The sequence below is a fragment of the Paenibacillus sp. FSL R5-0636 genome (assembly GCF_037974255.1).
Lineage (GTDB): Bacteria > Bacillota > Bacilli > Paenibacillales > Paenibacillaceae > Paenibacillus_AQ > Paenibacillus_AQ odorifer.
This window is the reverse complement of record NZ_CP150232.1, coordinates 749,729-807,399: the sequence shown is the minus strand read 5'-3', so window position 1 is coordinate 807,399 and position 57,671 is coordinate 749,729. Positions and strand designations below refer to the sequence as shown.

The 57,671-nt window shown below is 43.0% G+C and carries 50 protein-coding genes and 3 pseudogenes (2 of these 53 running past the window's edge); 14 read left to right on the top strand and 39 right to left on the bottom strand.

From position 1 onward, the window contains the following. Nucleotides 1–265 carry the 5' portion of a histidine kinase gene (locus MKX34_RS03560; RefSeq protein ID WP_179089276.1) on the bottom strand. 1,370 nt of this gene lie to the left of the window's left edge, so 265 of the gene's 1,635 nt are visible here — the first part of the coding sequence; it begins with the start codon at nucleotides 263–265; the stop codon falls past the left edge of the window. 224 nt (nucleotides 266–489) lie between these two features. Between MKX34_RS03560 and MKX34_RS03555 the strand changes: the two genes are divergently transcribed. Further along, the gene (locus tag MKX34_RS03555; protein ID WP_076104135.1) at nucleotides 490–2,280 is read left to right on the top strand and encodes a flavocytochrome c; all 1,791 of its coding nucleotides are present in this window, start codon (nucleotides 490–492) and stop codon (nucleotides 2,278–2,280) included. A gap of 873 nt (nucleotides 2,281–3,153) precedes the next feature. On the opposite strand, the gene MKX34_RS03550 is transcribed toward MKX34_RS03555, so the two are convergent. The 4 genes and pseudogenes from MKX34_RS03550 to MKX34_RS03535 all read right to left on the bottom strand — a co-directional run. Further along, nucleotides 3,154–4,059: an RNA-binding domain-containing protein gene (locus MKX34_RS03550; RefSeq protein WP_076104136.1), complete on the bottom strand. Its 906-nt coding sequence runs from the start codon at nucleotides 4,057–4,059 to the stop codon at nucleotides 3,154–3,156. Then, nucleotides 4,052–7,159: an ATP-binding protein gene (locus MKX34_RS03545; RefSeq protein ID WP_076104137.1), complete on the bottom strand. Its 3,108-nt coding sequence runs from the start codon at nucleotides 7,157–7,159 to the stop codon at nucleotides 4,052–4,054. The genes MKX34_RS03550 and MKX34_RS03545 overlap by 8 nt, the downstream gene beginning before the upstream one ends. Before the next feature lie 315 nt (nucleotides 7,160–7,474). After that, a complete protein-coding gene (locus tag MKX34_RS03540) occupies nucleotides 7,475–7,666 on the bottom strand; it encodes a hypothetical protein (RefSeq protein WP_143759001.1) in 192 nt (63 codons plus the stop codon). A gap of 570 nt (nucleotides 7,667–8,236) precedes the next feature. Beyond that, nucleotides 8,237–8,511, bottom strand: a pseudogene (locus MKX34_RS03535) (IS3 family transposase); the annotation flags it as partial. 351 nt (nucleotides 8,512–8,862) lie between these two features. Here MKX34_RS03535 and MKX34_RS03530 point away from each other — a divergent pair. Continuing rightward, nucleotides 8,863–9,315 carry a transposase gene (locus tag MKX34_RS03530; RefSeq protein ID WP_143759002.1) on the top strand — a complete coding sequence of 151 codons (453 nt, stop codon included), beginning with the start codon at nucleotides 8,863–8,865 and terminating at the stop codon, nucleotides 9,313–9,315. A gap of 169 nt (nucleotides 9,316–9,484) precedes the next feature. Here the strand turns inward: MKX34_RS03530 and MKX34_RS03525 are convergent, their stop codons facing one another. The 6 genes from MKX34_RS03525 to MKX34_RS03500 form a co-directional block, all read right to left on the bottom strand. After that, nucleotides 9,485–10,108, bottom strand: a complete 624-nt coding sequence (locus MKX34_RS03525) for a hypothetical protein (protein ID WP_076104139.1) — start codon at nucleotides 10,106–10,108, stop codon at nucleotides 9,485–9,487. Between the two features lie 232 nt (nucleotides 10,109–10,340). Then, complete coding sequence (locus MKX34_RS03520; protein ID WP_143759004.1) at nucleotides 10,341–11,525, bottom strand: DUF3800 domain-containing protein; 1,185 nt, start codon at nucleotides 11,523–11,525, stop codon at nucleotides 10,341–10,343. A 522-nt stretch (nucleotides 11,526–12,047) separates the two neighbouring features. Beyond that, nucleotides 12,048–12,230, bottom strand: a complete 183-nt coding sequence (locus tag MKX34_RS03515) for a GrpB family protein (protein ID WP_179089273.1) — start codon at nucleotides 12,228–12,230, stop codon at nucleotides 12,048–12,050. Between the two features lie 218 nt (nucleotides 12,231–12,448). After that, nucleotides 12,449–13,276: a hypothetical protein gene (locus tag MKX34_RS03510; RefSeq protein WP_076104142.1), complete on the bottom strand. Its 828-nt coding sequence runs from the start codon at nucleotides 13,274–13,276 to the stop codon at nucleotides 12,449–12,451. Between the two features lie 374 nt (nucleotides 13,277–13,650). Then, nucleotides 13,651–13,908: a hypothetical protein gene (locus tag MKX34_RS03505; RefSeq protein ID WP_076104143.1), complete on the bottom strand. Its 258-nt coding sequence runs from the start codon at nucleotides 13,906–13,908 to the stop codon at nucleotides 13,651–13,653. 204 nt (nucleotides 13,909–14,112) lie between these two features. Next, nucleotides 14,113–14,445, bottom strand: coding sequence for a helix-turn-helix domain-containing protein (locus MKX34_RS03500; RefSeq protein ID WP_305953649.1), 333 nt, complete (start codon nucleotides 14,443–14,445; stop codon nucleotides 14,113–14,115). Nucleotides 14,446–14,735: 290 nt separating this feature from the next. Here MKX34_RS03500 and MKX34_RS03495 point away from each other — a divergent pair, with 290 nt between their 5' ends. From MKX34_RS03495 to MKX34_RS03470, 6 genes are all read left to right on the top strand, one after another. Next, nucleotides 14,736–15,536, top strand: a complete 801-nt coding sequence (locus tag MKX34_RS03495) for a hypothetical protein (protein ID WP_076104144.1) — start codon at nucleotides 14,736–14,738, stop codon at nucleotides 15,534–15,536. Between the two features lie 113 nt (nucleotides 15,537–15,649). After that, nucleotides 15,650–16,705 (top strand): hypothetical protein, encoded by a 1,056-nt coding sequence (locus MKX34_RS03490; RefSeq protein ID WP_076104145.1) that lies wholly within the window; start codon nucleotides 15,650–15,652, stop codon nucleotides 16,703–16,705. After that, nucleotides 16,651–17,148 (top strand): tyrosine-type recombinase/integrase, encoded by a 498-nt coding sequence (locus MKX34_RS03485; RefSeq protein WP_076104146.1) that lies wholly within the window; start codon nucleotides 16,651–16,653, stop codon nucleotides 17,146–17,148. Before MKX34_RS03490 ends, MKX34_RS03485 begins: the two co-directional genes overlap by 55 nt. A 14-nt stretch (nucleotides 17,149–17,162) precedes the next feature. Then, on the top strand, nucleotides 17,163–18,263 hold the full coding sequence (locus MKX34_RS03480) for a tyrosine-type recombinase/integrase (RefSeq protein WP_076104147.1): 1,101 nt from the start codon (nucleotides 17,163–17,165) through the stop codon (nucleotides 18,261–18,263). 17 nt (nucleotides 18,264–18,280) lie between these two features. Then, entirely contained in the window at nucleotides 18,281–19,210 is a 930-nt protein-coding gene (locus MKX34_RS03475; protein WP_076104148.1) for a site-specific integrase, read from the top strand. Between the two features lie 248 nt (nucleotides 19,211–19,458). Continuing rightward, nucleotides 19,459–20,490: a site-specific integrase gene (locus MKX34_RS03470; protein WP_339204418.1), complete on the top strand. Its 1,032-nt coding sequence runs from the start codon at nucleotides 19,459–19,461 to the stop codon at nucleotides 20,488–20,490. A gap of 105 nt (nucleotides 20,491–20,595) precedes the next feature. On the opposite strand, the gene MKX34_RS03465 is transcribed toward MKX34_RS03470, so the two are convergent. Beyond that, on the bottom strand, nucleotides 20,596–23,166 hold the full coding sequence (locus MKX34_RS03465) for an AAA family ATPase (RefSeq protein ID WP_076104149.1): 2,571 nt from the start codon (nucleotides 23,164–23,166) through the stop codon (nucleotides 20,596–20,598). Nucleotides 23,167–23,598: 432 nt separating this feature from the next. On the opposite strand from MKX34_RS03465, the gene MKX34_RS03460 reads away from it, so the two are divergent. Both MKX34_RS03460 and MKX34_RS03455 read left to right on the top strand, forming a co-directional pair. After that, the gene (locus tag MKX34_RS03460; RefSeq protein WP_076104150.1) at nucleotides 23,599–24,054 is read left to right on the top strand and encodes a hypothetical protein; all 456 of its coding nucleotides are present in this window, start codon (nucleotides 23,599–23,601) and stop codon (nucleotides 24,052–24,054) included. 218 nt (nucleotides 24,055–24,272) lie between these two features. After that, on the top strand, nucleotides 24,273–25,343 hold the full coding sequence (locus tag MKX34_RS03455; RefSeq protein ID WP_076104151.1) for a hypothetical protein: 1,071 nt from the start codon (nucleotides 24,273–24,275) through the stop codon (nucleotides 25,341–25,343). Between the two features lie 446 nt (nucleotides 25,344–25,789). Here the strand turns inward: MKX34_RS03455 and MKX34_RS03450 are convergent, their stop codons facing one another. The 5 genes from MKX34_RS03450 to MKX34_RS03430 form a co-directional block, all read right to left on the bottom strand. Next, a complete protein-coding gene (locus MKX34_RS03450) occupies nucleotides 25,790–25,948 on the bottom strand; it encodes a hypothetical protein (RefSeq protein WP_179089272.1) in 159 nt (52 codons plus the stop codon). Between the two features lie 489 nt (nucleotides 25,949–26,437). Next, nucleotides 26,438–28,075, bottom strand: coding sequence for a 23S rRNA (uracil(1939)-C(5))-methyltransferase RlmD (gene rlmD / locus MKX34_RS03445; protein ID WP_081383828.1), 1,638 nt, complete (start codon nucleotides 28,073–28,075; stop codon nucleotides 26,438–26,440). 63 nt (nucleotides 28,076–28,138) lie between these two features. Further along, a complete protein-coding gene (locus MKX34_RS03440) occupies nucleotides 28,139–29,029 on the bottom strand; it encodes a diacylglycerol kinase (protein ID WP_036680719.1) in 891 nt (296 codons plus the stop codon). Between the two features lie 230 nt (nucleotides 29,030–29,259). Beyond that, the gene (locus tag MKX34_RS03435) at nucleotides 29,260–30,030 is read right to left on the bottom strand and encodes a CbiX/SirB N-terminal domain-containing protein (protein WP_076104152.1); all 771 of its coding nucleotides are present in this window, start codon (nucleotides 30,028–30,030) and stop codon (nucleotides 29,260–29,262) included. 3 nt (nucleotides 30,031–30,033) lie between these two features. Beyond that, a complete protein-coding gene (locus MKX34_RS03430; RefSeq protein ID WP_019913624.1) occupies nucleotides 30,034–30,324 on the bottom strand; it encodes a YerC/YecD family TrpR-related protein in 291 nt (96 codons plus the stop codon). Nucleotides 30,325–30,753: 429 nt separating this feature from the next. Between MKX34_RS03430 and MKX34_RS03425 the strand changes: the two genes are divergently transcribed. Continuing rightward, a complete protein-coding gene (locus MKX34_RS03425; protein WP_038568686.1) occupies nucleotides 30,754–31,314 on the top strand; it encodes a hypothetical protein in 561 nt (186 codons plus the stop codon). Nucleotides 31,315–31,396: 82 nt separating this feature from the next. Here the strand turns inward: MKX34_RS03425 and corA are convergent, their stop codons facing one another. Next, on the bottom strand, nucleotides 31,397–32,356 hold the full coding sequence (gene corA / locus MKX34_RS03420; RefSeq protein WP_076128481.1) for a magnesium/cobalt transporter CorA: 960 nt from the start codon (nucleotides 32,354–32,356) through the stop codon (nucleotides 31,397–31,399). A 519-nt stretch (nucleotides 32,357–32,875) separates the two neighbouring features. On the opposite strand from corA, the gene MKX34_RS03415 reads away from it, so the two are divergent. Continuing rightward, nucleotides 32,876–33,118 carry a hypothetical protein gene (locus tag MKX34_RS03415; RefSeq protein WP_339204414.1) on the top strand — a complete coding sequence of 81 codons (243 nt, stop codon included), beginning with the start codon at nucleotides 32,876–32,878 and terminating at the stop codon, nucleotides 33,116–33,118. A gap of 701 nt (nucleotides 33,119–33,819) precedes the next feature. Here MKX34_RS03415 and MKX34_RS03410 read toward each other — a convergent pair. The 9 genes and pseudogenes from MKX34_RS03410 to MKX34_RS03370 form a co-directional block, all read right to left on the bottom strand. Then, complete coding sequence (locus tag MKX34_RS03410; RefSeq protein ID WP_339204412.1) at nucleotides 33,820–34,026, bottom strand: hypothetical protein; 207 nt, start codon at nucleotides 34,024–34,026, stop codon at nucleotides 33,820–33,822. Between the two features lie 120 nt (nucleotides 34,027–34,146). After that, nucleotides 34,147–34,458: a hypothetical protein gene (locus MKX34_RS03405; RefSeq protein ID WP_339204411.1), complete on the bottom strand. Its 312-nt coding sequence runs from the start codon at nucleotides 34,456–34,458 to the stop codon at nucleotides 34,147–34,149. Between the two features lie 81 nt (nucleotides 34,459–34,539). Continuing rightward, nucleotides 34,540–35,531 (bottom strand): annotated as a pseudogene (locus tag MKX34_RS03400) (inorganic phosphate transporter). 13 nt (nucleotides 35,532–35,544) lie between these two features. Beyond that, entirely contained in the window at nucleotides 35,545–36,162 is a 618-nt protein-coding gene (locus MKX34_RS03395; protein ID WP_036686871.1) for a DUF47 family protein, read from the bottom strand. Nucleotides 36,163–36,364: 202 nt separating this feature from the next. Then, complete coding sequence (locus tag MKX34_RS03390) at nucleotides 36,365–36,829, bottom strand: DUF3048 C-terminal domain-containing protein (RefSeq protein ID WP_339204409.1); 465 nt, start codon at nucleotides 36,827–36,829, stop codon at nucleotides 36,365–36,367. After that, nucleotides 36,810–37,463, bottom strand: coding sequence for a DUF3048 domain-containing protein (locus MKX34_RS03385; protein WP_339204408.1), 654 nt, complete (start codon nucleotides 37,461–37,463; stop codon nucleotides 36,810–36,812). The genes MKX34_RS03390 and MKX34_RS03385 overlap by 20 nt, the downstream gene beginning before the upstream one ends. 203 nt (nucleotides 37,464–37,666) lie before the next feature. Continuing rightward, the gene (locus MKX34_RS03380) at nucleotides 37,667–38,443 is read right to left on the bottom strand and encodes a class III extradiol ring-cleavage dioxygenase (RefSeq protein ID WP_038568677.1); all 777 of its coding nucleotides are present in this window, start codon (nucleotides 38,441–38,443) and stop codon (nucleotides 37,667–37,669) included. Between the two features lie 85 nt (nucleotides 38,444–38,528). Next, a pseudogene (locus MKX34_RS03375) lies at nucleotides 38,529–39,360 on the bottom strand (alpha/beta fold hydrolase). Nucleotides 39,361–40,631: 1,271 nt separating this feature from the next. Continuing rightward, the gene (locus tag MKX34_RS03370) at nucleotides 40,632–40,832 is read right to left on the bottom strand and encodes a hypothetical protein (protein WP_036680885.1); all 201 of its coding nucleotides are present in this window, start codon (nucleotides 40,830–40,832) and stop codon (nucleotides 40,632–40,634) included. A gap of 183 nt (nucleotides 40,833–41,015) precedes the next feature. Between MKX34_RS03370 and MKX34_RS03365 the strand changes: the two genes are divergently transcribed. Both MKX34_RS03365 and MKX34_RS03360 read left to right on the top strand, forming a co-directional pair. Next, nucleotides 41,016–41,678 (top strand): DUF1129 family protein, encoded by a 663-nt coding sequence (locus tag MKX34_RS03365; RefSeq protein WP_036680887.1) that lies wholly within the window; start codon nucleotides 41,016–41,018, stop codon nucleotides 41,676–41,678. Between the two features lie 50 nt (nucleotides 41,679–41,728). Further along, on the top strand, nucleotides 41,729–42,667 hold the full coding sequence (locus MKX34_RS03360) for a hypothetical protein (RefSeq protein ID WP_081384029.1): 939 nt from the start codon (nucleotides 41,729–41,731) through the stop codon (nucleotides 42,665–42,667). Between the two features lie 87 nt (nucleotides 42,668–42,754). Here the strand turns inward: MKX34_RS03360 and ilvA are convergent, their stop codons facing one another. From ilvA to purB, 12 genes are all read right to left on the bottom strand, one after another. After that, nucleotides 42,755–44,017: a threonine ammonia-lyase IlvA gene (ilvA, locus tag MKX34_RS03355; RefSeq protein ID WP_076104158.1), complete on the bottom strand. Its 1,263-nt coding sequence runs from the start codon at nucleotides 44,015–44,017 to the stop codon at nucleotides 42,755–42,757. A 158-nt stretch (nucleotides 44,018–44,175) separates the two neighbouring features. After that, entirely contained in the window at nucleotides 44,176–45,471 is a 1,296-nt protein-coding gene (locus MKX34_RS03350; RefSeq protein WP_076104159.1) for an SEC-C metal-binding domain-containing protein, read from the bottom strand. A gap of 287 nt (nucleotides 45,472–45,758) precedes the next feature. Next, nucleotides 45,759–47,024, bottom strand: coding sequence for a phosphoribosylamine--glycine ligase (purD, locus tag MKX34_RS03345; protein ID WP_076104160.1), 1,266 nt, complete (start codon nucleotides 47,022–47,024; stop codon nucleotides 45,759–45,761). A gap of 23 nt (nucleotides 47,025–47,047) precedes the next feature. Further along, nucleotides 47,048–48,595 (bottom strand): bifunctional phosphoribosylaminoimidazolecarboxamide formyltransferase/IMP cyclohydrolase, encoded by a 1,548-nt coding sequence (gene purH, locus MKX34_RS03340; protein WP_036680898.1) that lies wholly within the window; start codon nucleotides 48,593–48,595, stop codon nucleotides 47,048–47,050. Nucleotides 48,596–48,801: 206 nt separating this feature from the next. Continuing rightward, nucleotides 48,802–49,419, bottom strand: a complete 618-nt coding sequence (purN, locus tag MKX34_RS03335; RefSeq protein ID WP_076104161.1) for a phosphoribosylglycinamide formyltransferase — start codon at nucleotides 49,417–49,419, stop codon at nucleotides 48,802–48,804. Beyond that, on the bottom strand, nucleotides 49,419–50,459 hold the full coding sequence (gene purM, locus MKX34_RS03330) for a phosphoribosylformylglycinamidine cyclo-ligase (RefSeq protein ID WP_076104162.1): 1,041 nt from the start codon (nucleotides 50,457–50,459) through the stop codon (nucleotides 49,419–49,421). Before purM ends, purN begins: the two co-directional genes overlap by 1 nt. 365 nt (nucleotides 50,460–50,824) lie before the next feature. Continuing rightward, nucleotides 50,825–52,321, bottom strand: coding sequence for an amidophosphoribosyltransferase (gene purF, locus MKX34_RS03325; RefSeq protein ID WP_036680905.1), 1,497 nt, complete (start codon nucleotides 52,319–52,321; stop codon nucleotides 50,825–50,827). After that, the gene (gene purL, locus MKX34_RS03320) at nucleotides 52,306–54,552 is read right to left on the bottom strand and encodes a phosphoribosylformylglycinamidine synthase subunit PurL (RefSeq protein ID WP_076104163.1); all 2,247 of its coding nucleotides are present in this window, start codon (nucleotides 54,550–54,552) and stop codon (nucleotides 52,306–52,308) included. The genes purF and purL overlap by 16 nt, the downstream gene beginning before the upstream one ends. Next, nucleotides 54,530–55,219: a phosphoribosylformylglycinamidine synthase subunit PurQ gene (gene purQ / locus MKX34_RS03315; protein WP_076297332.1), complete on the bottom strand. Its 690-nt coding sequence runs from the start codon at nucleotides 55,217–55,219 to the stop codon at nucleotides 54,530–54,532. Before purQ ends, purL begins: the two co-directional genes overlap by 23 nt. Nucleotides 55,220–55,224: 5 nt before the next feature. Continuing rightward, the gene (gene purS / locus MKX34_RS03310) at nucleotides 55,225–55,470 is read right to left on the bottom strand and encodes a phosphoribosylformylglycinamidine synthase subunit PurS (RefSeq protein WP_036680912.1); all 246 of its coding nucleotides are present in this window, start codon (nucleotides 55,468–55,470) and stop codon (nucleotides 55,225–55,227) included. Nucleotides 55,471–55,594: 124 nt separating this feature from the next. Next, nucleotides 55,595–56,485 (bottom strand): phosphoribosylaminoimidazolesuccinocarboxamide synthase, encoded by an 891-nt coding sequence (locus MKX34_RS03305; protein WP_076104164.1) that lies wholly within the window; start codon nucleotides 56,483–56,485, stop codon nucleotides 55,595–55,597. A 312-nt stretch (nucleotides 56,486–56,797) separates the two neighbouring features. Beyond that, nucleotides 56,798–57,671: the 3' portion of an adenylosuccinate lyase gene (gene purB / locus MKX34_RS03300; RefSeq protein WP_036680917.1), read on the bottom strand. It continues 422 nt past the right edge of the window; 874 of the gene's 1,296 nt are visible here — the last part of the coding sequence; its start codon lies beyond the right edge, outside the window; it ends in the stop codon at nucleotides 56,798–56,800.

Here is a 57,671-nt window from a genome sequence, read left to right as displayed (position 1 = left end):
ACTTATCGATCTCTTGCAGCAATTCATCTCGTGTCCAATGATGGTCCGAAGCTAGAGAAGCAAACATGTCTATCTCACCGATGCGCTGATTAAACCAATAATCGATCTGGTCGCTGCGTGCATTAACCACTTGCTGCGTTAAGTTCTTATTCAAAGGGACAACCGTATGGTTCATCTCCAAATATATTGTTACAAGCAATGCAATAAACAGCAGCAAGAAGCAGCTTCCTGCGATTAATGTGATTTTTAAGTGAATTGATTTCATTGTAATCATAGCCCTTCATAATATCCGTTTCTTACATGCCCGAAAAAGACAAAAAAACGCTAATCTGTGCAAATACATAATGCTGTACTAAATCTATAATAGGTCTTGTGCATATTTTCACATGAAATAACATTCATGTCTAGGCTAGAGATAAAGGATTTGCCTAGCAAATCTTCCTCTCCCTAGTGTATGTAACCAATTCACAACAGAATGAAGGAGATATTATGCGAACTCACACGAAAAAGCTGTTATCTATTCTACTAGTCCTCAGTCTTATGTTCACGCTTGCTGCCTGCGGCGGTAAAGATGCAGAACCCGCTGCAGATGCAAACGGAGTTCAAGTCTTTGAAGGAGTTGGGCAAGGTAAACATGGCGATATTAAAGTACAAGTCTCCTTATTAGATAACAAGATCACTGACATTAAAGTGACAGAGCATAAGGAAAATGAAGTACTTGCAGAACCTGTTTATACGCAGCTCAAGCAAGATGTCATGGCAACTAACAGCGCAAAAGTTGATGCCATTAGCGGATCTACAGTTACAAGCAAAGGATATCTCGAAGCCATTCAAGATGCAATTACGAAGTCTGGACTTACCCTTGTCGCTGGCGCTGCAGTCAGTGGAAGCAAAGACAAAGAAGAAGTCGAGCAAACCTATGATGTTGTCGTCATCGGTGCCGGGGGTGCTGGCTTTAGTGCGGCTATCGAAGCGAAGAGCGCTGGAGCTAATGTAGTTCTGCTCGAGAAAATGCCAGCTGTTGGCGGCAACACATTGATCTCCGGTGGTGAGATGAATGCGCCGGACAACTGGGTTGAACGTGCTCTTGGCATCACTGATGACACGGCTGACTTGTTCTATGATGATACGATGAAAGGCGGAGACAACCTCGGGGATCCAAAGATGGTTCGTATTCTTGCCGACAATGCTCTAGCATCTGCCGAATGGCTGCGCGATGATATCAAGGTAGAGTTCTTACCTGATCATCTGTTCCAATTTGGAGGCCATTCCAGAAAACGTGCGTTGATTCCTGTAGGTCATACAGGTGTTGAATTGATTACTAAGTTAAAAGCCAAAACAGACGCTGATCAAATCACTATCAAAACGAATATGAAAGCCGAAACCTTGCTGAAGGACGAAAGCGGCAAAGTAACAGGTGTAACTGCGACTTCGGGTACTGGCGACAAGATCACATTCCATGCGAACAAAGGCGTCATCATCGCTACCGGTGGTTTTGGATCCAATGTAGAGATGCGTAAGAAGTATAACCCTACAATGGATGAAAAATATATGACTACCGATACACCAGGATCTACAGGTGACGGTATCGTTATGGCAGAAACGATTGGCGCCAAACTGACAAACATGGAGAGTATTCAAACATATCCAATCTGTAATCCTGAGACAGGTGTTATTTCCCTGGTTGCAGACTCCCGCTTCGATGGTGCGATCCTGATTAACCAAGAAGGCAAGCGCTTCGTTGAGGAATTAGAACGTCGTGACGTTATTTCTAAAGCAATTCTTGCCCAAACGGGCGGATATACGTATCAATTATGGAATCAAGGCATTGAGGATATCGGTAAAACGATAGAAGTTCATCAAGACGAATACGATCAACTCGTTAAACAAGGCTTGCTCTTTAAAGCCGATACGATTGAAGAGGCAGCTGATTTCTTCAAAATCGACGTGAACACTTTGAAAGAAACGATTAATAAAGTAAATGATTATGCGAAAACAGGTAAAGACCTTGATTTCAAACATCGCGGTGGATTGAAATCTCTTGAAAAAGGCCCTTACTACATCGAAAAAGCTGTACCCTCCGTTCACCATACAATGGGCGGCTTGGTGATCGACGAGAAGACTCGCGTATTGAATGAAAAAGGCGAAGTCATCCCTGGGTTGTTCGCTGCAGGTGAAGTAACAGGGGTTATTCATGGTGCAAACCGTCTTGGCGGTAATGCCATCGCTGATATCTTCACATTCGGCCGGATTGCAGGCAAACAAGTTGTAGCAGAGTAATCTTATTTTTTGTGTAACTGCTCTACTAATAAGTTATCCTTAAAAATGTACAAGATAGTTTGTAAAGTGCAGGTTGACTGCTAACTTTCAAGCTGCCCTCTATGACTTAGCAAACCGCCCTGTCAGCAACATTGCGAACAGGGCGGTTTATTTATGGTGGAGCCTAGGGGCTACGCTCGTCTAACTCGCGGCTCTTTTATAGTTCTCTGTTAGTGGAATTAAAATTGCCCATTTCTTTTCTGGTACTATCACTAAAACTATAGCAATTATTTAGTGTCTACTTGACAAGGGTTCCTCACCAACAAAGCCACCGACTCCACATGCACCGTATGCGGGAACATGTAACACTAGGATGTGGGCTGTTGCAATCCGCAGAAACCTTGATTTGACAGGCTTTTCAACAATGCTCATCCGTTCCGCGATGCTGATTTAGGTGCATTTCTGTTGATGTTTTACATCAATTTCACATCAATTTGTCCCTTACTGATGACCTCATCGCTGCCAGGATTCTTATTACTGCGAAAGTTAGTCTAAATAACTGTTTCTTTAATCTTACCATTTATTGTATCTAGATATGTATTCTCCACTAATTGCTCTTTTTGAGATAAATTCGAGAAGGCTTCACTTTAAAGAATTTTCCTTAACAGCTTTGTTGCTCTATCGATCTCGGTGTGTATACTAATACTTCCCGTTGCCCCTTAATGTGGGGAGAAGGGACGTTACGCTTATCTAACCCCAACTGGCGCCAAGTACCAATCCAGACTCCATAACTGGATGCTATCTCCAAGTCTGCTGTTCTTAAATGCCTGGTTTTATGGGCTTTCGTAATTTAGGTTTAAAGTTAAATTAATGGGGTATTGAGAATAATATAAATCAATGAATTCTGACACAAATATGATACAAGCTAACCGCTCTACCCGATCGACTGTGATTGGTTTTCATTATTCTTAATTCAGAATACCCATATTCATCATCAATACTTGTATCTGATGAGAGCAAAGGTGCAGTATAGCTGTGATTCCTCACATGCGCAGAATATCTTTCCCAGAACGAATTGAAGTCCGCAATTTTGACGTAAGATAGGCATACATTGAATTTATTTCCTGAAGTATCATATGAAAAAATCTTATCCAAATGTTTGTTAATATTGCTTGTGTTTAAAGAATCAAGGTTCATTGCTTCAATAACAGTAAACGGTAGTCCGTCTTTTGACACGAATATATCTAGTTCACCAGAATCTTTGCCCGACGAAGAACTTCCACGCCTAGTTTGGTCTTTTATGGTATAACCGATAGCTCCAAGTATGTCACCGATATAGTCGTTACGCTCATCTTCATTTGCATCAGAATAATGCTTTCTTGCTTGTAAATTGGAACAAGCCAAAACTAGATTTTTGACAAAAGATTCTTGCGAGCCGAGATCTTTTGTAAAATTCATGGAAAGAGCCTTGTGGCTATTTCTTAACTTTATTACAAATACATTTTTTCCACTAATATCTACGTTTTCGTATTCTGCTTCGATTGCAAAGGATATAAGGTTCAGTGCAGTCGCAATGGGTTCTTTAGCTCTGTCTTTCGTCGTGGGACTTAATCCATCAACCGCGTAGTTGTTGATGAGCTTGGATACACCCATCACAATATACCCGTATTCTTCTGAGTTATCCAAGCAACGCAACATAAGCAATGCCAATTCATAAGGCTTCAACTCCATGCCTACACCGACTAAATTTTTTGATGATGTTGTACTTAACAACGTACTGATTGTGTCTCTATCAATCATTGTCCTTTAAACTCCTTAACGGAATTTTGTTTACCCCTGTCAACTTCAGTATTCTGCCAAGAGTAATTTTTTTTGGGATTGGATCAACTCCATTCTCCACCCACAGCTCACAGTCTTTATCGAAATCCAGTAGATCAATTTCGGTATCGTAGTACAAGATTATTTGTTGAAAATCTGAAGGCCTGGCAATAACGTAAATTTCTTGCCCTAATTTACGAACTCTAAAGATCGTATTTGCTATAAACTGAAGATTGTCTTTGTCAAACTCGTAATCATCATGTGCATACAAAAAGTTGACAATATTGATTCTTGAGCGATTAAGAATGTTCTTAACATAACTAAAGAGCTCAGCACTATTTGTAGATTGATGAATTTGGGCAGAGCCAAAAACGTTATTTGACAGCGCCCTGAGAAGTTCTTCTTCTGAGGCTATGCCCCACTGAGCAAGCAGTTCTTTTGAAATGCTGATTGTTTCGCTCTGGGCTGTATTTACAGCTGGATGAGATGCAAGGATATTCGCCAATTCATCTATATCAGCTACATTATATTTTTTTAAAACTTCATCATACTGTTCTGACTTTGCCATGCTTTCAGCAATTTCTTCATCGTCATAGAACCAATGAAGATTTTCTATAAGCTCTTTGAAACACTTACTCACTTTACTATCCTTGCGGTTATTCCTAATCCATGCGCATGTGTTTCTAAATGTTTCACGCAACTCGAAATTCTGCTTACTTATGGATTTATTATTGTTGCGAACATAAGCAGTGATTGCAGGGGCTACAGATTCAAGCGAAATTATTCGGTTTGGAGGCAATTCAAGCGCAATACCTCTAAACAACATTTTTTTTCTTATATCATTGTCTGAATACATAGCTGCGTCTTTAAGAATTTCATTTACACTGCCGTCGTCAGAAAAAATTTCGCTCACTCGCATAAATTCTCCATTTTGATTAGGCAATACAGCGTATTTGTCAAGTAAGTTTTCGTCCTCGCATATTCTGAAATGGTTTGCCAATTTTGAAACCCATTGAGCTACTTCTCTGTCATTTTGAAAGTCATATTTCTCTAGTACACTGCTAATAGAAGTACAGGAACTTAGATCTATACAAATCTTCTCTCTCCAAAACTTCAATGCGTCAGATAGCAGTTTTTCATTAACATGATGGACTCTGATGTATTGATTAAAGCAATCTTGATAAAGGTGTTCAGCGACTTCAACAAACTCATTTTGCTTTTCATTTTTGCCTGCACGAAGATTTATGATCGATTTGTAAAATTCAAGTTTTGCTTCTTGGTTAATTTCGGCATGAATAAGCTCAGAAAAAACATTCTTCAAGTTAAGTTCTTGCAACCCTTGCAGACTTTCAATTGAAATACTACTATCAAGTAATCTAGTTCTGAAATCAATACCTGCTATTAAAGCTATATCTTTGTATGTGTCGCCGATATTGTTTTCGGCAAATATTTTGTCCAATGGTAAGAAATCCCCATATTGGTTAGGAAAAATGGATGGACTGTATCCTAATTCAGAAATGAAATTTCTAGAATTAAGATACAAAAGAATAATTAAATCGTTAAGCCATTTTATAGAGTTACAATCTAATCGATTACTCAGAGTTACTAAATTACCGCATCCTTCAACCTCTTTTATTAAGTCAATAATGCCAAAGTTGCGACACTCCACCCACAGCGAGTTGTACCAATGTTCGATTTCATCCTGTCGAGTCAACTTCGTGGGCATCAATCTATTTGACAACTCCCAGACTTTTCTTCTAAGTTCAGGAGTTTCATCACTCATAATGAAAATGCATGAGGTTCCCCAATCATCATAAAGAGAACAGGCATCACCCAAACTATTTCGAATGAAAGTAGTTGTTTTTACATGCTCTTTAATTGGCTGAACCAATACTCGCTCAACCCAATTTGAATCGAGCCAGTATTTTTCGGATTGTTCAGAAATCTTAACAATATTGTATAGGTCTTTGTAACTTTTTGTTGCAAAATAGTCGAGCATAGCGTTATATAGTTCTATTGCTTCTGTAATTCTGTTTCTGTTCTCATCTGAATCACCACCCGAACGCTCGGACTGAATCAAGGGAATGCCGTCACGAGGCTCTGTAGGATTAAATAATGGACTATTGACTACTACGGGAAATGAAAAATCATTCGTTCCCAACAAGGGGAAATCGCAAAATATTCGTGGCAACTCCTCATGCAGCCTAATCAAATGTTTTTCATTGTCGCTGTTTTTTTTGATTTCTACAGCGACTGACACTTTATCATTCGACTGCACAAAGACATACCTATTTTCACAGGTCTTTTTTCCTCCTTTGGAAGTTGAGATTTGCACCTCGGTAACATTAGCAGACACAAGTTCTACAGATACTTTTTCCCCTCTCCGGATTACTCTTTGATAATTATCCACACTAACGGTTATTGAACTTAACTCCGGCACAAATGCAAATACGTATGGAATAGAAATCAGAAGATTTTTTAGGCCTAATTTTGCCGTTTCTATACCTACTCTATCCAATTCGTAAACAAACCTTGTATTCATTTGACTCTCATTCACAGTACACTCTGTTCCGTTGTCCAGCATATCACAACTATCACTTATGGCATTCATTATTGCAGCTTTGTCTTGTCCAGTCCTGTCTAATACCGTCTCGAAGGAACGAGGGCTTTCATTCTCATCTTGTAAATATCCATGCACCTGCACTTTTTCAGAAAGCAAATGAGTCGTCAAGAAACCCGTTCCAAATTTACCAGTAGATTTTTTCTTATTCTCAGCGGTCAATGAGCGTTCTTTTGTTGACACCTGTTCAATCAAAAAAACAATATTTTCAGTCGTAAATAATCGACCATTATGGTTAAATTCAATAGTTTTATTAGCTTCACTAAATTTAATCTCAATATCAACGAATCCACTTGTATTCACGACATCCTTAGCGTTTTGAATCAACTCCCAAATCCATCTATATGATGTATCTGGGCCATTGCTATCTTTAAGCGCCTTGAGCTTATCGATAATTTTTGTTGCAGATTGAGCCTCGCTTGCGCCTTTGCGCAATTGTTGAATTTTCTCCCGAAACGTCATAAACTATCTCCTCTCTTATAGTAGAATAGCCTCTCGGCATTCGCCGAGACAGATGAGGCAAGGCTTCAATTGCTCCATCCAAACTCGCATCCGCCATGATGTACATACTATTATATTATCCCGCGCTTCATACCACGCTTGAAATGATGAAAAAACCTCAGAAGGATAAATGTTTAATACACGCGTGAGCACGGTGCAAAAGCCTACAAGAATAGCAGGGCCTTCACTGTTAATCTCAAACTCAATGTCCCTTTCTTGTAAATAAGCTGTCAGCCTATCGAAATCGTCCTGATATTCCGGATAAAGCGGATAAGCTCATCCGTGGATATGTTGTATAAGATCCCATGCTCCTAGCTTGACAAACTTCGGCTGCCGTTCTTCAAAATCAGACAGGTTGCCATATGCAGTTTCAAAAGCCAGATCAATAAACTTCTGGCTCCTTCGAAATTCACTCCACTCCGGTTGCGTCAACTTGGCTCCTAGAACTTGCTCTATCTCATCTTGCAATTCATCTAAGAGCAGAGATTGCCATTATTCGATTGGAGCTACTAACGAGAATTCTGGGTATTTTTTCCTACTTGTTCATTATACAAACTTTTGCAATATGAGGATAGGGTGTTAATAATGACCACCAGGTAATAGGAGTATAACGCACTGAACTACAGGCAGGCTGTCAGTGAAAATACGTTCGATTACGCAAGCAAACTCGTTTCTTGCTGTAAATCGATTCAGTTGAAACCCCCTTCAATCCATCACCCCAATAAATACATAAGTAAATCCACCTCAACTGCATCTACATCCTCCCCGGGTACAACTGCAGGAACGACCCGAAACCAGACTCTATCACAGTTGGATAGATTCATGACCGGGATACACAAACAACGTTATGAACCGGCGTGCGGGCATAGTTATGGACTCCACGAATGTTTGTGACTACTGAACCCAGAGTTTCAATTCATCAAAATAACGAATACAAGAGCCAATATAAATAAAAGCACCTCAAACAATTAGAGGTGCCTAACAGTTGTATGCTATTGGTTTAGTTGCGCCATCCACGTCACGACTCAATATATTTCATCGATTGAACAAGTCGATGAGCACGCAAATATAGTGCCATTTGTTCTGAACCTTTGCGTAGGTCAGATCACTTACAACAAAGCGCTTAGCCTCCGTTTGCTCGAATTCACGGTTCAGCACATTCGCTGTAGCCGCGTTGTTACAACCGTCTTATCGGGCTTAAACTGTGCGACAGTGTAGGTCGAAACTAGCCCCTGCTCTTTCATGATTCGTCCAATACGGCGCCCGGATGTACCCAACCCTTGTCCCTTCAGCTTTATTTTAATTTTGCGTTGCCGTAGGCTTTATCAGCATTGGACGGCCAAATATGGCGAGACGCAGCTTCATTTTCGCGCAGTTCTGGATGTCCTTTTTCCGGGTTATGATAAAGCTTTTCAAAAGGTCTGTAACCGTACTTCCTTAGAATTATTATCTCGTTTCCCTACTCCTGCCGAGCTCTTAGCCGCAGATCGTGAAAAGGTTTTAAACTGCTCCTTGGCAACCGTCAAGGCCAAGTTTGGAACGAAGCAAAGCTACTGCAGTTGCTCGAGATCGCTAGACACAGCCTACCCGATCTTCATGGAATTGAAGCTCAAAAGGTAGTTCTTAGACAGTATATTCACCTTCTTAAAACGTACCAGCATTGCATGGATGACCTTTTACAGTCTATGCAAACCCTCGTCGAATCGATGGAAACCTACCATCTTCTTCGTACGATTCCGGGCGTAGGGCCCTTAACTGCCGCCATGCTCATTGCTGAAAATGGAGATATACAAAGGTTCCCTTCCGTGAAGCAGCTAACAGCTTTTGCAGGGCTAGACTCAGCTGTTCACGAATCGGGAACCTTCAAATCCAAGAAGAATCGTATATCGAAACGAGGCTCTTCGTACATTCGAACAGCTCTTTATCAGGCTACCGTAGCAGCCATTTCCAAGCAGGTTCATGGCCCGAGAAATTCGACTCTCTTTCAATTCAATCAGCAAAAACGAGACGAAGGCAAACCGGCAAAAGTCGCAATTATGGCTGCTTTCATAAGCTTTTACGCATTATTTTTGGCATGTGGAACTCGGGAACGGCAATTCAGGCTCATTAGACTCTAAAAATGGATTATAATTTCAGCTTTATCTATTCTCCAGGGTAGGTTTATTTAAGTATGTTCAATTTTAAAATGACAAAATTATATTATCGAAGGCTTGACTTTGATTAGCTGGTTTATACGAAGATCAACTTCTCTGGTTTTATATATTATACAAAATGTATTAAATTATTTCATCCATAGTAATCTTTTAATGTATAGTTATCTTTTTCTTTGAGTAACTCCGTTTTATGAATTTCAATTAACTTTTGGATTCCTGCCTTTTCTTCAATAGATATTACTTGCTGAATAGTTTTTAATTCATCCATCATATTTGCTGAATTATTATGGCGGATATTTATCATCAACTCTATCAACTTTAATATATTTAATGTTCTAACCAACACAGATTCAGCAAACTTACTTTGTTGACTTTTTTCCAAAAGGTAGCTCTCAGTATTGAATAAATACATTAATTCTGAATTAATTTCATTAATTGAATCAATATCCTTTCTATATAGATCATCGGGTTTTTTATTATGATCTACATACTCGATTACACTCATTATCTTCTGTAATAATATTGAACTTATAATGTAATATTTTTTATTAAGATTGTTTTCTTCTCTGAAATAGGAAGATATTGATAAAAACGATGTAACTATGCTACTTGTAAACAATCCAATTGTTACATTGATTAGAAAACTAATCCATTTAGAGTCGATTGACTCAACAAAATAATTCAACAAAATAGATAATAAAATAGATATGCCTGCAATCGTCAATGAAACATAAAATATATTCCTATTCAAATTCATTATAAGCCTTCTTTCTAAAAGATAATTAAAAAAAGGGGTCATTTGATCTTCGTATAACGTTTGGTATTTCTGACGTTCAAGTGGCTTAAGTGACCAAAGGGAACGGGTCGTGAGACTGGCCAGCTGAATGTGTCGCTTGAATTACTTCCCTGATACTCCTCTTCGCGGCCAAGGAGCAAACGCGACGTTGCAGAAATGTTATGTTAGATGATGTCGGCTCTTCTTCGATAAACTATTTACTCAAGTACCTTTCAATTCCTGTGTTTCTATTAATGTTAGGTATTTTAACCTGTAATCCCACACTTTCCAGTAGTGTATTAAGGAAATTTATAGAAGTTACTGTGTCATTCATTTTTAATTCAACTTCATTGTCACTTGCTAGCATTCCACCAATTATTAGTTTTCCAAACTCTATTGTCTCATGAGATATTCTTTTATTTAAATAAATCCTAGTTGCAAAAAGATTAGTAAAACTTGCAAATAGGTCCGCCAATTGAATCATTGGAGTGTCAGTTGACTTAACCATCTTAAATACTTGCAAACTGTCAAAACCGGAAATGATCTCAGCCCCATTCTCTAACCTAAAAGTTGCTTTACCCCCTTTTCTATACCAGTTAAAAGCTTCTGGATATGCTTCCTCGAATTGTTTTGTTTCATCATGAAAAAATCTAACCTTTCTCATTCCAACTTTGCGAGCAAAACTCTCTGATAATTGAATAAACGAGGCAAATGTAGGTAGGTTTAGACTATGTAATGCTTTGTTTTTCATTGCTGTTAATGAATGAGTCTCTTCCCAAAGAATATCCTCCATGTAGCCAGATGATCCACTTATAGCTTGAGCTATTTTGTAATGACCAGAATTATTTAATTCTGAAATAATAGTCTGTTGAACATCAATAATCCCTTCAATAGAAAGATTATTATGAACATTTGCAAACTTAGCTATTGATTGAGGACAATCGTTATAGATTATCTCTGCAATTGATTTTTTCACTCCATTCATCCAAGAAAAAACAGGAAGGACAATGTCATTATGTTCTGAATCTAAAAATGCTTCAACAATTTTTCCAGAGATACAGTATTTTTTTTCAGCAATAATATACAACGGTACACAGCCTAATTTCCCTACTTCATGAAATAGTTGATTTGCAATTTTTTGACCTTGATTACTTTTAAGAATTTCTGCTCCCTTTAATTCAGTCTTCTCGGGATAGTATTCTTTCAAATATCTTCGAACTATCCCATCTACTTTAAATCTTTGATCTTTCTGAATAAGCCATCCTGCTAGTACATAAAATGGCTGTTGAGGATCCAAGTAGTTTCCGCCACTATTACCGGATTCATCACAATATAGATCATGAATAGTCATCGTTTTTTCCTTTCCTTTGCCGATTTCATCTAACGTTCTTGTTTCCACGAACCCGAGAGGCTTAAAGGAGTGCAAGCGACTGGGTCCGCCAGGACTTAGCCTCGAAGTGGTTATCGCCTGAGTCTGCTTCCTTGCTACAGAATTCGCTCCGTTGTGAATCTGCCACTACTACTTCCAGTGCGACCTAGGAACCTTCAAGTTCCGCAGCGTGGATACTGTGTTATCGGATGCTCCGCTGTTTACGCCCAAGCAAGATCGGTTTTGGGTTTCTCACCCTTGATCTTCTCTTTATAATGTGTTTTATTCAGATTTTATACGGGCTTTATATAGGTTTATACAGGTTATAGTGTCTTTTAGATAAGGTCTATAAATCCGGCGACCACGTGCTTTCTCCTTCGTCTACCGTTTCTCGTTACGTCCTTCTACCGTTGAAGGTTAACAAGTAGCTATCAAGCTTTTTTCGTCTTTATTGTGTTTCAAAAGGGGGAGAAACCTGGGCCTAGCTTGCTTTCAGGCCCCACGATCTTGCGTTCCTCCGCTCCTGTGATTTCTCTTCCTACAGAGAATGGGTTATTCTTCTTGTTTTCGCTTCAGGAGTTTCCGATAACGTTCTACTGCCGTCGATCCAATATGATCAATTCTATGTACATCAAAGCCAATTTCCGTTACGATCTGGGCTCTTAAGTCTTTAAAGAGACTTGACCAATTATCGCTGTACGGCTCGATAATTACTGGATCCTTTACTGAGATCACCAATCCTAAAGATTTTTTAAGCTCTTTGCTGATTTCTCATAACGTTCTTATATTCACGACGTCCATTACCCTTAGATAGCTCTTATCTTAGGGTAATGGATGTGTCCAGCTGCCTATGCTTCTCGAAGAATATCTGCCGGACCAAGGGCTATTGGCCCGAAGCGCGAATATTATGTTAGGTGAAGTTGCTGGCATCATTGAATATACTTATATACCTCTTATATTCTTGTTTGGGTAAGTTCTTCCACATGAAATCTTGTGAAATTATTATTGTCGTCACAAGTTAGATGAACCAAACTATATTGTGTTTTTAGTTCAATATCGGTATAACCAGTTTCGGAATTATTTCTGATATCAGTTATTCTAATATTCATAGCATTTTCATTAATTTTCTCTGAAACAGCAGATATTATCTGATCGCTATCAAATGACTTACTCATAACAAGTTGGTTCTGGTTCATTCCCGTCTTTACAAGAATAAGAGTAAATATTCCTTTTATTACATCCCAGGCAACTCCCGATTCGATCGATGATTTTATGAATAGAATTAACTCTTCACGATAGTCTCCTGCGCCCCTCTCATAAGAGTGTTTCTTGTGTCCTATAATTTGAACCTCTAAGCTATTTTCGGCAAACACTTCTGATAAATCTGCTAGAAACTCAGTATCATAGATATCATCAAAATTGAGCAACACCCCATCACTTGTGGTTCTAAAGTTATCGAACGCTAGCTTATCATCTACTCTGTCTAATACTTCGAACATCTTCTCACACCAATTGCGAATCACCTCGACTAACTTTAGATCTGCTTCTAATCCCATGGAATAAAATAAATTAACAACAATAGTGTGATAACTTCCAATAGAATGCACATCGAAAGTCATTCCATCGTTCTTTGCTGTCATTATCTCTACAAACAAATCCCTTTCAGCCTCTTTTTCGAAAGTAGATGATTTGTATATTGCTTCATATTTCAATTCTTTATAGCTCTCTGTTAACTCGTCATTAAAAAATTCATAATAAATTTTAAGATCAATGTAATTCATATGCTTAACTCCTCTTAAAAGATTTCACAGCAATTTCACCTAACGTCTTATTCACGAACTTTGTAAATAACTCCATATGTAGGGTATTCGCGAAATCATTAGGCTATCCTGCCCGTTGGCTTAATCACTTCATCATCCATTCTGAACTTATGGCAATATTAAAAAGTAAGGTTTGAGGAAGAAGTTAAATTATTCTCACTCCCATCATGAGTCAGTAATCGTTTTGAAAAACAAAAGCACCTAGCCGCTCAACGGCTAGTGCTCTATTTGAATTATTATAGGATATATGACCTTGAAATTATCGTTCGACGGCGAAGTTCTAACATACTAGACAACCGTAGAAGACGCGGAGACACACAGCAGATTCGATGATTCTAATGCGTATTAATTTTTTCAACATATTCATTGATCAGTAACAACTTCTCTTCCGGTAAGCTCATTATTAGTTTAATCAACTTTTCTCTGTCGATGGAGCTCTCTTTCTTTTCAATGGTCTCTGAGTTTACTCCTTTACCTATCCAATTTGCAATCTCATCAATGTTCTGAATCATTTCGGCGAAATCTTCGGCATTTGGTCTCATTACCCAATTTTTAATAGTACAATAGTATTTTTCAAGGAGCTGTTTGGCCATAGATTCATCCGAACCTTTTTTCTCTGCAACTGTTTTATTAACACAAGGAATTATTTACCACTTGTTTTGAATGGTTATCCTGCGGTACTGTTAAAACAATCAACCACCACAGTATATTTCATCCGTTACGGATGAGATATTTTGTGGTGGTTTTTTTTGATTAATAGTATTCATGAATCAATAAAACTAGCTAAAGCAGCACCGTTATTCAAGGATACGGGAGGTAGTGTTAATCCATGAATTGATTGAATCTCTGTAGAATAGGATTCTTCTTCGTATTCTTACAAAGGGAATTTGATTTTCTCGCACCATTGCATAAATACAGTCCGTCGAGACGCCGAGATACTCAGATAACTCCGTTACAGAAAATACAACTTTCATCTGATGATTATCTTGTTGAAAGATTGAAATCTCTTCTCTGTTTTCTGCAAGTGTGTCTGATTGAAACTTTTCTTTCTCGATACTGATAAGTAGCTGTTCTTCCATTTGTACTAACGTTTTTAATAATTGAATTCGTAACAAGTCATATTCTCTCATAACAATCACCCTTGATATTAATCAATTTAAATACTTAAACTTGAATCTGTTTGGAGGCGATCTTACACTATTACGCTAATTGATCTGTTGATTTCCAACTACTCTTTAATGAGGTTATGTCCACATTGCAAATTACACAAACATGGAGAAGCGTGATACTATTTGACTTTGCTAATGACCACCATACATGCATTAATCTCCTACTCTCGTTTGTTCAATCAATCACTCACTTATGTGAGTGATCCAGAATTCAATCCACACCATGGTTATGATATATATGGTGAATGCAAATGAATGAACATGATAAATATTGGGTTGAGCCTATACTAATGGCAAAGAAATTTTTGAGTACGACGGATAAAATAGAAAAAGCGAAGTGTCGTAACTATGTACTTAATGCAAACTATCGTGATCTATTCCGTATTCAAATCTATAAATCTCTTTGGGAGCAGCTAGTTCTGTATCCTGATGTCTTCTTTCGAAGACAGCTATTTGCAAATTCGTTAGGCTTAAGCCAACAAATGATACGGGAAGTAACAGGGGTTGCATCTGGAACCGTTCATAATCTGTTAAACACGAGCCAGCAGCCCCCTCTCAGTGTCGTCCATATATATGCAGTCATGTGTAACGTTCCTTGGCAAACGATTGTAGAGCAAAATCCTAATAAGAAGTATTTTTCAATTCCAACAGAATATTGGTTTAACGGCGCTTCAGTTGAAAAACGAATCGATGAACTTAATGAAGAGCGAAATCAGGTTCAGAGCATACGAGGTTACTGGATCAGTGATCCCCTTTCACTTTTTGAAGGGGAGAATAGTCCCATTACAGCAAGATGGGTGAGAAGCTATCCAGAAATAGAGTATCTCGAATTCCATCTAAATCACGAACCCTCACTCTATCCTCAAAAAAGAACCAACATTAAGAAAATGTTTCCGTTTGCAACACATCTTGTGACAACCTATACGCCTTTGCAACCACTTCATAAACGGTCCTTCTGGATAATAGGACCAAAACCAAAAAAACAGACTGCATTTGAAGAATTGTTAAAAGTCATCGAAAAGCGACAGTACACCGACGTTACCTCTCTTTAGAAACTGCTTGCATTCCCCTCCATTATGTTGGCTTTCTCATGTTGATGAGTGATTAACTACAAATCATCAACATGGTTAGGCTAGTGCTAACAAACCTAATGGAGGCTACGCTTATGAAGAAACAATCTTCTGATACATCCCCTCATTTAGAAAATCAAAACAACCTCGAAACCCAAGAATCTTTTCGGCAGAATTTTTCTTTTGCCGAAAAGATTCTTGACGTTCAGGGTATTTTTTCCACCCTCAGTGACGATTATGATATTAGAAAAGTCACGCGTGAGAAGGTGGAAAGTATGTTGTATGCAAACCAACGGATACCCGAAACTGAAATTCAACATATCGAGGGCAACACGTATCTAGGTGCAAAAGGTATTAATCAGTGGATATGGGAAAACAAAGTGCAGCCGGAAATCCCTCAAAGCTTATTACGAGAATATTTAAGTCGTGGTATGCACAATACACCTCATAACTTTTTTAGGAAATTCAACCTCACTCGCAATCTGTTGCTTCATATTTCGAAGCTTCATGGGATCGAAACTTCCCAGATTCAAGATAGGCACTTACTTGATCCGAATTCTCTTCATCAGGGTTTCGAACATTTAGCTAAGGATGGGTTCACCTCAACTCTATTCCACTATTTAATGAAAAAATCAATTCAAAATGGAATGCTAGATAAAGGCTTCCCATTCTTTAACGCATCAGACAAGCAGCCACGCATGCATCCGAGAATCCTCAGTTTCCAAATGCATATGGAGGAAAAAGGTTTCTCCCGTAAACATGTTCGGGACACATCTACCCACGTTTATCAATTCTTTGTTTGGCTCTGTGCAAATGTTCGGATGTTTAAGAGTACTACCCCTGATACGATTTCAGTCTTTCAAATTCAAAATGAACATTTGCTGATGTATCGTACCTACAAATTAAGGCTAGTGAGGGACGGGTATTACAGCCGAATCTCATTTACCCACAGTATATATGCCATTCGTTCGTTCTATCGTTTTTTGCATGAAAGATTTGGATATCAGCCCCCCTACAGCGCTTCCGTTCCGTTAAGGCACCCCGATATAGCCCTCGTGAACTTCCAACGGATCAGCAAATCGAAGCATTCTTTCATGTGGTGGAGCAATACGCAAGAAATCCCGTCCGTGAACAGATCGGGTACCGGTTGATGTTCCATCTGGGGCTAAGATTATCGGAGGTAGCGCAAATTAAATGGAGTGATATTAATTTAGGAACACGAACGATTGTCATCCACAGTAAAGGCAAGAAGAGTCACGTTTTACCTCTCGTTGGAAGTCTATATTCCCTTTTACAAGAGCTTAAAAAACAGCCGAGAACAACATACCTCATGGGGCAAAAGATCTCTACGATTAAACACGAATTATATGAATACTTCATTCTCTATGCGATGATCACGGGTTGGCCGTTTCCTGGTGGCGTTCATATCTTCCGTCATATTTTTATAACACGTCTTGCATACAAAGGTGTCCTACCGCAAGCGATAAAAGAATTAGCCCGTGTAAGCATGCTCGATACCGTTGGCTTGTATATGCATATGGCACACCGAGACCAACACATGATTAGTCAAATTGATCTACTCAAATACGAGTAATGAGGAGGTAGGGTATGCCTATATTTGATGATACGATAGCCAATGATATTGCTTTTGAAGAAACCCTAATCCAGCTAGCGGATCAATATGGACCAGATACGTTTAAACGCATGTTGCAGCGCCTATCCCCCCAAAACAATGCAGAAGCGATAATAATGAAGGAAATGGTTCTGCTGGATGATGCGGTTCTCCATTATTACGAGAGTGATGCGTTTCAAAGCTTAGCAAAAACCTCACAACAAGCATATCGCTATGAAATGAATTTGTTTTTACGGTATTGCGAACGCTTAAAAGGAACCCACCCAAACATCAAAGAGATTTCTTCTGCTGCCTTTTTGAATGAATATTTAGCCCCCGTTCAAAAACTGAATACACGCAGCAAAAAATCCGCCTTTTTAAGAAGTTTTCTAGGAGAGGTTTTTGCTCATTTCTTCAAACAGGATATTCGAAAACTCAAACGAACTCTCTCAATAGAAATAGATCAAAACCGTGAGCCACGTGCGTTTGCCAAAGAACAGTTGGATGAGCTACTATGCCTTGTAAGACTTGGCCGCGAATCACATCGAAATTTCACCATTTTATGGACATTTTTAGGTTCGGGTATTCGGTTGAGCGAATTGTTACATCTACAGATTGGTGATATTGTTTCATCCCGGCAGGAGATCCTTGTACGCGGAAAAGGAAAAAAGGGATATAAACAGCCTAGCAAAATAACCAAATCATCCCTTGAAATCCTGAGTACATACGTGAAGTTTCGCTACCATGGCGTGAAAGACGCGCAAGATTATCTAGAACGATATATTTTTTCAGATGACAGAGGAAAATCACCTCTACACGAAAGTACGATTCAGAAGATGTTTGCTGCCTTGATTGATCAAGCAACATCTATACCCGAATCGGACAAAAAACCATATCAGCTATCCGTACACTCTTTACGGCATTCCTTTGCCCTCTATCTGCTTGAATCCGGCGTTAATCTATATACGATCAAGGAACTCATGAGGCATTCGTGGCTAAGTTCCACGGAGGTTTATTTAAAATTGTTTGATAGTATGTTGGTCAAAGCAATCGACCAACATCCCCTCGCTCAGCTTAAAGCAAGCGATCTCTTTTGAATCAGGAGGCAATCCCTATGGCTTTTTTACTTCAGTCCGCCTACTTCCAGTTCTGGAGCAACCAATTCACATTAAGCAATTCATCTAAGTACAAATATATAAGCGTACTCAAGAAATTCGAAGCTTTCTTACTTCACAGTGGTTTTGAAGGCGAACTTGATTTTGATCGATTTCATGCCAGTCGTGAGCACCCCGGTAGATTTCTCCCCATTCAACGACAGGTCTTCGACCGTTTTTTTATTGACTTAAAACAACATGAACATATTACAGATATGAACTTGGCAGCGACCATTACTGTGTTAAGATGTTTCTTTGAATTCCTGTTTGAAGCGGATCTGATTCAACATAACCCACTACTTGGATATCCTAGACCAAAATTCGAGTCTCCCATTCAAAACACTGCCTTGTCGAAAGCAGAGTGTCTTGCCCTTCTTCAAGCTGCATTACATAGAAGCCCTTTTTATCGGCAAGAATTTGTGTTTCTCTGGTTCATGCTGATCACGGGTCTTCGACTTTCAGAGGTCCGGTTCCTAAGTCGGAAACGAGTACACTTGGATAAACAGATCGTTCACGTTTTTGATGCACAAAAGACCGAGAAACGACCTGTCGCCCTCCCTAAGGATCTCACGGCAGAACTTGAACGGTACATCCAACATCCTGAATATCTTAAATATGCTAATCAGGGGGATGAATACCTGTTCCATCAACAAGGAAAAATCATGACCGTCGATAAGATTAAACGTATACTATCCGATTTAACTCATGATGCAGGTCTTGGCAGGCATATTCGGCCACATGATCTTAGACGAACAGCGGGATATTTGATGCAGACAGGTGGCATGAGCATCATCGATATTCAGCATCAGCTGCGCCATAAAAATGTAGGAACAACGTTGCGATATGTACCACCTTTGAATGATTTGACCAAGATTCTTGAGGATACTTAAGGTGATACCAATCAATATTAATCTATTATGGTAAGGTCTCACTTCTTCATGAATGGACATAATGACTAATATAAAAATTCCATTGTAGAAGGTGTTTTGAGTTGGCTAATATCCAAAAACGTGGTGACAATTCATGGTTTTTAACAGTTAATGCTGGTAAAGACGCTAGAGGAAAATACGTTCGTTTCACAAAAACCGTTCATTGCCGAACAAAATGAGAAGTGGAAAGCGAATATGCTAAATTTCGGATGGAAGTGGAAGCGGATGAATATGTATCGCCTCAGAAACTAACATTTGGGGCGTTCGTCGAAGAATGGAGAGATAAGTATGCCGTAAAACATCTGGGATTCAAGACGTTATACACATATGACTCTAATCTTAAGACCCGAATTCTTCCGTACTTTCAGCATCTAAAGCTTGAGGAAATCAAACCACTTCACATCGTAAACTTTCTGAATCAACTCGAAAAGGAAGGAAGTCGTGGAGATAAAAAAACAGGAGGCTTAGCCTCTGGCACGATTGAAATTCAGCACCGTATCTTAAAAAACATACTCAAACGTGCAGTGGAATGGAGAATTATTAAGCGAAATCCGGTTATCGATGTACAGAAACCAAAAGTCAATCCCAAAGAGATCGTCCCTTACAATGAAGCAGAGGTAGAGCAAATGCTTCGAGCGTTGCAGCGTGAGCCATATCACTGGAGGGTCATGGTTACTTTGGCTCTTACAACCGGATTACGGCGGGGCGAATTACTCGGGCTGGAATGGAAGCATCTTGATTTCAACAATGGGATGTTAGATGTTTCACAATCAATGATTCACGCTCTTAAAGGTAAAATTATCGTCAAATCTCCTAAAACAAAAAAATCCATTCGAAAAGTAGCATTACCAAGCTCCATGTTAAAGGAGCTAAGAGAATATTACACTTATAGAATGCAAGAACGAAACAACGTTGGCGATTCGTGGTATAGCGGAGATTGGTTCTTTATGTTCTCACATCCCGATGGACAACCTTTTCATCATGAGCGCCCCTACCTTTGGTTTCGACAGTTCATAAAGAAAAATGGCTTTCGGTACATTCGGTTTCATGATCTCCGGCATACCTCAGCCACGATTCTGATTAACCAAGGTGTTCATGCTAAGATTATCTCAGAGCGTCTTGGACATGGGAGCATCGCCACAACTATGAATATTTATGAACACGCTCTGCAAACTGCTGATCAGGCTGCTGCTGATAAGTTCGAATCGTTTTTTACATCCGATGCTGTACAAGGACAATAAAGAAGACGTACAGGAATTTCCTGACGTCTCCTTTTTCTTTCTGGGTTTAGGAAGATTCATCAAACCATATCTAGTTACCCAATCCCATACTTTATAATTTAGCTATTATTTTGCTTTAAACCTGTCTGTAACTGAAATAATGTATTCATAATCAATATTAAAATCTTGTCTTGTAGCTTTTGAATTTTGTGTTTCCGTTGGTTGACTATGTCCTAGCATCCATCTACATGCCTTATCAAACAAACTAGAAACAGCCTCTAACTCATCTACAAATTCAGTGTTTATTTTGTTTATAACTGTGAATCTAATATTAGGTTCATATCGTTTTATTAAATCTTTAAAAAAGCCCTCTTCCACAATTAATTCACACCAAGTTCGAATATTAGAATACACTGCCTTTAAACATTCCTCCAATTCATCTCCAGCACATGATTTACTATTTATTTTTTGATGATATTGTTTTATTTTTTTTGTTACCCCATTCAGATTCTCTAGCTTACCACTAAATGTTTCTGAAACAATTCCTTTATTATCCTTGTCAAACTCATCAACGATAAAAAATTTATTTTCTTTATCGTTTTCGTTTGCACATTTATTGTATAAGTAATAGTAGAACATAATATTATGAGTAAAAACTATTACTTGACGATCTTTAGATAAATTGTATATAAGTCTTGCAAAAAGCTCAGATCGTTTATAATCAAGTGAAGTAACAGGATCATCGAATAAAACAGTATTAAAGTTCCGTCTAATAGTTAAATCCGTTGCAAATTCAGCCATTGCAATTGCTTTTTGCTCACCTTCGCTCATAATATCTGTTACTTTGTATCCTTCATTAATAACATATTTACTTCGATGCGTCTGTCCACGTTGAGGTGTAAGCTTTATATTCACTTTTTTCACTTTTAGCTGGTCACAATAATTATTAAAGGTTGTTGTATATGTTTCTTCTACAATTGATGCAAAGGCTTCCTTTGCTTTTCTTGTAATCGATGTTGTAGCAAATCCAGATTTAATAGCTGTAAGAGTTTGAATGTAATCCTCATGCGAATAATACTTTTCGAACATACTAAGTGAATCACTAATTAGCTTTGCTTTGACCAAATCCTGTTTCCTTGTTTTATATGTTGTTAATAGTTCTTGCAACTCACTAGTAGATTTGCTTAATGACTGTATTCTCTCCCCAAGATCGAGAGATTCAGCTTCAATTTCCTTTATAAAATCGGTGAAGTCTACCACCGTATGCAGACCAACGCTTTTACGACTAGTAATACCTCCATTAAACAATTCTATATTTGTTTGTAATAGGCTAATTATAGCTCTGATCTTTTCAACTAATACTTCCTTTTCAAATATTTCATTGTCTTCCTTCTTAAAATCAAGAACATCAGTAATCTTATACTTATCCAGATATTCCGTTAGCTTTGCTTTCTCTGAGTGCAATTCAGAACAGACATGTACAATACTACTTTTAATAATATCAACTTCACTTTGTGCTAATTGTTGACTACATAATACGCAGCATTCCCCAACCTCCGGGCCATCTTTTTCAAGAGCCTGGTAGTACTCTTTAGTATTACGGATTATTACGTACCATTCTTCATTCACATGTTGTAAATAGGAAATACCCTTGGAAAAATCCTCATTTTGCTTTTTCTCCTCTTGAACTTTCCCAGCATATTCATTTATTAAATTATTAACAAACTCTATATTCTCACGACTTAGTTTATTGGATAATTTCGATATTCCTGAAACTAAACTTTCTAGCTTTGCTTTTTGTGAACGAAGTATCTTTAATTTATCACTAATGTTACTGCCTTCTGATTCCTTAATTTTAAAATCTAATTGGGCTATTTCAGTTTCTAGGGTCTCATCAAAGGGATATGCTTTACTAATGAATTCCTTAACTTTATCAGTTCGCTTTTCATTTCGAATTATATTATTAATTTCAGATCTAATGATTTCAAATGATGAATCCTTAAAAATATTCCCCTGATCTACACGTACATTAGCAATCATAGAGTCTACTTTTGTTCTTAAAGAGGTTAAAATCTCAACAATCTTATTAAAATATTTAAATCCTTGCGGAAGAACAGAAAAGGTCAAGTTACTATTCAATAAGGGTAATACAGAATCGCTATCAAATACATTCATTTGCATTAAATGAGAGTGTTCTTCATTAATATCAACTTCATTGATCGGATTAAGAGTACCGTTACTGGTGTAGGACACGTCTATAGTTTGTTTTAGCATTGTATCTTTATCTTGAGACCCAACTAAATAAACATTAGGTAATAATTTCATATCCTTTGCAGATGTATGATAGTTCTTTGCTAGCTTACGAAATACTCTCACATAAGAAGACTTTCCAGAACCATTTTCTCCGTAAAAAACATTTAGTTTTCCTCCAAGATTAAAAGCAGTATCGCAAGATAATGCGTTAATATTTACAGGTCTCTTTATTTCATTAATAACAAGGCGTAGATCATTTTCCTCTTGAGTCTGTTTTAATAATTTCAACCCCACATCCTCTTTTGAGGTAATAAGATCTATGATCTCTTTAAGAAGAGTCTCATCTTCAGAATTATCAAAGTCATTTGAAATAACCTTATTAATTAAGTGCTTTTTCCAATTAGATTCAGAAGCCCAGTCAGCTATATAGTTTATTGCGGCCATTAAGTTACCTCCCTACATATTCCTTCAACTTACATATTTCGCCAAAATTATACTAACTCCTCCTCTATAAGCAAAACAACACCTATGGACGTGCTCAGAATTAAACATGAACTTGAATGAAATTAATATAAAGGTTAAATTTCATCACTAAGCTATCTTTTTATTTAGACAAAAAATTGACTACTACAGAAATAATTCATTTAAAAAGTTATGGTAAAAGCATTTCTGAGAAACTTTGTTGCGGGAGCATTGGCACAACGATGAAATCAATAGATATGCTCTCCAAATTACTGAATTGCCGCTTTAAGCTACGGGGCAGGATAGCTCAATAATTTCCCGAATACTCTAAATATGAAGTTATTTTTCGAATTTCGTATATAAGGAGTTATACGAAACCCTTGTAAAAAAATATATCTTTGTGAGGGTGATTAATTGAAAGAACAGATAGTTACTTGTACAAGTGTTGGCGTGTATGAGCACGCGATAACCAGAGGTGAAAAATATAAAGTGATTAACCAAAATACGGAGAAGTATCGAATAATAGGAGATCATGGCAAGCGAATATGGATAAGTAAATGGTATTTCGATTTAGATGAAAAATTTGTATTACAAATGGTGGAGTGGAATTTTGATGATAACGTATCGAGTTTGAATATCGTAGAGGTAACAATATTATTTAATAACGGGTCGCGCCGCTGGTGTAATATAACGACTCCAGATAAGTTAGTAGTGCACTTTGAAAATCCAAGGATGGATCCACCAGGACTCTTCATAGACAATTTAATCATAGTGAAGTCATTAGAGAGAAATGATGTTGAACAGACATTTAAATATTTGGATTCTCAAGGGGAATTGGAAAAGGCAACAAGACTTTTGGATATAGTGTAACTCGATGTAGCCAAGGGCTTCGCATAACATAATATTCAAGCAGCGGCTCCTGACGGAGCCTTGGTCTGCTGGAAGGATTTCGAGGAGGCATTTCAGCAGACACATCCGACTATGTCGGACGTCGTGAATACAGAACGTTAGGCGAAAATCCTTAAAATATAGTAAAGAGTACATTTTAAATTTAGAAATAAATCATAAATATAAAAAGGAGCTTATATATGACTCAAACATGTAGTTATGTTACAACCGGAATATGTGAAAAGAGAAAATGTGAAGTGAATTTATTTTTAAATGATTTTATTAATAGAGTTTACAGTACTGATTTACGAGATATTGGTTTCGAATGCTTAGATATTTCAGGAGCAGATGGAAAAAGGCCTGAAATTTCATTCGTTTTTGGTGGACAAAAAACAGTAATAGAGGCTAAGACATTAGTTAATCCAGAAATAAATATAACAATATCCTTTACTGAAAAAATTGCTGAATTGATAGAGAACTTTAGGGGAAAAAATAGAGAGATACGCAAAAAGATTAACCAAAAAAAATCCGAGATAAGGGGTGTTAAACTAACTTTTGATGAAACAATATTATGCTTATCAGCTATTTTAGGTAATAAATACAATGACTTAGAGAAGGAAGATTTAACCTCTAGAATATTAAATGCCGTATACAATGAAGCTAAATATATGAGAAAAAGAAATGAAGAGTTCGGAAGTATAACTTTGGATGTTTCCAAATACATAAAGCTTAAGTTTAATAATCTGAATAAAGTGAAAAGAAATCTTTATAATAGACCTGAAATTAGTGATTTCGATGATATATATATTAATGGAGCAGAATTTTTACAACATTCTATTAAAACTGAAGAGTATATTAAATCTGGTGAAAAGAAGTTAAATATTTCTCTTCAACTTACAGACTCAATTAGTGAAACCTTGTTTGCTTGTAGCGTACTAAGCTCTACGTTTTTATCCTCTACGAGCCATATTAAAGATACGATTAGATCAGCTGAAAAAAAGCTGGAAACTTACAATAACGATTATAAGAAAATTCTTTTTTTTAATAACAATTTTTATAGACTGATGACGGGAATTAATGACGGATATGAAGAGTTAATTCGTGAGATACGCAATAATGTTAAAGAAAGTATTATAGATGAGGTATGGATTGAATACACAGAAGCGTTCACTGAACTTAATTATTGTGATTACATTGAAGCAGTTTCGGAAGACAGAAAAGGATATGAACGAATATATCCAGTTGAAGAACCTAAGCAGAGATTTTTTTGATTATAATGGAATAAACCAATGAACATGGAAGACTCATAAATAATTGAGGAACAACGCCTAACATAGTATTCAAGCTAAGGCTCCTTACGGAGCCTTGATCTGCTGGGTGGATTTCAAGTAGACATTCCAGCAGATACATCCGACATTCATCGGACATCATGAATGCACAGAACGTTAGCTATTATTAATGAATTATAAAGAGAGAGTTTTTCATCTTATGACTACCTATGATGAGTTTTTTTGAATTAAACGAACAACTATAAGCTCTGATTTCCGATCCCATTTCAAATGCTTGGTTTAGAAATACAATTAAAATTATTAATTCTGCTTTGCAGTATGGAAGACGATATAAATAAAAAAAGAACATTAACCAAATGAAAAAAATGGAATGAATCTCCGTCTAAATAAACAAGAGAGAATTAGTGTTGGGACAAAGATAACTTCTCTCAATGAAACTCTAAATACTGATACAACTTGTCGTACGCTTCTTGCTTCGTTTTGAACTTGGGGTTAATGTAAATCAACTCACGCTTCAATTTACTGTTGAAATCCTCGAAACAGACGTTGTCGTACCAGTTGCCTTTTCGGCTCATGCTATCTTTCATGTGGTACTTCTTAAGTTGTTTCCGGTAGTCCCTGGAAGTATATACTGAGATCCAGGATCCGAATGGTGAATGAGGTTCTTTCCCATTTTTTTGGCTTTGTACGCCTGCTTCAGAGTTTCCATAACCAGATCTGTAGTCATATGGCCGCTGAGTTTCCAGCCGACAATCTTTTTCTTGTACAAATCCAAAAATGCTGACCAGATACAGTTTGCCTTGGCGTCACGGAATATAGGTATGTCTGCGACCCTTTTTTATTTGGGCTTGGTTGCCGAAAAGTCCTGTTGCAGCTAATTTGGTGCAATAGGTTAATCATGACTCGAGTCGGTTGTGGTAACTCTAAACTTCCGCATTATGCAAGAGTGCAGTCCTTGCTGCCGCATAAGGAGACCCAGCACAAAAAAAGAAGACGCACAGGAGTTCCCCGGTGTCTTCTGTTCATTTAGGTTGAAATTCGGTGAATTTTCACATCATTTTTACATCAATTTTACATCAAGTCTGTTCTACGCCATCTGTACCACCAACATTTTTAATCTGTACCATATTGGAAATCCCCGGTAAATAAAAGGATTTCATTGCACTGTTATCCCTCACCAACAACGCCACCGACTCCACATGCACCGTATGCGGGAACATATCCACCGGAGTTACCTCCACTGTCTTGTATCCGCCATCTTCGAGCACCCGCAAGTCTCTTGCTAGTGTCGATGGATTACACGACACATACACCACACGCTCCGGCTTCATTGCAAGGATCGTTTCAAGTAACCGCGGGTCGCAGCCCTTCCGAGGTGGATCGACCACGATAACATCCGCCGTAATCCCTTCCTCTTTCCAATTCGGAATGACATCTTCAGAGGCTCCAACCTCGAACACTACATTCTTCATCTCATTTAACTTCGCATTCGCCCGGGCATCCTCAATAGCTTCCGGTACAATCTCCACACCATATACCTTAGCTGCATGCTGCGCCAGGAAGAGGGAGATCGTACCGATGCCGCAATAGGCATCGATAACCGTTTCATTGCCAGTCAGTCCGGCATATTCAACGGTTTTACCGTACAGCACTTCGGTCTGTGCCGGGTTCACTTGATAGAACGAACGCGCTGAGATAGCGAACTGTACATCGCCGATGTAGTCATAGATGACGTCTCTGCCCCACAGGACGCGGGTTTCGCCACCGAAGATGACATTCGTACGCTGAGTGTTGACGTTCTGGCAGATGCTGACTACATCCGGCAGCTGTTCGCGGATGCTGCCAAGCCAGGCGTCAAGGTGTGGAATGTCGCGGCCGTTGGTTACGAGGACGACCATCATTTCACCGGTGCGAAAAGCTTTCTTCACGACGACATGGCGCAGCAGGCCGCGGCCGGTTTCTTCACTATAAGCAGAGATGCCAAGTTCTCTGCCGATATCTTTCACCTTGCGCACAACGTCATCATTATCTTCATGCTGAATCAAGCAGGTTTCCATATCGATGATACGGTGACTTCCGCGTGCGTAGAAGCCGCCCACAAGACCGCCTTCTGTAACCCCAATTGGCACCTGTGCCTTATTGCGGTAACGCCAAGGCTCGTCCATGCCGAGTGTAGGGCGAACAAGAATGCCATCTGTCTGAGTTACTCCAGCGCCTTCAGTCGTACCATCTGCAATGCCGCCATAGTTGGCACTGTCCGTCTGACTCTCAACAGCTTCATTCTCTTTGCTCTTTCCGCTGTTCCCGCCACCAGCCACCCGAAGCTTCCCAATCCGCTCCAGGTTGTCCACCACCAGTTGCCGTTTCCACGCCAGCTGTGCGGTGTAGTCCATATGCTGCAGCTGGCAGCCGCCGCATTGGTCATAGATCTCGCAAGGCGCCGCGATGCGGGCGCTGCTCGCTTCTACTATATTCAGCAGTTTGGCGTAGCCATACTGCTTTTTGGTCTTGAGCACCCTTGCCCGGACTTTCTCTCCGGGAAGGGCTCCCTGCACAAAAAGGGTAAAGCCTTCTACGCGGCCTACCCCTTCACCTTCATGGGTCATGCCGATAATATCGAGCATAACCTCATCATTTTTATTCACAGGCAGTCCGGCGACAGGCGCCTTGCCGGCTGGGCGGCTGGTGCTGCGTCCACTGCGGTGTTTACTCATTATTTATTGTTCACTTCTTTCATTATCATCACTGTATAATCCCACTCTTACTTTTAAACAACCCTAATTATTCTGAGCAAAAATCCGCAGATGCTGCGGCAAAATCCGAAAACGACCCGGCAGCTCTCCGCCAAGTTCTCCATCCAAGTTCAATTGGACATGCCCTGGAGAGATTACATCCATTGCATCCGTACGGAAATACACAACCTTTTTATCCTGCAAATGCTCGCCACGAAGGGCCAATCTAACCAAACGGACAAACTCTGCCAGGTTGCATTTTTTGACCGCAATAACATCTAACAGACCGTCATCGATTCGAGCGCCGGGAGCAAGCTTTTCAAAGCCGCCGACAGAATTCGTATTTGCAATCAGGAACAGCATGAACTCATCATGAATAACCTCCTGCCCATTGGCACGAATGATTAGTTCCTGAGGAGATAGGCTGACCATTTTTTCAATACCTTTTAAATAGTACGCAAGCTGTCCTATCATGGTCTTCAGCTTACTGGGAACTTCATAGGTCAGTTCGGTTAGACTGCCACCGCCTGCTATATTAATGAAATAACGATCATTGGCTTTACCGATATCAATCGGACGCGACTCTTGACGAAGGATCAAATCAACGGAATCTTCCCAATTCTTCGGAATCCCCATCGCACGTGCAAAATCATTGGTAGTCCCAAGTGGCAATACGCCAAGCGGGGGGAGATTAGGTTTCTCCGCCATACCATTGATAACCTCATTTAAAGTGCCATCCCCACCGGCTGCTATGATTAGATCATAACCGCGCTCTACTGCATCCGCAGCAGCTAACATAGCATCGCCTTCTCCGGTCGTTGCATGGCAGGAGGCTTCAATGCCACCCGTATCCAGCCGGTCCAAAATGTCGGCGAGCCGCTTCTTCATTTCTTCCCGTCCAGAAGTGGGATTATAAATCAATCTCGCAGTTTTCATTACCGGAACGCCACCTGTTTTTTATAATAGAATAACCTAATTGATTATACCTAATTCGGACCACTACAATCAATGTCAGAGGACATTAATCGTAAATATTCCATTATACAACAATTCACGACACCTTATTAGGCAAAAACAACTATATATATGTCTATGCAGCAAATCCCGTATTATCCACGGAAATGGGCACTATTTTTCATGATTAAGTGGACTAAAAAGGAAGCTTTTTAACTCTTTTTTCGAATCTGTTCGAGGAGTGTCTCTACCTGTCTCTCAATCCAATGCGGAAGAAGCGGATGCGGCAAAAGCGTCTGGCCAGAATACTTATAGGTTAACCCTTTAAGTCTGTTCGGAACCACATGTTTAGTGAAATAACCTTCACTCAAAAAAAGCGGCGCCACCAACACCTCGTGACCCTGCTCCTGCCAATACTCCACTTTGCTTCTTACACTGTCCGGATTCAGCAGACCGTAATCGGCCGCCGCTACGCCGCTCACCTCACGTACACGTCCTGCCAGTGAAGAGATGCCCTGCTGCCAACGCTGGCGGAAGCCCTCATAGATGCTGCCATGACCCACCAACAGAATTGTCTCACGTTCAGGTTCCGTAGACAGCTTACGAAGCTTGTCCCAGATCATCACAGCGATGTCCGGGTCATCGTCGACAGGATAACCATAGTGAACCTTAGCCTTCACGTGGAACGGCTCTAAATCGGTCTCACGTTCAGGTTCAGGTTTAGCCCCAAGTGCATATTCTATTTCATCGACATGTGTGCTTCCCGAGGAAACGAACAATGGGATCACAATTATATCTGTGACCCCTGCATGTTCCAGTTCATTTATTCCATCTTGAATCAGACGGCCCTCTACCAGCTCTAAAAAAGAGACCACCACTGGCATCTCTTCATCTAGCGATAATTCGCTTACGGCCTCTTCCACGATCGACACCCAAACCTCGTCGCGGGAGCCGTGACTGATAATAAGTACGCCCGGTACCATAAATTAGCGTCCCAAACGTTCCAGCGTTAATTTATAACCATCATTTCCGTAGTTCAAGCAACGTTTTACACGGGAAATAGTAGCTGTACTTGCTCCTGTCTCTGCTTCGATCTGATTGTAGGTCGAGCCTTTGCCGAGCATACGCGCTACTTCCAGTCGTTGCGACAGCGATTGAATCTCGTTCACGGTGCACAAATCATCAAAGAAAACATAACATTCTTCCATATTCTTTAATGTTAAAATGGCTTCAAATAATTGGTCTATACTTTTATCATTTAACTTCTTAAGTTGCATCAATTTTTCATCCCCTAAAAGTTCTATCAGCATTAGTTTCTCTGATTAAGCTCCGTACAAAACTAGCTCCGGAAACATCAACCTAATGTCACTATCCTGCCTTTACTATATTGCACTGGAGCGCATTTTTCAAGCATTAACGATTTCACGCTGTAAAGAACGAAAATGATGGACAAACGTCCACCCCACGCGCACACCATTTATGTACCCCAATACAAGTATTTTTCTCTACATAAGAATTATCGCCTACACTATAGTACTACAAAAGCGCCGAAAATCAAGCTCGTACACGGTTTCTTCACTACTTTAACCTGTTTATAGGCATACGCCCTTTTCCGCTCCTATCCCTATTACCCGGGCATTCGTCTATACCGTATGTTCGCCCATGACATACAGTATAGCAGACCACTAACAAAGGAATGTGATATTATGCCTGATCATTACTATAATCATTCCCGCCGGAATCAGCGTTCACTGAGCGATTCGTATAATGCCTCTGCCTACCCCGGCCTCAGTTCATATGCACCCTCAGCTCTCCCCGGTGAGACCGGAATCCTTCCTGCTTTAGGAGCAGAAGCTGCCACCGAAACTGCGCTAGCGCTCCCTGCAGCTGAAGCTGCAACAAAGGCAAGCGGCGGGCTTGCCGGACTGCTCAGCGGCTTAGGCGGCGGTGGCGGAATTGGTGGGAATATGGAGCAAATCAAAGGCATCATCGATCGAATGGGCGGCATTGACGGGATCGTAAACTCTATGGGTAAAGTACAAAAGGTGATGTCCGGCTTCCAGCAGATGGCTCCAATGGTTAAGCTGTTCATGGGTAGCTTCGGTAAAAACAAAGGCGCAGCAGGCGCACTAGCCGCCGAAGAGGATGCCGCCCTGTACAGTCCTAATCGCCGCAAAAAAAAGCGTTCCACCTCACCCCGTCGCAAATCTACTACAACTACTCGCCGGCGCTCTACTTCTTCTACCGGAAAACGTCGCCGCAAATAGCGGTGACGTTTTCTAGCTATGCACCAGAAAAACAGCAATTCTCGCAGGAAAGAGATTTGCTGTTGGCGCTTCTGCTCTATTTTTACTTAAACCAGCCACTCCGTCGAAACCATCTGAACATCCCAAAACCAACCACCAGCATAAACAGCAGCACACCAAAATAACCATACTTCCACTCTAGTTCAGGCATCTTCACAAAGTTCATTCCGTAGATCCCGGCGATAAGCGTCAGCGGCATGAATACGGTGGTGATTACCGTTAGTGTTTTCATAATCGAATTCATCCGGTTGGAATTGAGTGAAATGTAGCTGTCACGCAAATCCGCAGTCATTTCCCGATCAGCCTCAATCATATCGGAGAGCTTTAGCAGATGGTCATAAATATCGCCAAAATAAATCCGTTCCTCACCGTTGCTCTGGACATGCTGTGAATTCACGATCCGGTACATCAAATCACGCATTGGCACAATCGTCCGCCGCATTTTGAGGAGTCTTCCGCGCACGCCAAACACCTGGCTCATCAATTCCTCCACCGACTCACTGCTGCCGCTACTTTCTAGATCCGCAAGCTCGTCCTCTAAACTGTAGAGACATGGAAAATACTTGTCCACCAGCTTGTCCATCACCGTATATGCAGCTGCCATCGGCCCACCCGACCAGCCTTTTCGACTATGTATTTCGCTTTTCACTTGTTCCCACGCTTCATTCATCTCTGCTTTTTCCTGATGGTGATAGGAGACAAGAAAGTTCGCGCTTAAAAATAGGTCAACCTCCTCAGCATCCAACGTCCGCTCATTTAACGCATGCAGAACAAAAAACTGCACATTCTCATAATGATCCAGCTTCGGCCGCTGCAATACATGCATACAGTCCTCTATCGCCAAGGGGTGAAAATGAAAATATTCATCCAGCAAAAGCGTCTCTTCTGGCGTAGGCGTAGCAAAATCTGCCCATATCCAAGCATAATCCTCCAGCCGGATATTTTGCAGAGGGATCTCTGTCAGCACCTCACCTTTATGTGTGACAACAAGTGTACGTATCATAAATGTTCCTCCGCTTCATCTTCTTCCACGCCTCTATTGTACAGCAAGAAGACAAGTCTTCCAAAAAGCAAAAAACATAACCAGCAGCACCTCTTAAGCTAGACTAAGAAACATTTGGTGCTTCGTCGTTCGTTAATGCTCGATTTATTTGTGTAGGGTTAGTTGCGCTGGGAGCGAGCTATCCTTATTCTCTTCTGTCGGTATCGGGTTTATGAGTGAGACAAATTCATAGCTGCGAATTACTATCGCTATTTTTACTAATTAGTTGGTGAAAAAGTGCTCCTTTGGGGATGGTAAACAACCCTTCGATCGTAAGCAAGCTGGACTTGAATTCGCAAAAGGTTGAGTCCATCGCCTAGCGTTCATTTAACGTAAGTAACATATGTTTTACTTTGGGCTGGTAGTGACCGTGGGATAGGGATGCAATTCTTGACTGTAAAGTTGAGTGCGGGCGGGATAATGGAAATAAGGCGATATTCTTCGACGGCAGAAAAGCAGGGGGATAGGAGGAGGGTTGGGTTGGGTTGGGTTGGGTTGGGTTGGGTTGGGTTGGGTTGGGTTGGGTTGGGTTGGGTTGGGTTGGGTTGGGTTGGGTTGGGTTGGGTTGGGTTGGGTTGGGTTGGGTTGGGTTGGGTTGGGTTGGGTTGGGTTGGGTTGGGTTGGGTTGGGTTGGGTTGGGTTGGGTTGGGTTGGGTTGGGTTGGGTTGGGTTGGGTTGGGTTGGGTTAATTTGGCCAGGTTACGTTACGATGGATTGGGCTGAGTTAGTTTGTACTAGGTTACTTTGCGATGGACTGGATTAAGGTGCGCTGGGTTCCCTTGAAATGTGTTACGTGGGACTATGCTGAGTTAACTTTGGCTAGGTTACTTTGTGCAGGGCTGGACTTCGGTGTGCTGGATTCTGCTGAAATGAGGTAAGTTGGGCTGGGCTGAGTTCATTTGGGCTAGGTTACTTTGCGCAGGGCTGGACTTCGGTGCGCTGGATTCTGCTGAAATGTGTTACGTGGGACTGGGCTGAGTTAGTTTGTACTAGGTTACTTTGCGATGGACTGGATTAAGGTGCACTGGGTTCCCTTGAAATGTGTTACGCGGGACTGGGCTGAGTTAGTTTGTACTAGGTTACTTTGCGATGGACTGGATTAAGTTGCACTGGGTTCCGTTGAAATGTGTTACGCGGGACTGGGCTGAGTTAGTTTGTACTAGGTTACTTTGCGATGGACTGGATTAAGGTGCACTGGGTTCCGTTGAAATGTGTTACGCGGGACTGAGCTGAGTTAATCTGGGCTAGGTTACTTTGCGCAGGGCTGGACTTCGGTGCGCTGGATTTTGCTGAAATAAGGTAATTTGGACTGGGCTGAGTTAGCTTGTGCAAGGTTACGTTACGATGGGCTGGATTAAGGTGCGTTGGGTTCCCTTGAAATGTGTTTAGTTGGGCTGGTCCACCTTCATACAAGTCAGGTGCCGTCATTCTAAGGCATTTATGCCTTTCTTTCTGCTTCTTCGACGAAGTGTCTCCAATTCTAGGGCAGTTATGCTCTTCTTTTTGTCACCACCCTCGAATTTCGTAAATTCAGCGGGATTTATACCGTACATTCCCCATCCATCGCCAAACTCCATCATTTCTTCGGGATTTATACCGTACATTCCCCCTCCATCGCCAAACTCCATCATTTCTACGGGATTTATACCTTACATTCTCCCTCCAACGCCAAACTTCGCCACTTCTACGGGATTTATACCGTACATTCCCCCTCCATCGCCAAACTCCATCATTTCTACGGGATTTATACCTTACATTCTCCCTCCAACGCCAAACTTCGTCATTTCTACGGGATTTATACCGTACATTTCCCCTCCAACGCCAAACTCCGTCATTTCTGCGGGATTTATACCGTACATTCTCCCTCCAACGCCAAACTCCGCCATTTCTACGGGATTTATACCGTACATTCCCCCTCTATCGCCAAACTCCGCCATTTCTACGGGATTTATACCGTACATTCTCCCTCCGACGCCAAACTCCGTCATTTCTACGGGATTTATACCGTACATTCTCCCTCCAACGCCGATTTCCGCCATTTCTACGGGATTTATACCGTACATTCTTCACTCATCCTCATGTCCAAACAACAAAAAAAGATGTCCGCAGCCCAATGGCTAACTGACATCTTTATTAAAGGGTGTTTAAAAAATGATTTTGAAAATCAGACCTGCTAATACCGCACTGATTGGAATCGTGATGAACCAAGTGACCACAATACGTCCGGCTACTCCCCATTTCACTGCAGAGAAACGTTTGGCAGAGCCAACCCCAAGGATCGCTGATGTGATCGCATGCGTTGAGCTTACTGGCAAATGCAGCGCGTTGCTGAGAAAATAACAGATGCCGCGGAAATATCAGCCGCGAAACCGTTAATAGGTTCGATTTTGAAAATCTTTGTGCCCATAGTCTTAATAATCTTCCAACCGCCAATGGAGGTACCGAGCGCCATAGCCGTAGCTGCAGCTATCTTAACCCACAAAGGGATAACATCCATAGTTTCTTGACGTCCTGAGGTAACGAGTGCAAAAGTAATGATCCCCATCGCCTTCTGCGCATCATTCGTACCATGTGTGAACGACTGTAATGCTGCCGTAAGGACCTGCATAGAGCGGAAACCCTTGTTGACCGTATGTGGACTACGCTTAGCAAAGATCCACTTCAGGATGGTCATGATAATATAACCGATAACAAACGCAATGATTGGGGAGAAAATCAGTCCTTCGACAATTTCCACAAACCCGCCCCAATTGATGTGTGCTGAGCCTGCCCCCACGTATACTGCACCCGCTAAAGCGCCGATCAGTGCATGAGACGATGAGGATGGAATCCCGAGCCACCAAGTAATCAAATTCCAAATAATCGAAGCAATCAGCGTCGCTATTATGATATCCAACCCATTTTCAAGTAAGGTCGGGTCGGTGATACTTCCGCCGATTTTTTTGGCCACACCTGTAAACATCAAGGCCCCAACAAAGTTCATCAGTGCTGCCATAATAATTGCTGTTCGCGGTTTTAAGGCACGTGTTGAGACAGAGGTAGCAATTGCGTTGGCCGTATCATGGAATCCATTGATAAAGTCAAACGCAAGCGCAAGAAATATAACAATTCCAAGAATCCATATAGATGTTTCCATATTCTAGTACCCCTTATGAGTTGCGCATGATGATCGATTCCAACATGTTGGCTACATCTTCACATTTGTCTGTAGTGGTCTCGAGCCGCTCATACAGTTCCTTGCGTTTAATCAGCTCAATCGGGTCTTTTACAGTTTCGAACAGGACCTTAGTACAAATACGCAGCACTTCGTCCCCTTGATTCTCAAGGTCATTCAGACGGATTGTATATTCACGGATCGCCAACAATTTCTTCTGGGAGAGCAAATGAACCGCTTTTTGGATTTCATAAGCACACTGACGAAGGATTTCGGCGAATTGTACAATGTATTCATCCGGGTCAAGAAGGTTGTACATATAGAAACGTGAGGCGGATGCCTCCAGACCATCGATGACATCATCCATGCTTGTGATCAAGTCCATAATGTCGTCACGTTCAAGCGGCGTAATAAACGTCTTGTTCAATTCTTTGATAACGGTGTGAGTGTAAGTATCACATTGGGATTCGTACTTTTTCATCTCTGCAGCGAAATTATCAACATTATTCCGGAGATCAGTGATATTCTGAGCAAAATAATCTGCAGCTTGGACAATAGTATCGGCCATATTTTCCAGCGTCTCAAAGAATATGTCCTTTTTTCTCAACTTCATTGTTTTAAACCCCTTTACATAAAATTACCGTGAATACAGAGCCATTCATATGTAAAAAGCATGAAAATGAATGACAACCCTTGTTATCTTATCATATCCGTACAAGGTATAGAAGCTATAGAAATGAACTTTTTTACACTCTATTAACACATACCCATTATTCCGAACACAAATCTGTATAACACTGGATATTCCGACTTTCTTATGTTGTACCATCCGCCCCGCCATATACCACATGACTGCTAAATGAAGGCGCATTAGGGACCACCAAAATATGGGTAATTCCTGGATACATCAGCTCTTCTTTTCCATCCCTCACAAAGCGGATCACATCCCCTGGTTCACGCGACCATCTGCCTTGGGTGACCTGTCCCCGCTGAAAAAGCAACGCTTCCCCGCCAAGCTCCACATCAATCTGAAGTCTTCCGACATCATCAAGCACTTTATGATCCGCTCCTATAACCATAACATTGGCCGCTTCCACCGGATTATCGTTATTTAGATCCAAATGAGGTTTGTCATTCACATAACGCTGATAGGTCTGACGTTTAGTATCATATTTATAGTCAACTTTATAACTTTTGAGCAGATAGTTTATGCTAAATTCAGCGGCTTTCTCTCCGTCCGCCGGTATGTAATCTGGATTATTAAAAATATACCCGGGCACCTTCACACTTTGCGCAAACCCAAGCTTCTCGGTACCTTCCCGCAGTTTGGGCTGCGTTGCTGTACAGGTTATGTGGTGCTTTTCGCGCTTTATCCCGCCAAAAATAAGCTCCGGCACGGCCGATCTCGTCCATATCTTCTTTTTTCTCTTTTTGCAAAATGGCATAAGCCGCCGGACTCCCTCCGGCATGCACCGTCACACCACCATAGCTCTCGCCAATATCAAGCAGATAGGGGCGGATGCTGCGAATCGGTCCGATTTTCACCACACCTGTATGGCTCTGAAAAATACCAATCAAACGCGTAATGCCACCTTCGGCAAGAATTTCATACAAAATATCTGCTTCACTAACCCCCGATTGCGGCCGAGCGGCAGGAGCATTATTTATCATTACGGCCAAGGGACGTGGAAGACTGTCTTCAGAAACTGGAAGACCTGTTAATCCGGATACGAGCTCAGCAGCGGGATCAATAGTAGGTGAGGGTTGAATCGTTTCGATAGGCGTGGGCTCTGCGGTAGGTCGCTGTGTCGGGGTGATCTCATTATTTGCACTCTGTGTTCCGCAAGCGGAGAGCAATAGGGTGGTCAATACAATGGCAGATAACAGACGGGAAGAAGAGCAATTTACTTTCATAAGCTTGTAGTTCCTCCTAAACGTTTTATGAAACTCACTGATTCCTTCCATTTAATCACAGTCAGTCCCATTTGTCTTGATTACCTACTCCCTTTTTCATAGCAAGCATAAGGAAATTTTATAGCATGGAATAGATAAATTCTTATATTAAAAAAAGGGTACAGCCATTGCGGCTGCACCCTGCGGGTCTCTTATTCATTCAGTTAGTCTAGCTTCCAGCAATTCAGACTTAATGTCCCATACTGATAAGCCTGAAAAATACGCTCTGCCTTCCTGCTGCCATCCGCTGTTCCCATCGCGTAAAAGAGAGGTGCAAAATGCTCTCTTCCATAAGAAGGAACCGCATCGCGTACATGTGGAGCTTTTTTCTCATACGCAAAAAGTGAAGGCAAATCCCAGGCTTCTAGTCCCTTGGCAATCCAGGCATCGAATTCAAGTGCCCAATCCTCAGGCTGCTCACTTTCACTTAGCATCCGCAAATTGTGAACAAGTCCACCGCTTCCAATCAGCAGTATGCCTTCGTCACGAAGCGGCGCTAACATCCGCCCGATATTGTATTGCTCCTTGGGAGAGCGCAGGGAATCGACGGATAAAGCAACTACCGGAATGTCGGCGTTCGGGAACATTTTTTTCAGTATCACCCAGACTCCATGATCGAGTCCTCGCCCCAGAACGGGCTGATGTGAAAGATTGTTATCCTTGAAGAGCTCAGAAATCCGTCTTGTTAGGGCCGGATCGCCCGGGGCCGGATAGGTCAGCGTGTAAACTTCTTCAGGGAATCCGTAGAAGTCATGCTGTGTCTCGTGCAGTTCATCAACGGTAAGTAGCTGTTCAGGGCTATCCCAGTGCGCTGAGAAAACTACTATACCGCGTGGCGCTTCAAGTTCTTGACCAAGCCGCTCCAGAAAACGGGTATACTCGTTATCCTCCAGTGCGAGGAGCGGAGAACCGTGCGCAATAAAAAATGACGGTAATTTCATAGGATGCCAACCTCCATAACCCAGTATATGGTGTGCATCTTTATTTTACCGCTTATTGCAAGTTAATGCGAATAAAAACCTTCTCCTAAATCATCCAATTCTGCCACTCTGTCTGCAGATGCTCTTGTTCATTCATCCATTCTATAGTCCGCTTAAGCAGCCTGCTGCTGTGCCGGTCCAGAAGAAAAGGTGTGATCCCCTTGAAAAATGATCTCTTTATCGCAACGTCCTTCGGGACGTGTCCAGAACAGTTTCTGGTAAAGAAAAGCGTAATCCACCGGAATGACATCATCAGAGGTGCCATGGATAACGAGTACATCGCCGCTAAATTTGCTCGCTTCTTGAAAGGGCTGAAATGCCGCCAAAGAATTAAAATATACCGGCGTAAACGAGTAGCCCACATAATCGGCTGATCCATTCTTCACAGCGCGATCATACGCCTCCCGCCCTACAATTTTCACAATATCATTGAAAGGATAACCCACAGAGGCCCATAACACGAGATTCTTCACGCGGCGATCGCGAATACTTGTCAGCAGCGCCACCGCGCCACCGAGGCTATGGCCAATCAGCGTCACCCGCTGTGGGTCCACATCAGCAGAGCTAATTCCGTAATCCAGCACTGCTCTAGTCTGAGCGATCATCGATTCCATGTCTTCACCGCCATAATTCCCGCTGCTCTCGCCGCAGCCCGCATAATCAAAACGAATAACCATATATCCCTCTTGTGCCAGCTCACGAGCCGCCTTCACAAAAATCCGGTCTACACCAATCCGATTCCCCACAAATCCGTGGCAGATCACGGCTAATGGCAGTCTATCCTTGCAACGCGAAGAGGTTCCCTTCTCTTTGTTCGGGTAATGTATGCTCGCAGTCAATTCTTCTCCGTTATGCCGGATTACAATATTCCGTTCCATTGCCGCATCCTCCTATAATTATAATTATATTAATAATTTAATTTATTTTAATTTATTAGAATTCCGATTAACTTAGTATGAATTATAATCTAATTATAAAGATTTCGTTCATATTGTCAACAGCAAGGGGACAATTCTTAATAATCTGCGGGGAGTATTGGGCATTAGAGTCTGCACGACAAACAGGGTGCCCTGTAAGATATGAACATGACTCTGGGGCGCACACGTCGAGTGGATTGGAACCTACCTCTTAAACCTCTAAACGCCAACCTTTGTTGGATTAGTTAATAATCGCGATTCAGTAGCTCCTTCGGACTCAGCAGCTTCATCGGACTCACCTGCTCCAGCGGACTCAGTAGCTCTATAGGACTCAGAAGACCCTATTCGCAGATTTAGCACACTTTTTGAATTCTATCGGACCCCATAGTCGCTATCACCCTGTAAAACAGCAAATACGAGCTACTTTTCGAGCAATAGCGTCACTGGGGTCCGAAACTGTGCTGAAAAGGCGATAATTTGGCTAATAACGTCATCTGAGTCCGAAAGATGATGAATCTAAGACAACCGGGGGCTCTGGGAGCTCTGGGATTCCCGGGTTCCGGGGGTGCTTGGGTTTGGCTTTGGCTTTGGGTATGAGAACCCCACCAAAAAAAAGAGCAGCGATCCCCAGATCGGAGGATAGCTGCTCTGTTGTTTTTTCGAGATGAATGACCAGGGTTGTTAATCAATCGTAGCTGTCGTTAAACATCTCATGGGTTTCATGGTCGCCTTCCCAATCCTTAAGCAAGCCCTCGGGGGTATCTTCCGCGGAAATCCCGCTGCTGAATCCATCGGATTCAGCAGCTCTATAGGACTCAGAAAACCTATTCGCAGATTTAGCACACTTTTTGAATTCTATCGGACCCCATAGTCGCTATCACCCTGTAAAACAGCAAATACAAGCTTCTTTTCGAGCAATAGCGTCACTGGAGTCCGAAACTGTGCTGAAAAGGCGATAATTTGGCAAATAACGTCATCTGAGTCCGAAAGATGGTGGATGCTACGACAACCGGGGGTCTGGGGTTCGGGGGTGCTTGAGGTTTGGGTTTGGGTTTGGGTTTGGGTTTGGGTTTGGGTTTGGGTTTGGGTTTGGGTTTGGGTTTGGGTTTGGGTTTGGGTTTGGGTTTGGGTTTGGGTTTGAGAACCCCACCAAAAAACACAGAGCAGCGATCCCCAGTATCGGAGGATCGCTGCTCTGTTGTTTTTTCAAGATGAATGGCCAGGGTTGTTAATCAATCGTAGCTGTCGTTAAACATCTCATGGGTTTCATGGCTGCCTTCCCAATCCTTAAGCAAGCCCTCGGGAGCATCTTCTGCGGAATCCCACATGCTGAATCCATCGGAGCCGCCCCAATCCCCCATTGAATTATTGGGCGTAGGCTCGAAACCGTTGCCCATGGATCTTCCCTGTTCTTTCTTGTTCTCATGTTCCATAAAGCTTCCAACCTTTCCCAATGCTATATTGATCAAGCAACAACATTATCAGTGTTCACTCTTCTAAAAGGATTATGCATATCGCCATAGAAATGGTTGTCCTTGCGTAGACCTGTCATGCAAAAGTATACTCTAGGTTAAAGACTATACCGATTAACAACACTGGAGGTTTACATCCAAATTATGAAAGTGAAAGATATGATTAAGGAAAATAACGCCCTGCGTGAGCAGTTGACGCCCTTCAATCGCTCCTATTTAGAAGATATGATCCTTGCAATGCGGGCCAGTCGAATTGACACCCTGCGCGGAGAAGAACTTTTGCTGGATGCGGCCAAGCTGCTGTTGAAGGAACAACGTAAAGGGAAAAATGCCAAGCAAGTATTCGGCGAGAATCCGCACGATTATTTTAAAGAAATCATAGACAGTGTTCCCGGGCGCCCGGTGCGCAGTAAATGGAACTATTACTTGATGATTCCCTGCGCAGCTCTGACCTGTCTTTTTGGGATATTGGCAATCGGTGGACTCTTCTTCCAATGGACTGACGATTCACCTGGAATGTTCGGACAGATCAGCCTTTTCACCCTGCTCGCTGTGGGAGTAGGCTCCATTATCTTAATTGAACTGATTATGAAATGGATGTCTTCCTTGTCGGAAAGCGATGCACCCAGTGCCAAGCCTTTTGATATAAAAAGCCTTGGAATTTATATTGGCATCGCAGTAGCTGCTGTATTTATCGGCATGTTCCTCGATCGGTTATTTCCGGTCATTACAATATCCCCGTGGGTAAGCTTAATTCTGTGCATCATTGGGGGGTTGGGACTGAAATTTATATTTTTCAAAAAATAAATACCTAGGCTGAAAACTTTATTCCATCCGATAGATAGGGGGAAACTTCCATGATTAAGAAGCATCATATTCTCTACTCCGTTCTAGCTATAGCCTTAGGGCTAGGCATATTGCCCAGTGCTATTCACGCCGAAGGTGCTACCAGCCCTCCTGGGGAAGGCGCTAAGGCAATTCCTCAAGCAGCTAGCAATAATCATGCAGAGGCTGTCTATAAAGCTGCATTACCGCTGTTATCTACCTCTGACAAGTTACCCGAAGCCATAAAATATTTGAACTCCAATATGTATGCGGTAGGGTCATATCGTGCAACAATGATGACCCTGAAGCTTGAGAATCTGCATAAAGCTGCGCTGCAAGCCTGGGAAAGTAAATTCAGTACCAGCACTGTCCAGCGGAAGCTCACCGCCATTTATAAAGCAGGCGCCAGCATGTCGTCTCTTGCCGCTATTACTGATGATCTCCAGCTGCGTACACTGCTTAAAAGTGCCAGCGAAAGCGGATATAAGCTGGAGACAGCAGAGGGTACTTTTTTCCCGGTGATCGATTATGGAGCTTACCGCAAGTACAAGCTATACGTTACCAATGATATCAGCGCTTATATTACCATTATGGCAACCGAATCGGACCTGCCCTCTTCCAAGGACAACGGGCTAGTTATCGCCTGGACTGAGGTTGCAGCCAGAGCTTTATCTCAAGAGCAATTCATTCAAAATCATCCGAAGTCAAACCGAATTTCTGCTGTAAAAGCCTTGTACACTATGTATGTGAATAATACGTTTTACGGCCAGAATAACACTCCTCTCTTCCATTATGACAATCTGGAAATGGATTTGGAGGCGCAAAAGGCTTACTCCAGTATTCTGACCAAAAATAATGACAGCAGCCCATTTCTACAAAAGCTGGATAGCTTCATGAAATTAATGAAAGACAATAGCTACAAATTGACCGATGAGGTCGAGCAATATCGTAAAACTTCGTTACCTCTCTAATAAAGAAATCACAAAAGCCCGTCCCTAAAATGAATAGGGACGGGCTTTTGCGTGTTCATTAACATGATTATTAAGTGGATGCGAGCATTAAATAAGGATGTTAAAGAGATTAGAATCCTTATTGATCTCTACATAATCGACGCCCTTCTGCTGCATCCGTTCGATGAGAGGTTCGTAGGCATCCGTTGACAATAATTCAATGCCCACAAGCGCGGGACCATTTTCTTTATCATGCTTCTTGATATACTCGAAACGGGTAATATCATCGTGAGGTCCAAGGATTTCGCCCAAGAACTCACGCAGCGCACCTGCCCGTTGCGGGAAGTTCACCATGAAATAGTGTTTTAAGCCTTCATAAATCAATGAACGCTCCTTGATCTCCTGCATCCGGTCAATATCGTTGTTCCCGCCGCTTATGATACAGACAACTGTTTTGCCGCGGATTTGATCACGATATTGATCAAGCGCTGCGATAGGCAGCGAACCTGCTGGCTCAACCACTATGGCATTCTCGTTATATAGTTCCAGAATCGTGGTACAAGCTTTGCCTTCAGGCACCATCACGATGTCATCCAGATGACGGGAACAAATATCATATGTCAGTCCGCCAACACGTTTTACAGCCGCTCCGTCCACGAACTTGTTAATTTCCTTTAGAGTCACCACTTCTCCAAGCTTGATCGCTTCCGTCATAGAAGCGGCTCCGAGTGGCTCCACACCAATCAACTTGGTAGAAGGACTAACTGTCTTCACATAGGTGGCTATACCCGCTGCCAGGCCGCCTCCACCAATGGTTACGAACATAAAGTCTGCAGGGTTGTCCAGACTCTCCATCACTTCCATTGCAATGGTGCCGTTGCCCGCAATGATTCGTGGCTCATCAAAGGGATGGATCAACGTCATCCCATGATCTATACAAGCTTGCAGTGCTTCATCATAAGCGTCATCAAAGGTATCGCCCTTCAGAATGACCTCAACAAACTCACCACCGAACCGCCGTACCTGCTTAACCTTCTGGTTAGGCGTAGTGCTTGGCATATAGACCTTGCCTTTAATTCCAAGCGCCTTACAGGAATAGGCTACGCCTTGTGCATGGTTGCCCGCACTTGCACAGACAATGCCTTTTGCTCTATCTTCTGCTGACAAACTACGAATCATATTATAAGCTCCGCGGATTTTGAAAGAACGTACAATCTGCAAATCCTCGCGCTTCAAATACACATCACAATCATACTTGGCTGACAGTACAGCATCACGTTGTAGGGGTGTCCGGATTATGACTTCACGCAGTACGTGATGAGCCCGCACAATATCTTCCATTCCTACGATTCGGTCTTCCTCTTCTCTCATAACCCTCTCGCCTCACTATCTATCTGTTATTCTACTTCTTGTAACATACTCTCCCGAGGACATTTTTTCAAGCATCCTAATCAGTGATAAAGAAAAAGAGACTAAAGGAACCCTATAGTCTCTTACTAATATTTGCTGTCTCTACGCTATGAAACCTACTAATCCTGTTGCTTCAGCATCCACTTCACCAGGTCTGGTAAGCTTGTCCACAAACGTGAATGTACAATAACATATTCGATAGCCTCGTTAGCGTCACCCACGCCTACAAAATCAGGCAGGTTATGCGGCAATCTTTTGATACCTAACAGATAATCCGGCACATGCTTGTTCACATTCTTCGCCACGCGGTAGAGCATTTTGAGCTGGGAAGTAATCCCGTTCTTCTTATATTCTAAAACCATACGGTCATATGCTACTGTTGCTGCTGCATCCTTGCCGAACTTCTCCAGTACCTTCTCGGTCTTCTTAAGCTTATTGGTGTAAAGGTACGTTGCCGTTAGAAGGTAACGCGCACCTGTGTTATCTTCTGGGTTCAATTCTAGAATGTGCTCCAGCGTCTTTTGTGCTTCTTCTGCATTTCCGCTAAACCAGCAGGAGTCAGCGTAGCTTTTGCAGATTCGAATGTACGAACGTGTCTCGTAAAGACTCCAGAAATGTCCTTTGTTCTCAGTGAAAAAAGCTTCTCCAAGCTCACGCGCACCCGCTTCCATCCCTGCTTTCAGATAAGCACGGGCATCTGCTTCATTCTCGGCTTCCTCAGCCAAAATGAGATAGGCGTCCGGACTGTCCGGATAAACTTCCAATGCCGCTTCTGCTAGCTGGATCCGACGATTGGATGCTTTAGTTTCCATTGCTTTTTGCAGCAAAGCCTGTTCCTGATCCTTCGGAGTGCCTGAAACGTTGAGCAAAAGTAATTCTTCCTCTGCCCCGCCCATGCCATACTGTTCGATATAATTAAGCATCTCTTTAACTTTTCTGGAGATGGTAGGTGCAGTAACCTCATGTTTGATCGCTAGATCAGCTTGAGTTTGAAGGAAACCATATTCCTCAGACAAGATAAATTCGATAGCCGCGCAGAAGGAGCCCATTTTCTTCACTGCAGGCTTGATGTGACGGGAATAACCATTCCATAGAACCAGACCTTCCCAGATTAGCTCCCGGTCATAGCTGTCTCTCATGGTCTCAATAAGGTGCATAGCCAATTGTTCATGTGCTGGATGCTCCCATTTCAGATCACGTGACACCTTTTTTTTGAGCGTGGTTAGGGTAAGTTTAGCTTCAGAAATGGCTGCCGCTTCTGGTTTCTCGGCCACAGCCACAGTAGCAGCGGATTCTTCCGTTGTTACCAGTCGCATGATGGATTCCACTGCAGAAGTTTCTTTCCCTAGGCAGCATTTCTTATATTTTTTCCCGCTTCCGCAAGGACACATATCATTTCTTCCAATCTTACTCAAAACGAATTCCCCCTTAAATCTGTGAGTAGCCATTCGCCATAAGCGTATCGCTAGTATGCACTATAAGTATCAACATTTTCAGGCACGAGGCATCCTTTATAAGGTTACTGCACAAAGTCTGAAGGACTCCGATTTAAAAGGGCCTTCCCATGATCGGAAAGGCCCTTATCTGTATATATCCGCACATTTTCCCCCGTACGTGTAGTATTATAGCACTTCTTCTATCACTTGTCAGTCCTTTTTTAGGACTTAAAGCGCAAAAAATTGCTAGATACAGTGCTTTATCCTTATACCAGAGCCTTCATAGCGATGTCGCTGCGATTCTGTTTCCCGGAAAAAGAGATTCCTTCAGCCCTAGCATAGGCTGCTGAACGAGCTTCGGCAATCGTAGCACCCAAGCCTACCACGCCTAAGACCCGTCCGCCGTCCGTTACCCAGCTGCCATCTGCCCCCCGTGCTGTACCGGCATGAAAGATCAGCCCTCCTTGGCTGTCCTCAAGCCCTTCAATCGGCACTCCTTTAGGATAAGAGCCTGGATATCCTCCAGAAGCGAGAACCACGCACACCGCTGCTTCGTCGCTCCATTCAATGTCGATATCCGCAAGTCTACCCTCGGTTACTGCCAAAAATATTTCTAATAAGTCGCTCTTCAATCTAGGCAGCACGACCTGTGTCTCCGGATCCCCAAACCGGGCATTAAATTCAATGGTCTTTGGTTTACCTTCTGGAGAAATCATCAGCCCTGCGAACAAAACGCCGCTAAACGAACGGCCTTCAGCTACCATAGCCTTGGCTGTTGGCTTAATGATGGTCTCAATCGCTTCTTGGATAATCGCCTCGTCGATATGCGGTAGAGGCGAATAGGTGCCCATTCCACCGGTATTAGGACCTTTATCTCCATCGTAAGCAGGCTTATGATCCTGAGCGGCAGCCATCGGACGAACTGTCTCTCCATCAACAAAAGCCAAAATCGACATTTCTTGACCCGCCAGGAACTCTTCAATGACAACCTGAGCGCCAGCTTCACCAAACACTTTGGTTACCATAATATCAGCTAGTGCCTGCTCTGCCTCTTCCCGTGAATAGGCAACGGTCACACCTTTTCCTGCGGCAAGCCCATCTGCCTTGATTACGATCGGCAGCGGTTGCTCGCGTAAGTAAGCCAGTGCAGCTTCGTAGCCATCAAATTTTTCATAGGCTGCTGTCGGAATATTATATTTGTGCAAAAGATCCTTCATAAAGGTTTTGCTGCCTTCGATCTCAGCTGCATTCTTGCGCGGACCAAACACAGGAATAGCCTGTGCTTCAAAAGCATCCACAATGCCCCCTGCTAACGGATCATCCGGTCCGATTACAACAAGACCTACTTCCTTCTCTTTTGCAAAAGCCGTCAGACGGTCGAACTCAAACACACCGATAGGCACACATTCTGCTAGCTGCGCGATCCCGGCGTTGCCGGGTGCGCAATAGATTTTACCAACCTTGGGGCTTTGGGACAGGCTCCAAATAATCGCATGCTCCCGGCCGCCGCCGCCAACCACTAAAATATCCATTAGAATAAAATCCTCCCAGCGTTCTAGTGTTTGAAATGACGGACGCCTGTGAAGACCATAGCAATTCCATACTCATTCGCGACCTTGATCGATTCTTCGTCTTTAATGGATCCGCCTGGCTGAATAACTGCGGTAATGCCTGCTTTGGCTGCCATTTCAAGCGTATCTCCCATTGGGAAGAAGGCGTCAGAGGCAAGGACTGATCCTTTGGACTTCTCGCCAGCTTGTTCAATTGCAATTTTAGCTGCGCCAACGCGGTTCATTTGCCCTGCACCTACGCCAACTGTCATATCATCCGCAGCTAATACGATCGCATTAGATTTCACATGCTTAACTACCTTCCAGCCGAACAACAGCTGTTTCAATTCTTCTTCGGTTGGCTTACGGTCCGTAACAACTTGTAGATCATCCGGGTTCACAGAATGCACATCGCTCTCCTGCACAACCATTCCTCCATCAATAGAGGTAACTACGAAGCTGCTCTTACGCGCACTAGCCGTGCTGAGATTGCCGATTTTGAGCAACCGCAGGTTCTTTTTCTTCGTAAGGATTTCCAGTGCTTCTTCCGTAAAGCCTGGCGCCAATACGATTTCGAGGAAAATCTCTTTCAGCAGATTAGCAGTGTCCGCGTCGATAATCCGGTTAGCGGCTACTATTCCGCCAAAGATAGAGGTTGGGTCTGCGTTGTAAGCTTTTTGATAAGCTTCGTATACACTTTCACCGACACCTACACCACAAGGATTCATATGTTTAATGGCTACGACAGCAGGTTCTTCAAATTCTTTCACGATTTGCAGCGCTGCGTTAGCATCGTTGATATTGTTGTAGGATAATTCTTTGCCATGCAATTGCTCAGCTGCTGTAAGAGTATCCCCCGCAGCCAAAGGCTTGCGATAGAAAGCTGCTTTTTGATGTGGATTCTCGCCATAGCGCAGATCCTGAATTTTCTCATAAGTCACGGTGTAGCGCTCAGGAAGCGGTTCGCCAGTAACATTAGCCAAATAATCGGAAATTAAGGCATCGTAAGCCGCCGTATGACGGAACACTTTTGCCGCAAGACGTTTGCGTGTTTCCAGCGTTGTATCTCCACCTGCGCGAACCTCTTCAAGCACTGTAGCATAGTCGTTAGCATCTACCACTACACTTACAAAAGCATGGTTCTTCGCCGCAGAACGCAGCATCGTCGGTCCGCCGATATCGATATTCTCGATGGCTTCTTCATACGATACATCCGGTTTAGCAATGGTTTCCGCGAACGGATACAGATTTACTACTACCAGATCAATGTAGTCCAGACCAAGCTCTTTCATTTGACGCGTGTGTTCCTCATTGTCACGAACCGCTAGCAATCCGCTGTGTACAGCCGGGTGCAAGGTTTTGACACGTCCATCCATGATTTCCGGGAATCCTGTAACATCGGAAATACCGATGACTGGAACACCTTCCTTAGCCAAAAGCGTGCTTGTTCCACCTGTGGAAATAATCTCTACGCCTAATGCAGACAACTCGCGGCAAAAATCCACGATACCTTGTTTATCCGATACGCTAACTAGCGCTCTTTTGATACTCACTTTGAATAGTCCTCCTTCGGGTTGTACGTGCGATTTAATGTGATGACATCTAAAAGCTTGGGAAATTACTATAAGAAAGAATCTGACTCTATTACCTACTACACGACACATAATGCCGCTTATGCAATATTTCCCGAGAAATACCCTGAAATCTCTCCGCCTGTCACCAAATGTCGATCCAAAACTTTGAATGACTACAGTGTGGCTTACTTTTCGCGGATAATCGTCTTTCTTCCACTCAGTTCCACTTTCCCGCTGGCAAAAGCGCCAACCACTTCAGGATATAACTCATACTCAACCTTATGAATCCGTTCCGCCAATGAATCCGCCGTGTCGTTATCCAACACAACTACGCTACGCTGAGCAATAACTGGCCCGGTATCCATACCTCCATCGACAAAATGCACAGTGACTCCCGTCAGCTTCACGCCATAATCCAGCGCTTGTCCGATCGCATCCTTTCCAGCAAAAGCAGGCAGCAGCGATGGGTGAATGTTAATAATCCGACCCGCATACGGCGTTAAAAGCACTGGTGTAATGAGGCGCATATACCCTGCCAGCACAACCAGCCCGATTTCCCGCCGCTGAAGCTCTGCTACAATCTCTGCTTCGTAGAGCTCACGGCTGGCGAAGTCTTTTGGCCGCAGCAGGAGGGCGGGAATTCCCGCATCCTCCGCACGTTGTGCTACAGGCGCTTCCGGCTTGTCCGAGACAAGCAATTCAATCCTGCCGTCTCCAAGCAAGCCTGCTCTCTGTGCCTCGATCAGTGCTGCAAAATTGCTGCCCTGCCCCGAAGCAAAAACAGCGATTCGACTTGATTGCATCACACTTCAGCTCCAGTAAAGGTTACTTTGCGTTCCCCTTCTGTTACTTTCCCAATGATATACGCCTCTTCTCCGCTAGCTTTAAGCAGTTCAAGAGCGCGTTCTCCATCAGCAGCGCTAACTACCAGAACAAGACCAATTCCCATATTAAAAGTAGTGAACATATCACGGTTGCTTACGTTACCTTTGTTCTGCATCAACCCGAAGATTGGCAGAATCGGCCACGATCCGTAATTGATCTCCACGTCTACATTATCAGGCAATACGCGTGGGATATTCTCGATGAATCCGCCACCCGTAATGTGAGCCATACCTTTTACCGGAAGCTGCTCCAGCAGTGCCAGCAAAGGCTTCACATAAATCTTAGTTGGTGCAAGGAGTACATCCGCCAGCGGAGCGCCAAGCTCAGGAAGCACGTCATTCAGACCATAACCCTCTTGCTCAAGCAAAAGCTTACGCACCAGCGAGAAGCCATTGCTGTGCACACCACTGGAAGCCAGACCAATCACTGTGTCTCCAGCAGCGATGTCAGCGCCTGTTACCAGCTTCGCTTTATCAGCTACGCCCACTGTGAATCCAGCGATATCATATTCACCTGCTGAATACATACCCGGCATCTCAGCCGTTTCGCCGCCAATCAGTGCACAACCCGCTTGGTGACAGCCTTCAGCGATTCCAGCTACGATAGCTTCGATTTTCTCCGGCACCACTTTGTCGCAAGCCAGATAGTCGAGGAAAAAGAGTGGCTCTGCGCCTTGCACTACGATGTCGTTCACGCACATAGCTACAGCATCGATGCCAATCGTGTCATGGCGATCCGCCGCGAATGCGATTTTGAGCTTTGTGCCTACACCATCGGTTCCCGATACAAGCACTGGCTCTTCATATTTATCTTTATTGAGGCCAAACAGCGCTCCGAACCCACCAAGATCCGTCATTACTTCTGGACGGTAAGTACGTTTTACGTGCTTTTTCATGCGTTCTACCGCTTCATTACCAGCCGCAATATCCACTCCGGCGTTTTTATAAGCTTCCGACACTATTGGACACCTCATCTTTTAATAGTTTAGAGCGCGTTTGGGCGCATTCGGCTTTTGGGTGGTTGTAGGGGAGTTACTGCGAGGAATGTTTGGACTTCCGATCGCTGTTATGCTCGAATTCCTTTGAATTTTTTACCGCTGAGCGGTAGAAATTCGAGCATAAAGGCGAACGCTAACGCTTCTACAGTTCCAAACTTCCTCTCCATAACTCCCTCCAACCACCGGTTTGTCCCTACTGCAAGCCGCAGTGCGCGCCTTGCACACGGACCTCAAGACCTCGGTGCATGAGCTGCGCCATGCAACCTCTTCTAGCGATATAAGCGAGTACCCACACTTTGCAAGGGAGACTTAGGGGGATGGCCCTACTAACAGCTGCAGCCATCTTTCTCTGCCCCGCCAAAATCCACCTGCGTCGGGTAATCATTATCAAAGCAAGAAAGGCAAAGTCCGCCTTTATAGTCATCTTTGTTGTGTCCACCAATGGAAGAGATTAAGCCTTCCGGCGACAAAAATGCCAAGGAATCGGCGTTGATCTCTTCGCACATTTCCTCAATGGTCTTGTAGGACGCGATGAGATCGCGGCGGTCTGGTGTATCAATGCCGTAGAAGCAAGGATTCTTGAACGGCGGTGAAGTAATCCGCACATGCACTTCAACAGCTCCCGCTTCCCGAAGCAGATTGACGATTCGGCGTGAGGTCGTGCCACGAACGATAGAATCATCGATCATAACGACACGTTTGCCATCAACTACACTGCGCACGGCGCTCAGCTTCATCTTCACACCTTGCTCACGCAGTTCTTGGCTCGGCTGGATGAAGGTCCGTCCAGTGTACTTATTCTTAATGAGCCCAAGCTCATAAGGAATTCCCGTTTGCTCGGCATACCCGATGGCTGCTGAAATACTGGAATCCGGCACACCGGTTACGAGATCAGCATCGACAAAAGCTTCCAGTGCCATGCGGCTACCCATCCGCTTACGGGCGGAGTGCAGGTTAGAGCCGTTCATATCACTGTCTGGGCGGGAGAAGTAAATATACTCCATCGCGCACAGCGCTTTACGTTTGGGTTCGGTAAAACGGTCCTCTAAGAGGCCGTTTTTGTCGAGGACTAGCAATTCGCCAGGCTCAATATCACGAACCAGCTGTGCCCCAATGACCTCTAATGCGCAGGACTCGGAAGCAAAAATATAAGCTTCACCAATCCGTCCCATCACTAGCGGACGCAAGCCATGGGAATCTGAAGCGACAATTAACTTGTCATTTGTCATAAGCAGAAAAGCAAACCCGCCAACGAGCTGCTGCAGCGCATCTTTTGCCGCTTCAACAAAATCCTTTGGCGAACGGGCAATCAGATGCGCCAGCACTTCTGTATCACTCGTAGTTTGAAAGATCGACCCGCTTTGCTCCAGCTGTTTGCGGATCAACGGTTCATTTACTATGTTGCCGTTCGTAGCAATCGCCAAATCGCCGTCACGATATTTAAATACCAGCGGCTGCGCATTGGTTAAGCGGCTGTCTCCACTAGTGGAATAACGTACATGCCCAATGGACATGTCTCCAACCAATGAGGCAATTTTGTCCTTGTCGAATACTTCTTTTACTAACCCCATCCCGCGGTGATAGTTGAAATCGCGACCGTCTGCTACGCAGATTCCCGCACTTTCTTCTCCACGGTGTTGTAAGGCGTGTAAGCCGTAATAAGACATGGACGCCGCTTCCGGGTGTCCGAAGACCCCGAAAACGCCGCATTCTTCTTTTAATGTGTCAAAAATATCTCCCGAGCCCGTTCCTTCATTGTAAAAGTCACCAGTCCACAGGATAGGAGTCTCCTGCTCTTTCCCGGTCTTTATTTCATAAGACATGGAATAGCATCCTCCCAAACGAATTTCAATTCTGCTACAGCTTCATCTAGTGCGGACACGCCGTCCAGATTTACGCGCAGTCTGTCTCCACCTACAGTTCCGATGTTCTCCACTGGAACACCGCTGGCTGCAATCGCTGCTTTCAGCTCTTCCGCACGTTCAGGAGCGGCTGTCAGCACAATGCGTGATTGGCTTTCGCTGAACAATGCTACATCAGATCTAAGACCGTTAGCTGAAAGCTCAACGTTCGCTCCGATTCCACCGCTGATACAGCTCTCTGCAAGTGCTACGGCAAGTCCACCTTCGGACAAGTCATGTGCGGAACGCACCAGACCGCCACGAATTGAGGTAAGGACTGCGTTCAGCAGTTTTTTCTCAGTAGCCAAATCCAAAGCCGGAGGACGACCTTCGGTCACACCATGAACAGCATATTGGAATTCACTGCCGCCCAGCTCAGCCTTGGTCACTCCCAGCAGAAGAATAGAATCTCCTTCTTGCTTGAACCCTTGAGTCGTAATATGATCCGTGTCCGCTACTAAACCAACCATGCCGACAACCGGCGTTGGATAGATGGAACCCGTAGTATTTTCGTTATAAAGACTGACATTACCACCGATAACCGGAGTATCCAGCACACGACAGGCTTCAGCCATACCATCAACCGCACGCTCCATTTGCCAGAACACATCAGGCTTCTCAGGATTTCCGAAGTTCAGGTTATCCGTAATAGCCAGCGGTTCAGCACCGGAACAAACGATGTTGCGTGCCGCTTCGCTGACTGCAATACGTCCGCCCACTTCAGGATCAAGATGAACATAACGGCCATTACAGTCTGTAGTCATCGCAAGTCCTTTACGAGTACCATGAATGGTAACTACAGCCGCGTCAGATCCAGGGCGTACAGCTGTGCTCGTCCGCACCATGTAATCGTATTGATTGTATACCCATGCTTTACTTGCTACGGTTGGTGATCCAAGTACTGTACGCAATGCACCGCCCAGATCTGTAACTTCCTCGTAACGAAGGGTATCTACCTTTTCATTCGCAATATAATAAGCAGGAACCTCAGAGGGTTTATTATATACTGGGCACTCATCCACGAGCGCCGTTACTGGCATGTCACCAACAACCTCGCCGTGATGATACAATTTCAAGCGGCCATCATCCGTAACTTTACCGACTTTACAGCAGATAACACCCCAGCGGTCAAAAATCTCTTGTGCCTGGGCCTCATCCTTCGGCTCAACGACGAACAACATCCGTTCTTGTGATTCTGAAAGCATCATTTCGTAAGGCGTCATGCCCTCTTCACGTTGTGGCACCTGATCAAGATATAGCTCCAGACCGTTGCCTGCTTTACTTGCCATCTCCGCACTAGAGCATGTAAGACCCGCTGCACCCATATCCTGAATCCCGATAACGATGCCGCTGTCGATCAGTTCTAGACAAGATTCCATTACGAGCTTTTCCATAAATGGATCGCCGACCTGTACAGCGGTACGTTTAGCTTCTGATTCCTCACTAAGCTCTACCGATGCAAAAGTAGCACCATGAATTCCATCACGTCCTGTAGGAGGGCCTACATAGAAGACTGGGTTGCCTACACCCTTAGCTACACCACGTTGGATTTTGTCATGATCGATCAGACCCACACACATTGCATTAACTAGCGGATTGCCATCATAGCTATCATCAAACATGATTTCGCCGCCAACCGTTGGAATCCCGATACAGTTACCATAACCAGCAATACCAGACACAACATGTTCGAACAAATATTTTACTCGATCACTTTCCAGCTTCCCGAAACGTAGTGAATTGAGGATTGCGATAGGTCTGGAGCCCATGGAGAAAATATCACGGATAATCCCGCCCACACCCGTTGCCGCACCTTGGAAAGGTTCTACCGCTGAAGGGTGGTTATGACTTTCGATTTTGAAAACAACCGCTTGGTTGTCACCGATATCTACAATCCCTGCGCCCTCGCCAGGTCCCATCAGGACACGTGGTCCGGAAATTGGGAAACGTTTCAGGAGTGGTTTGGAGTTCTTATAGGCACAGTGCTCGGACCACATTACGCTGAATACGCCGATTTCAGTGTAGTTCGGCAAACGTCCCATAAAAGACTTGATCAGCTCATATTCGCTGTCCGACACACCGAACTGGCTGTAAATTTTCTGCTCCGCAATCTGTTCTGCGGTCGGTTCCTTAACGGATACTTGCTGCGTCATGACGATCCCTCCAAGTCTTCAGTATGGATGTAAACATTCTTTTGCCGTCTTCTGAACCAAGTAAACTATTAGCCGCGCGCTCAGGGTGAGGCATCATGCCAACCACATTCCCTTGTACGTTACTAACACCCGCAATATCGGCTACGGAGCCGTTAGGATTATCGCTATAGGTAAACACGATCTGATTGTTAGCTTTCAGCTCTGCCAAAATCTCGTCATCACAATAGTAGTTTCCTTCACCGTGTGCGATTGGGATGATGATTTCTTCATCTTTAGCATAGTCAATAGTAAATGGGGTTTCATTATTAACAACCTTAAGCACTGTATCGTGACAGCGGAACTTCATCGACATGTTGCGGCGAAGCGCACCTGGCAGCAAACCAGCCTCAGTAAGAATTTGGAACCCATTGCAAATGCCCAGCACGTATTTCCCTTGCTCTGCTGCTTTAGCAACTTCCGCCATAACAGGAGCAAATCTGGAAATCGCGCCACAGCGCAGGTAATCACCATATGAGAATCCGCCTGGAACCAAAATGCAATCATACGCCGACAAATCCGTCGCTGTATGCCACACATAGTCGACTGGTTCGCCGAGACTGTCCTCTACCGCCTTGTAGCAATCAATATCACAGTTGGAGCCTGGGAAGACAAGTACAGCAAATTTCATGTCGTTTAGTCCTCCAATTCGTAGCGGTAATCCTCGATCACCGTGTTGGCAAGTAGCTTTTCGCACATTTCCTTGAGACGCACTTCCGCTTCAGCACGGTTATCCGTATCCAAAGTCAGCTCCATATATTTCCCGATACGCAAGCTTTCAACTTCTTGGAAGCCTACCGAATGAAGTGCTCCTTGTACTGCTACCCCTTGTGGATCAAGAACGCTTTTCTTTATGGTGACATATACCGTCGCTTTTAACATATGCTTGTAGTTCCTCCTAAATTTTAATGAGCATACCCTCTGAAACTGAAATTCTACAATGAGTACATTTAGCTTCAAAAATATATACTGAATTTATTCCCATGAGTGCACACACTATGTTGAACTATAAAGACTTGCCAGTAAGACGATGATAAATGTCCAGATAACGCCGTGTAGTTTCTTCTACTACTTCAGTTGGGAGCGGATCAGGTTTACTATTCTTATCCCAGGCAGATGCAGATAGATACGTACGAACAGGCTCTTTATCCATACTATCAATTTCAATATCAAGCGCGTATTTATCCTTAGCCCAGAAGCGGGAAGCATCCGGTGTAAAAATCTCATCGATCAGAATCACCTTGCCGTCCAACAAGCCGAATTCGAATTTGCAGTCCGCAAGAATGATCCCCCGCTCAGCACAATACTCTCTAGCAAAAGCGAACAGCTTTAAGCTCTTTTCCTGCAGCTCAAGCGCCAGATCAGCTCCGATTAATTCCTGCATTTTCTCAAACGGAATATCCTCATCGTGACCTACATCATTTTTAGCCGCAGGGGTAAAAATCGGCTCTGCCAGCAGCGCGTTTTTGCGGAGGTTAGCAGGAAGCTCAATACCATTTACCTTGCCTGTTTCTTGATACTGTCTCCAGCCGCCGCCAGTGATGCATCCACGCACTACGCATTCGATATCAATGCGCTCCGCTTTGCGTACCACCATGACACGGTTTCTGAGGGCCTCTTTGTCCTTAACTACGTCGCCAAGCAGATCCACATCGATATGAACGACATGATTCTCCATCAGCTCTTTAGTCTTTCCGAACCAGAACGCGCTCAGACGGTTAAGCACATTACCCTTTTCAGGGACCGCCGGGTCCAGCACATAGTCAAAAGCAGATATCCGATCCGTAACTACGATCAGTACATTTTCCCCTAAATCGTATAGCTCGCGAACCTTCCCTTTGTAGAGCAGCGGCGCATTGATGAGTTCCACGGCTGTGGATACGGCCGATGATGTCATGACCTTTCCTCCCTTGAACTAATGATCATTAATTATTACTTGAGCGAAAACGTCTCTTGCAAAATCGGAAATATCTGTTGGGTCAATCGGGCCACTACAAGAAATGTTTGGACTTCCGATCGCTGTTATCCTCAGATTTCCTGATTTGAACCACTGCCCGTGGTAGAAATCCGAGGATAAAGGCGAACGCTAACGCTTCTACAGTTCCAAAATTTCTCTCCGTTCCTTATCGACCAGTTGCATTTCAATTCTGCACAACATTAACCGCTCGTACTATTCCTAGCTCCTTAGTTCACCACTAACTTATCTTTTTTAGATAAGTTCTAGCTTGCGGAAGATGGTATCCACATGCTTAAGGTGCCAAGAAGGGTTAAATGCATCTTCAATCTCTTCTGGGGTGAGGACATTAGTGATTTCAGGTGTAGCTTCCACGATATCACGGAACTGCTTTTGCTCTTCCCAAGCTTGCATCGCACGTGGTTGAACGGTATCGTACGCTTGCTCGCGGCTGAAGCCTTTATCAATCAGCTTGGTTAAGATCCGGCCAGAGAAAGGAACGCCGAAGGTACGGTTCATGTTACGCTTCATATTCTCTGGGAATACAGTCAGGTTCTTCACGATGTTTCCGAAACGGTTCAGCATGTAGTTCAGCAGCATCGTTGCATCCGGAAGGATGATACGCTCCACTGAAGAGTGCGAGATATCGCGTTCATGCCAGAGCGGCACGTTCTCATAAGCTGTAACCATATGTCCGCGAATCACGCGGGACAGACCGGAAATATTCTCGCAGCCAATAGGATTCCGTTTATGCGGCATAGCAGATGAACCCTTTTGACCTTTGGCAAAAGCTTCTTCTACTTCGCGAATCTCACTCTTTTGCAGAGCGCGGATTTCGGTAGCGAATTTGTCTAGCGAGGTTGCTACCAGAGCAAGAGCTGCCATATACTCAGCGTGACGGTCGCGCTGTAGAGTTTGTGTCGAGATCGGTGCAGGGCTTGTACCCAGCTTACGGCAGACAAATTCTTCTACGAATGGATCAATGTTGGCATACGTACCAACGGCTCCGGAGATTTTGCCAAATTGCACACCGTTCGCAGCATGGCGGAAACGCTCCAGGTTACGTTTCATTTCTTCGTACCACAATGCCATTTTCAGACCAAAAGTAGTTGGCTCAGCATGAACCCCA

Excerpts from the sequence above, each read along its gene's own strand:
- ilvA (WP_076104158.1), bottom strand. The coding sequence starts at position 44,017 with ATGAGAGAAGAGGAAGACCGAATCGTAGGAATGGAAGATATTGTGCGG.
- MKX34_RS03490 (WP_076104145.1), top strand. The coding sequence starts at position 15,650 with ATGAAGAAACAATCTTCTGATACATCCCCTCATTTAGAAAATCAAAAC.
- purL (WP_076104163.1), bottom strand. The coding sequence starts at position 54,552 with ATGACGCAGCAAGTATCCGTTAAGGAACCGACCGCAGAACAGATTGCG.
- MKX34_RS03395 (WP_036686871.1), bottom strand. The coding sequence starts at position 36,162 with ATGAAGTTGAGAAAAAAGGACATATTCTTTGAGACGCTGGAAAATATG.
- MKX34_RS03450 (WP_179089272.1), bottom strand. The coding sequence starts at position 25,948 with ATGAAAGATAGCATGAGCCGAAAAGGCAACTGGTACGACAACGTCTGT.
- MKX34_RS03425 (WP_038568686.1), top strand. The coding sequence starts at position 30,754 with ATGCCTGATCATTACTATAATCATTCCCGCCGGAATCAGCGTTCACTG.
- purD (WP_076104160.1), bottom strand. The coding sequence starts at position 47,024 with ATGGATATTTTAGTGGTTGGCGGCGGCGGCCGGGAGCATGCGATTATT.
- MKX34_RS03385 (WP_339204408.1), bottom strand. The coding sequence starts at position 37,463 with ATGAAAGTAAATTGCTCTTCTTCCCGTCTGTTATCTGCCATTGTATTG.
- MKX34_RS03405 (WP_339204411.1), bottom strand. The coding sequence starts at position 34,458 with ATGTACGGTATAAATCCCGTAGAAATGGCGGAAATCGGCGTTGGAGGG.
- MKX34_RS03455 (WP_076104151.1), top strand. The coding sequence starts at position 24,273 with ATGACTCAAACATGTAGTTATGTTACAACCGGAATATGTGAAAAGAGA.
- MKX34_RS03530 (WP_143759002.1), top strand. The coding sequence starts at position 8,863 with ATGGATGACCTTTTACAGTCTATGCAAACCCTCGTCGAATCGATGGAA.
- MKX34_RS03435 (WP_076104152.1), bottom strand. The coding sequence starts at position 30,030 with ATGGTACCGGGCGTACTTATTATCAGTCACGGCTCCCGCGACGAGGTT.
- purS (WP_036680912.1), bottom strand. The coding sequence starts at position 55,470 with ATGTTAAAAGCGACGGTATATGTCACCATAAAGAAAAGCGTTCTTGAT.
- purN (WP_076104161.1), bottom strand. The coding sequence starts at position 49,419 with ATGCAATCAAGTCGAATCGCTGTTTTTGCTTCGGGGCAGGGCAGCAAT.
- MKX34_RS03365 (WP_036680887.1), top strand. The coding sequence starts at position 41,016 with ATGAAAGTGAAAGATATGATTAAGGAAAATAACGCCCTGCGTGAGCAG.
- MKX34_RS03525 (WP_076104139.1), bottom strand. The coding sequence starts at position 10,108 with ATGAATTTGAATAGGAATATATTTTATGTTTCATTGACGATTGCAGGC.
- corA (WP_076128481.1), bottom strand. The coding sequence starts at position 32,356 with ATGATACGTACACTTGTTGTCACACATAAAGGTGAGGTGCTGACAGAG.
- MKX34_RS03550 (WP_076104136.1), bottom strand. The coding sequence starts at position 4,059 with ATGATTGATAGAGACACAATCAGTACGTTGTTAAGTACAACATCATCA.
- MKX34_RS03510 (WP_076104142.1), bottom strand. The coding sequence starts at position 13,276 with ATGAATTACATTGATCTTAAAATTTATTATGAATTTTTTAATGACGAG.
- MKX34_RS03500 (WP_305953649.1), bottom strand. The coding sequence starts at position 14,445 with ATGAGAGAATATGACTTGTTACGAATTCAATTATTAAAAACGTTAGTA.
- purF (WP_036680905.1), bottom strand. The coding sequence starts at position 52,321 with ATGTCTTATGAAATAAAGACCGGGAAAGAGCAGGAGACTCCTATCCTG.
- MKX34_RS03475 (WP_076104148.1), top strand. The coding sequence starts at position 18,281 with ATGGCTTTTTTACTTCAGTCCGCCTACTTCCAGTTCTGGAGCAACCAA.
- MKX34_RS03465 (WP_076104149.1), bottom strand. The coding sequence starts at position 23,166 with ATGGCCGCAATAAACTATATAGCTGACTGGGCTTCTGAATCTAATTGG.
- MKX34_RS03470 (WP_339204418.1), top strand. The coding sequence starts at position 19,459 with ATGGAAGTGGAAGCGGATGAATATGTATCGCCTCAGAAACTAACATTT.
- MKX34_RS03555 (WP_076104135.1), top strand. The coding sequence starts at position 490 with ATGCGAACTCACACGAAAAAGCTGTTATCTATTCTACTAGTCCTCAGT.
- MKX34_RS03480 (WP_076104147.1), top strand. The coding sequence starts at position 17,163 with ATGCCTATATTTGATGATACGATAGCCAATGATATTGCTTTTGAAGAA.
- MKX34_RS03360 (WP_081384029.1), top strand. The coding sequence starts at position 41,729 with ATGATTAAGAAGCATCATATTCTCTACTCCGTTCTAGCTATAGCCTTA.
- MKX34_RS03545 (WP_076104137.1), bottom strand. The coding sequence starts at position 7,159 with ATGACGTTTCGGGAGAAAATTCAACAATTGCGCAAAGGCGCAAGCGAG.
- MKX34_RS03380 (WP_038568677.1), bottom strand. The coding sequence starts at position 38,443 with ATGAAATTACCGTCATTTTTTATTGCGCACGGTTCTCCGCTCCTCGCA.
- MKX34_RS03410 (WP_339204412.1), bottom strand. The coding sequence starts at position 34,026 with ATGATGGAGTTTGGCGATGGAGGGGGAATGTACGGTATAAATCCCGAA.
- MKX34_RS03495 (WP_076104144.1), top strand. The coding sequence starts at position 14,736 with ATGAATGAACATGATAAATATTGGGTTGAGCCTATACTAATGGCAAAG.
- MKX34_RS03505 (WP_076104143.1), bottom strand. The coding sequence starts at position 13,908 with ATGGCCAAACAGCTCCTTGAAAAATACTATTGTACTATTAAAAATTGG.
- MKX34_RS03440 (WP_036680719.1), bottom strand. The coding sequence starts at position 29,029 with ATGAAAACTGCGAGATTGATTTATAATCCCACTTCTGGACGGGAAGAA.
- MKX34_RS03430 (WP_019913624.1), bottom strand. The coding sequence starts at position 30,324 with ATGCAACTTAAGAAGTTAAATGATAAAAGTATAGACCAATTATTTGAA.
- purQ (WP_076297332.1), bottom strand. The coding sequence starts at position 55,219 with ATGAAATTTGCTGTACTTGTCTTCCCAGGCTCCAACTGTGATATTGAT.
- MKX34_RS03305 (WP_076104164.1), bottom strand. The coding sequence starts at position 56,485 with ATGACATCATCGGCCGTATCCACAGCCGTGGAACTCATCAATGCGCCG.
- MKX34_RS03370 (WP_036680885.1), bottom strand. The coding sequence starts at position 40,832 with ATGGAACATGAGAACAAGAAAGAACAGGGAAGATCCATGGGCAACGGT.
- rlmD (WP_081383828.1), bottom strand. The coding sequence starts at position 28,075 with ATGAGTAAACACCGCAGTGGACGCAGCACCAGCCGCCCAGCCGGCAAG.